Origin of the sequence: Prevotella sp. AM42-24, from assembly GCF_003461825.1 — a bacterium.
Lineage (GTDB): Bacteria > Bacteroidota > Bacteroidia > Bacteroidales > Bacteroidaceae > Prevotella > Prevotella hominis.
In genome coordinates, this window is record NZ_QTXV01000007.1 from 1 (window position 1) to 57,671 (window position 57,671).

Genomic DNA, 57,671 nt, shown 5'->3' on the forward strand with positions numbered 1-57,671 from the left:
CTCTGTGTCATCTTATGAGGGCGGTTGCGGATTTGAGGTAATATTGAAATTCGTGACAAATATACGATTATTTTTTGAAATATCAAACAAGAATGCACTTTTTTTAATAATTTTCAAAATTAAAGCCTATAAACCTGGTTTGGAGAAAAAGGAAGATAAAAAGCGGTATAATCCAAAATCCAATGAAGATACCAACACCTTAAACTACAAGAATAAACATTTCATATTCAGATATATACAACAGTTATCAACAATAAATTGAAAGATGTGGATAACTTTATAAAACCTTGTGAATAAAATAGGGAAAGTTTTGAGCATAAAAAAACACTAACTTTTCAGTTAGTGTTTCTTTTGTAGCGGGGGTGGGACCCGAACCCACGACCTCCGGATTATGAATCCGACGCTCTAACCAGCTGAGCTATCCCGCCATCACAGCAAATCGTTTTCTCGATTGCGGGTGCAAAGGTAATACATTATTTTGAATTGAACAAATTTTTCTGCATTTTTTTTCGAAAAAAGTGCATTTTTTTATTTTTCCCCTATTTGCAGCCTATTTTACACCTTAATAAATATATAAAATCTGCAAAAATGAAGGATATTCTATTTTTTTGTGTTACCTTTGCAGACTGAAAATGAATAAACGGAATATACCGACTTGTTCAATAGACATAAATAAAATGCTTCGAATTAAGAAATTAGACATATTTATCGCCAAACAGTTTGGCTTGCTCTTCATAGGAACATTCTTCATCTGCCAGTTTGTGCTGATGATGCAATTCTTGTGGAGATACATTGACGAACTCATCGGAAAAGGACTGACCATGGAAGTGATGGCTCAATTCTTCTGGTATATGGGATTAATGCTTGTTCCCCAAGCATTACCGCTCGCCATTCTTCTCTCCTCACTGATCACGTTTGGTAATCTCGGTGAAAGTTCAGAGCTCACAGCCATCAAGGCTGCGGGTATTTCCCTGATGCAATCCTTCCGATCTCTGATTGTCATCACCATCATCATCATGTTTGGTTCCTTCTACTTCCAAAATAATATTGGTCCAAGTTCCAATATGAAACTCACCCAGCTTCTTATCTCCATGAAGCAGAAGAGTCCAGAACTGGAAATCCCGGAAGGTATTTTCTATGATGGTATTCCAAACTGCAACCTGTATGTGCAGAAGAAAGATATCAAAACAGGTAAGCTCTATGGAGTAATGATCTACCGAATGACAGACAGCTATGAAGATGCTGCCATCATTCTTGCCGACTCAGCCATGCTCCAGAGTACTGCCGAGAAGAAACACCTCCTGCTTACTCTCTGGAGCGGCGAATGGTTTGAGAACATGCAAAGCAGCGAAATGGCAAACAGTGCTTCCGTTCCATACCGAAGAGAGTCGTTTATCAGCAAAAGAATTGTTCTGGATTTCGATGCAGACTTCAATATGACAGACGCAGCATCGCTATCCAATAACGCCAAAGGCAAGAGTTTGGAACAGATCTATCATACCATCGACTCGCTGAATGCCAGATATGACTCTGTAGGAAGAAGCTATCTGGCTGATGCATCTGTCAGATATTACCGAATCCCATCTGTCAGCAAAGCAGACTCAGCCAATGCCATCAAGAAGGCAGATGCAAAGGGATATGAGATAGATACCTTATTCAACAGACTCCCGCAAGACCAGAAGATCAGAGTTATCAACAGCGCACTGTCGGATATTCGACAAGCATCGAGCGATCTGGACTTCAAGAGCATGATGACTGGTGATGCAGACCAGATTATCAGATTACACAAAATCGAGGCCATCAACAAGTTCATGCTTGCCCTATCATGCCTGATATTCTTCTTCATCGGCGCACCACTCGGTGCCATCATCCGAAAAGGAGGACTCGGTTTCCCAGTTGTGATATCCGTGCTGATATTTATCATCTACTTCATCTTGGATAATTCCGGATACCGAATGGCAAGAAGCGGAATGTGGGCCATCTGGTTTGGTAAGGGATTGGCATCAGCAGTCATGATACCATTGGCCATCTTCGTCACCTGGAAAGCCACCAACGATTCTGCCGTGTTCAATATTGATGCTTATAAGGAATTCTTTGCAAAACTGTTAGGCATCCGACTGAAACGCCACATTTTCGGCAAAGAAGTCATCATCAACAACCCAGATTACACGACAAATGCAGAGAAACTGGCAAAGATTACAGAAGATGTATATATATATAATAAGGTGCAGCACCTCAAAAGACTGCCTAATTTCATCAATGTATTCTTCAGATATCAGCCAGACCACGAGATAGAACGCATCAACGAGGAATTGGAAAACGTGATAGAAGACCTGACAAATACAAAGAACAAGTTCATTCTGCACGATTTGAACAAATATCCGATTCTGGCCACCAAGGCACATACACGACCATTCGAAAGAAAATGGCTGAATATCGCTGCGGCAATCATCGTACCATTCGGCATCGTATTATACCTGCGAATGTGGAGATTCAGAATGCGTCTGTACAGAGACCTGCGTATCATCTCTCAGACAAACACTGATATCCTCGGCAGAATAAAAGATATACAAACACGTAATAATCAAAATGTAACTATAAAATAAAGTATCAAAATGGCAGATTTAAGATTAAACAACATTGAAGATGCTGTAAAAGACTTCAAAGAAGGAAAATTCGTAATTGTTGTAGATGATGAAGACCGCGAAAACGAAGGCGATCTCATTATTGCAGCAGAGAAGATAGATGCTGAGAAGGTAAACTTCATGCTCAAACACGCAAGAGGCGTACTTTGCGCTCCTATCACCATCAGCAGATGTGATGAATTGGACCTTCCTCACCAGGTATCTGATAATACCTCTATGTTGGGCACTCCTTTTACTGTAACTATTGACAAACTGGAAGGATGCACCACAGGTGTTTCTGCACACGACAGAGCTGAGACCATCAAGGCATTGGCAGATCCAAACTCCACCGCTCAGACATTCGGACGTCCGGGTCACATCAACCCCCTCTATGCACAAGACAATGGCGTACTCCGCCGCAGTGGTCATACCGAGGCAGCTATCGACCTTTGTAGAATGGCAGGTCTCTACCCTGCAGGTGCTCTCATGGAAATCATGAACGAGGACGGAACGATGGCTCGCCTTCCAGAACTCCTTGAGTTTGCCAAGGAATGGGGTTTGAAGGTCATCTCTATCAAAGATATGATTACCTACCGACTGAAGAAGGAATCACTCATCGAAGTGGGTGAAGAAGTTGACATGCCTACAGAATATGGTCATTTCCGACTGATTCCTTTCCGTCAGGCGAGCAACGGACTGGAGCACATGGCTCTCATCAAGGGCGAATGGAAAGAAGAGGAACCTATCCTGGTACGTGTTCATTCTTCATGTGCTACAGGCGACATCTTGGGAAGCATGCGCTGCGACTGCGGACAGCAGTTGCACAGAGCAATGGAGATGATAGAAAAAGAAGGAAAAGGTGTAGTCATATACATGCAACAGGAAGGCAGAGGCATCGGCCTGATGAATAAGATAGCCGCATACAAGTTGCAGGAAGAAGGCTATGACACCGTGGATGCCAACACACATCTCGGTTTCAAGCCAGATGAGCGCGACTACGGATGCGGTGCACAGATGCTACGCCAGTTGGGAGTTCACAAGATGCGTTTGCTCACCAACAACCCTGTCAAGCGAGTTGGCCTGGAAGCTTATGGTCTGGAAATTGTAGAAAATGTACCTATCGAAGTAGTACCAAACAAATACAACGAGCGCTATCTCAAGACCAAAAGAGACAGGATGGGTCATACCTTGCACCTTTAAAAAGAGAGAAAAAAGAAAAAAGATGTTATTATTTCATTGCAAGAATAGAATTAATGACACTTTTTCTTCTCTAAAAGAAATAAAATGATTAATTTTGCAGGCAAAACATTAATATAAATTGAATTATGGCACAATTATCTGATCGTCTAAACAGATTGGCACCTTCAGCAACGCTGGCGATGTCACAGAAGAGTAGTGAAATGAAAGCTCAAGGAATTGATGTAATCAACATGAGCGTAGGAGAACCAGACTTCAACACTCCGGAGAATATCAAAGAGGCAGCAAAGAAAGCTATTGATGATAACTTCTCCAGATATTCACCAGTTCCTGGCTATCCTGATTTGCGAAAAGCGATTGTTGCCAAACTCAAAAATGAGAACGGACTCGACTATACCGTCAATGAAGTAATCGTAGGCACAGGTGGCAAGCAGGGTATCTGCAACGTAATCCTCGCACTTGTCAACCCAGGCGATGAAGTGATTATCCCTGCACCATATTGGGTAAGTTACCCACAGATGGCAAAGTTGGCTGGTGGTGTACCAGTCATAGTCAACGCAGGTTTCGACCAGGACTTCAAGATGACTCCAGAGCAATTGGAGGCAGCAATCACTCCTAAGACCAAGATGCTCATCCTCTGCTCACCAAGCAACCCAACAGGTAGCGTCTATTCTAAGGAAGAGTTAGCAGCATTAGCTGATGTCCTCAGAAAGCATCCAGATGTATTCGTACTTGCAGATGAAATCTACGAGCACATCAACTACATCGGCAAGCATCACAGCATTGCCCAGGAACCAGGTCTCAAGGAGCAGGTCATCATCGCAAACGGTGTATCAAAAGCATACGCTATGACAGGATGGAGAATCGGTTTCCTGGCAGGTCCTGAGTGGATTATCAAGGGCTGCAACAAATTGCAGGGACAATATACAAGCGGCACATGCTCCGTTAGCCAGAAAGCAGCAGAAGCAGCCTACACACTCGACCAGAGTGCAGTAGAAGAAATGCGCCAGGCATTCGAGCGCCGCAGAGACCTGATTGTCAAACTCGCCAAGGAAGTTCCTGGCTTGGAAGTCAACATTCCTCAAGGAGCCTTCTATCTCTTCCCAAAATGTAACTCTTACTTTGGTAAGAGCAATGGAGACAAGACCATCAACAATTCTACAGACTTCGCCATGTACCTCTTGGAGGAAGCACATGTAGCAACTGTAGGTGGTGATGCCTTCGGTGATCCAGATTGCTTCAGAATGAGCTACGCAACAAGCGACGAGAACATCAAGGAAGCAATCCGCAGAATCAAAGAAGCCCTGAGCAAACTCAAGTAAAAAAGAGCCTCCCCAAAAGAGGCTTTTTATATCGGAATGCTTTAAGGGTAAAAATTTGACGAGAAAAGGATAAAAGACGGAAAAAGTAAAAATTAACGAGATATTTTGACCAAATATAAGAAATATCTCGTTAAAACTTCTTAATTAGGTTCGTAGTTCTTATTAAATTATTATCTTTGCCAAAAGATTGACCAAGAACGATAACCTGAAAGTGTCAACAACACCAAAAGGTAACAGAAAGCATATAAAAAAGAAACAATAAATAAATTTATTAACTAATAATTTAAAAAGTAAAATTATGGCAACTACAAAACAAGCAGCCCCAGCTAAAAAGTCTGAGGGCTTTCAGGGAGTAAGAGGCGCATTCTGGATCATCGTGGTATGTGCTATCATCGCATTCACATTGTTCTTCACATGGTTCGGAAACGACATGCACTTCCAGGATCCAGGTGTACAGGATCACCCAGCAGACATTTGGGGTACAATCTACAAAGGTGGTGTTATCGTACCTGTTATCCACACTTTGTTGCTCACTGTATTGGCAATGACAATCGAGCGTTGGTTGGCTCTTAAGACCGCTACTGGTACAGGTGCACTTCCTAAGTTCGTTGCAAACATCAAGACAGCTTTGAACGCAAATGACTTCGCTAAGGCTGAGCAGCTCTGCAACAAGCAGCGCGGTACTGTAGCTAACGTTGTTATGGCTTCTTTGAACGCTTACAAGTCAATGGAGTCTGGCGCTAATGCTTCTTTGAAGAAGGCACAGAAGGTAGCTAAGATTCAGCAGGCTCACGAGGAGGCAACACAGTTGGAGATGCCTACTTTGACAATGAACTTGCCTATTATCGCTACAATCGTAACACTTGGTACTTTGACCGGTCTTCTCGGTACTGTAACCGGTATGATCAAGTCATTCCAGGCCATGGGTGAAGGTGGTGGCGCTGACTCAGCAGCACTTTCTGTAGGTATTTCTGAGGCTTTGATCAACACCGCATTCGGTATCTTGACTTCATGGTGTGCCGTTGTATCTTACAACACATTCACCAACAAGGTAGATAAGTTGACATACGCACTCGACGAGGTAGGTTACTCAATTGCTCAGACATACGAAGCTAACCACGCAGACGAGGCTTAATTTTTGCTAACCCTTTAAAATTTTATCGCTATGGGTAAAGTAAAAATTAAGAAGAGTGACGTCTGGATCGACATGACGCCTATGTCAGACGTTATGACCCTGTTGCTTACCTTCTTCATGCTCACCTCTACTTTCGTAAAGAATGAGCCTGTCAAGGTAAATACTCCAGGATCTGTGTCTGAGATTAAGGTGCCTGAGAACGGCGTTCTGACCATCTTGGTAAGTCCTGAAAAGGACGCTGCTGGTAGACCTACCGGCGAAGGCCAAGTATTTATGAGTATTGACAATACTGATCAACTGGGAAGTACTTTAAGCTCAATGACAAGCAACTTCGGTGTTGAATTGACTCCAAAGATGCAAGAGACATTCAAGAGTGAGGGTACATTCGGTGTTCCAATGGGCGACTTGAAGACATACCTCTCATTGAACGCTTCTAAGCGTCCTGAGTATCTCCAGAAGAAAGGTATTCCTCTCGACAGTATCAATGGTGGTATGAGTGAGTTCCAGCAGTGGGTACAAGCAGCTCGTACAGTAAACGAAGAAATCAAGATTGCCCTCAAGGCAGATGCTTCTACACCATACAAGACAGTTAAGAGAGTGATGAACGAACTCCAGGATATGGACGAGAGTCATTACTATATGATTACACAGTTAAAACAACAGGGGGACGAATAAATGAGTAAGAAAGAAAGCAAACAAAAGAAAATGAATGTCCGCGTTGACTTTACGCCAATGGTGGATATGCTCATGCTTCTTATCACGTTCTTCATGCTGTGTACATCATTGAGCAAACCTCAGACAATGGAGCTGACTATGCCAAGTAATGATGACAACCAACCAGAGGACAAGAAGAACGAAGCAAAGGAATCTGGTACCGTAACTCTTTACGTAACTGCAGACAACAAGATTTATTATGGTGCTGGTATCCCTAAGTACAATGATCCTAACTGGATCAAGGAGACTACATGGGGTAGCAATGGTATCCGTAAGGTCTTGCGCGAGCACACTACCGGAGAGGGGTTACGTCCAGTTGAACAGATTATGATTGCTGTTAGATCTTTGAACGCTGAGCGTCAGAAGAACCCAGCCATGCCAGATAGCGTATATCAGAAGAAGTTGAGCAAGATTAAGAGTGGTGAGTTGGATGGTCGCAAGATTGAGACTCTTACTATCGTCATCAAGCCTACTGATAACGCATCATATAAGAATATGGTTGACGCACTCGATGAAATGCAGATTTTGAACATTGGTACGTATGTCATCGACAAAATTAGCCCAGACGATGAGAAACTTCTCAAGTCAAAAGGCGTGAAGATGTAAGATGAATACTAACAATTAAAACAAGAAAGAAATGGCAAAAATTGATCTTTACGATCCTAAATGGGTCGATATGGTTTTCGCCGGAAAGAACAAGGAGTATGGTGCATACCAGCTCCGTAAGGGTACTTCCGGTCGAAACATCAAGTCTCTTCTGATCTTGGTCATTGCTGCAGCTCTCGTAGGCGGATTCTTGGCTTGGAAAGTTATCGAACAGAAACAAGCAGAAGAACAGCAAGCTTATATGGAAGCTATGGAGTTGGCTAAACTCCAGAAGCAGGCTGAAAAGGAAAAGAAGAAGCCTGAGAAAGTACAGCCTAAGGTTGAAATGAAAAAAGAGATTCCTGTGGCTCGTGAAACTCAGAAGTTTACTGCACCTGTCATCAAGAAGGATGAACTCGTAAAAGAGGAAAACCAGGTTAAGCAGATGGATCAACTCGACGCTAAGGTAGCTGTCGGTACAAAGGACGAGGAAGGTGTGAAAGACCGTAACATCGAGGCTGTGAGAAGTGATATCGCAGTCGCTACTCCACCACCACCACCAGCACCAAAGCCTGAGGTTTCTAACAAGGTCTTCGACGTTGTAGAGGAGATGCCTTCATTCCCTGGTGGTCAGGGCGCCTTGATGTCCTTCCTCAGCAGCAACATCAAATACCCAGTTGTAGCTCAGGAAAACGGCGTACAGGGTCGTGTTATCGTTGGTTTCGTCGTTGAAAGAGACGGTTCTATCACAGATGTGAAGGTTATGCGTTCTGTTGACCCTTCACTCGACCGTGAGGCTCAGCGAGTTGTTAGGGCAATGCCTAGATGGAAACCAGGTAAGCAGAACGGTTCTGCTGTACGTGTAAAATATACCGTACCTGTTGTATTTAGATTGCAGTAATATATTTGCAGTAAATTTGAATATGAAAAAAACATCTTATATTTTTATAGGATTAACTATTATGTTGTCTTTGGCTTTCTTCGGCTCTTGTGGCCAGAAGAAAGCCAAAGATGGCAGAACAGATACACCAACTTCAGGTACAATCCAGTTTGTAGCTGACGAAAGTTTAAGTCCTATCATCGAAGAAGAAAGAAGCCAGTTTGAGTTTGAATATCCTAAGGCTCACCTTAAACCCCTCTATTCTGATGAGGTTACAGGACTCCAAATGATAAAGGATTTCAAAACCACTCTCTTGTTTACTACAAGAGCGCTGAAAGATAGTGAAATCGCTTATCTCAAATCTAAAAGTAATGTTATTCCTTCCGTCTTCCCTATCGGATATGATGGCTTGGCATTTATTGTAAACAAGAACAACAATGATACTTGTATTACCGTAAATGATATTAAGCGCATATTGACTGGTAAGGCTAATAAATGGAGTGACGTAGTCCCTGGTTCTAAGAGAGGAGACATAGAAGTAGTTTTCGATAATACTCGTTCTGCTACTACCAACTATGTAGTTGACTCTGTTCTCCATGGAGAAAAATTTGGTGCTAAAATCATGGCTGCTCAAACCAGTAAGCAGGTCATTGATTTTGTTGATAAAAACCCAAATGCTATAGGTGTTATTGGATCTAACTGGTTAAACGACAGAAGAGACTCTACAAACACCACATTCAAAAAGAATATTCATGTAATGCGAGTTTCTGTAAAGGATAAAGCCACACCAAGCAACAGTTGGCAACCTTATCAGGCATACTTGCTCGATGGAAGATATCCATTCGTTAGAACACTATATGCTATAGTTGTCGATCCTCATAAGGCTTTGCCATGGAGCTTCGCCAATTATATAACCAACCCTCGTGGACAACTCATAGTATTCAAAACAGGATTACTGCCTTATAGAGGAGATATCACCTATAAGAAAGTAAACATAAAAAACTAAAAATCGTGTAGAGGCGTTAAAATAAATAAGATTGAATAAACGAAAGCGACAGGTAAACGTCAACTACATAAAATAAGGACAGAATTAAAGTTTAGAATTATGAAAGCAATTAAATATTTAATAGCAGGAGCACTGATAATGGGATTATCAGCTCCAGCAATGGCTCAGGAGGTTAATTACAAGGACATGCTGAAGCCTATCGAGACAACATTGAAGTCTGGTAACTCTGCTACTAAAGAATTTGAAAAGGAGATTAAAGAGTATCAGAAAGAGTTCAAGAAAGATCCTAAGGCATTGATCGCATTGGGTAATATCCTTGCAATGCACAAGGACTATGATAAGGCAAACTTGGTTGCTGACGCAGTCATTGCAAAATTCAAGAACTATGGTGATGCATATATCTTGAAGGGTGATATCTACGCTATGCAGGATAACGGTGGTGAAGCTGCTACCTGGTACAACCAGTGTATGACAATGGATCCTAAAAATCCTCAGGGATACATTAGCTATTCTAACGTATATCGTAAGATTGACCCTGCTGCCAGTGCAGAAGCTTTGAACAAACTGAGAGAAATCAACCCAGACTACCCTATCGAGGCAGAAGCTGGTCACAATTTCTTCAGCGCAGGTAACTACGAGAAGGCATACGACTATTTCTCTAAGGCAAAGCCATCTACATTGGAAGAGTACCTCTACTATGAGTATGCATTCACAGCATATGTCCTCGATAAGAAAGAGGAAAGTTTGAACCTCTGCCAGGCTGGTATTCAGAAATTCCCTAAGGATGCTGCTATGCAGGTTTTGGCTATGCGCGCTGCTGTTGATTTGAGAAAGTATGATGTAGCTCTTGAGCACTCAAACATCGTTATGAATACAGACTCTATCAAGAAGAATTCAAGCATCATCAGCTACTATGGTTTGGCTTTAGCTGGTAACAAACAATACAACGAAGCTATCGCTCAGTACCAGAAGGCATTGGAGATGAAGGCTGAGGATCCAAAACCATTATTGTATATCTCTGAGGCATACAAGGAAATGGGCAATGAGGACAAGGCTTTGGAATACAACCAGCAATACATGGATAAGAATCCTGATGCTGCTCCAACAGACTTCATGAAGCTTGCTGAGATTTATATCAACAAGGCTAAGAAGGCTGCAGAAAACAAGGATGCTGCTAAGAAGGTTGAGAATATCGACAAGGCTATCGACGTGTATGCTAAGTTGGCAGAGAAGTATCCTACACTGAAGGCATTTGCTAAGTTACAGGAAGGTAATACTGCTTTCCAGAACGAGTTGGACGACAAAGCGATTCCAGCTTACCAGGAAGTAATTACAGAACTTGAGGCTAAGCAGTGTGATGCAGACGAAATCGGCTACTTGAAGCAGGCTTATCAATACATGGGCTTCATCTACAACTATGACAAGCAGGACTTTAATCTCGCTAAGCCATATTGGGAGAAACTCTTGAAACTGGATCCAGACAACAAGTATGCTAAGGACGCTATTGAGAAGGGTTTGAAAGCTGCTGAATAAAATTAAAACATACAATACAAAAAAGGATGAACTGAGATGCAGTTCATCCTTTTTTTTTGTATCTTTAAAAGAAATCACAAACATCAAGAAAGAAACCATCCAAAACACAGTACGTATTCATCGGTAGCCTCTTACTAAAAACATCAACAGGTTGGCGTCTAATATAGGAAAATCAGCAAGAAAAAACTGATGCGAATCATCGTACCCTAACGAAGCGCATCATTAGCACCTAAGAAAGCGCATCATTAGACCCCTATAAAACGCAACATTAAAAATGGGTTATTTTCAGTCACTAAAAAGAATGATTTTTATCATTAGATTTGATCGAAAATAGAATAAACTATCCTCTAACTATTGCAAGTGTGACAACAATGAGAGGAATAAAAAAAGAGTGACTCTTAGAGCCGCTCTCAAGTTTTATGTAACTAAAGTATCATCCTTAAAAATTAAGGAAGACTGATTGCCTCGTTAGGACAAACATCAGCACAAGTACCGCACTCTGTGCAGAGATCTGGGTTGATAGAATACTTGTCGCCCTCAGAAATAGCACCTGATGGACACTCGTCAATACATGTACCGCATGCGATACAATCGTCACCAATTACGTAAGCCATAATAATAATGTTTTATAATGTTAATAATGTTTTTAAGCATCATATGCAACAGACGATTTTCGCCTGCCATGTTGGGGATACCAACATTTAATGATGCAAAGATAGGAAATATTTTTCATACTACCTACAATTAGGTACTACTTTTTTTATAATTTATACGTAGTCGAAATAAACTTATACACAATAAGATGAAAAGAATAACGTTATAAAAGTATATGAGAAGAATAATACTTAGCATCATGATGGGGCTTATTGCCACAATAGCATTAGCCCAGGAAAGGACGGTAGAGAATCGTCCTTATACAGACCTGCGCCCATTTCATTTTGGAGTGATGGTGGGTACTCACCTGCAAGACCTGGAATTCATCAACGCCGGACCTGTCACCTATACAGATGAGAATGGAGCGGAAGTCAACTCCAACGTTACCATCGATCAAGACAGATGGGATCCTGGATTTACGGTCGGAGTATTAGGAGAATTTAGATTGAGCACCCATTTCCAATTTAGAATAGCTCCTGCCATGTATTTTGGAACAAGACACCTTACCTTCCACAATATCATGCAAGACGCCAATGAAGACGGAAACGTAAAACAGGAAGATAAAAAGCAAGAACTGAAGACGGCATACATCTCCTCTGCCTTCGACATCATCTTCTCTGCTCCAAGATTCAACAATCATCGCCCATATATCATGGCTGGTATCAATCCGATGATGAACCTCAGCGGTAATAAAAGCGACTACATCCAATTAAAGAAAACAGATATTTTTCTTGAACTTGGACTTGGTTGCGACTTTTATCTTCCATTCTTCAAACTGCGACCTGAATTGAAATTCATGTATGGACTCATGAATATATACGATAAAGATCATGTGAAGAACGTGAAAGATAAAAGTATGCTACCATATACTTTGGCAGCCAAGGAAGCCCATAGTAAAATGATTGCACTGACATTCTATTTTGAGTAAATCCACATCATAGAATTTGAGCAAATCCACAACATAGATAAAAAAAAATGCCATAAAAGTACGACTTAGGAAACCTCTGATTCAGGAGGTGGACAAAGTAATACGTTTATGGCATTTTTCAGTTCCTATTTTTTAGAGGTATTCTTAACTAACTTCAATATCATCTTGCCTACCCAAATGGCACTTTTACCATTCTGGTCAACAGGCACTTCCCTACCATCAAGGTTCTTACGGTACTGCAACTGCTTAAAATAGGTATGGCTATGACCACCTAAGACAAGATCTATATCTCGGGTACCAGACACCATTTCAGTATCATCAATACCATCAATATCCCAACCCAAATGAGAGATGCAGATGATAACATCGCACTTCTCCTGCTTTTTCAGAATATTCACCATCTCATTAGCCTTAGCTATCGGGTCTTCATATTTTATAGAACCATAGTTGGCCTCAGTTACTAAGCCCTTCAGTTCAGGACCGAGACCGAAGACGCCAATCTTCACGCCTTTACGATAGATGATGGTATAGGGTTTCACAATGTCAGCAAGAGGAGTGCCCGTAAAATCGTAGTTACTGCAAACAATCGGAAACTTCGCCATTTTAAAGATACGCACCATGTTGTCGATACCGAAATCAAATTCATGATTACCTATCGTAGCCGCATCATATTTCATCTCGTTCATCAGACCAACTTCCACATCACCCTTGAAGAGCGAATAATAAGGAGAACCTTGCGAAAAGTCACCGCTATCAAAAAGCAGCAAGTCTGGATTTGCCTTACGTTCCTCCTGAATCATAGCGACACGACGGAGAAAACCGCCACGATTTGCCATCGCAGTATCAGCGAGATTAGGATTGATAGGCATCACGCAGGAATGCGTATCGTTGGTATGGAGCACCACCAGTTGTTTCTCCACTTTAGCCGGCTTTTTCGTTTTGGCCTGAGCTGCATCTGGCTGCATTGCAAAAAATGCAAGAGCCATCCCTATATATAATAATGTATGCTTCATCATTTCTACTTTTATTTTTCTCATTACTCAACTATGCATCGTCCTTCTATCTTAGACTCCACGCACTTTCCTTGCTTCTGCATCTCACGGAAATAATCCATGATAATATAGCGCACGTTATTTTCTTTCTGCTTAGGTGAAAGAACATCCGTACCGCTCTTGAAAGCCACTAACTGGTCGTTACCTTCAGCCAGGTAATCGAGCGTAGCAATTCGATAAGACTTAGAAGGGTCAACAGGCTGACCGTTGATAGTAGCCTCCTTCAATTTGGCATCCTTTGTAATAATAAGGCGGACAGCATGACTCAAACCTTCTCCCCCACGATGAGCTATCTGCTGGAAGAGTTCTATGACCTTATCACCCGTAAGCGTCAAAAAGCAGATTTTGTTTTCAAACGGAGCCATGTCGTTGACATCGCCCACAGTAATCTTGCCCTTAGCGAGATTGCTTCGGATACCTCCCATATTATAAACAGAAAAAACAGGATGCTCCCCAAACTGCTTACCGCCCCAAACCAAGATATCACAGAGCAGATTACTGAGTTCGCTTTCAGGGCGATGACGAGTCATATCGTGGGCAATACTACCCACAACAGGCCCCATAATACTATCCACCTTATTTTTATAAGGAGCAATAAACTGGGCAGCCTCAGCATCAGGTTTAGCATCCCATCGCTGATCGATGAGAATGCGAGTACGTTCCACCTTTGCCACCTTGTATTTTTGAGCAGCAGAAGGACTGACCATCAGCAACATAGCAGCTGCTGCCAGCAAACATTTACCACTATTTTTTTTCTTCATACTTACTAAATTTAAAACATGATGACACAAAGATACGAATATTTGTGGAAAAAACTAAGAAAAATGGTTGAAAATTTGCGAGATAGAAGAAAAAAGCGTAACTTTGCACCCGCTTTTCGGCGTAACCGCTGTTGTCTGGGCAGAAGAGTTGCCCGACCATGTTGCGCAGGAACGATAAACAATTTTTAATTCTATACAAAAAATGGATTTGATTAAAGTTGCTGAAGAAGCATTTGCAACCGGCAAGAAGTTCCCTGAGTTCAAGGCAGGTGATACTATCACAGTCGCTTACAAAATCATCGAGGGTACAAAAGAGCGTATCCAGCTCTACCGTGGTGTTGTTATCAAGATCTCTGGTCATGGTGACAAGAAGCGTTTCACTGTTCGCAAGATGTCTGGTACAGTAGGTGTTGAGCGTATCTTCCCTATCGAGTCACCAGCTATCGATTCTATCGAGGTGAACAAGCATGGTAAAGTACGTCGCGCTAAGTTGTATTACTTGCGTAAGCTCACTGGTAAGAAGGCTCGTATCGCTGAGAAGAAGACTATTGCCAAGAACGCAGAGTAATTCACTTGATTACTATCCAAGTAAAATAAAAAGGAGATTCCTTGCAAATCATTTGCGGAATCTCCTTTTTTTGTTTTTTCACAAGACAATTTTCTATCAATCAATATCATCCGAAGAATCAGGCTTCAGTTCATGATCTTCATCCGTATCATAGCTCAGATTTCCATCATCTTCACCATGAAGAGCCTCATGAAAATCATCCCAACTTTGATACCCTACGAAAAGTGCCAGTTTATTGAGCGTTTCATGGGTAGGTTTTTCCTTACCACTCACATATCCCCACACCTTGTGCAGTCCCTGTGCACTCACCTTGAGATGATGTTTCACAGAGAAGATAGAAGCTAATTTTTCAAAATCAGAACCTACATGAATCTTCTTACCAATTTTCTTCTCTACCTCATGGGTGAGAAGTACTAAGTCATTTTTCATAACATCATGAAATTTGCAATTCTCTTTATCTTTTTACTAACGTATTCTCTACTTTTTCTCTATCGTTACCTAATTGCCTGCAAAAGTACAAAAAAGTTTGATTCGATGCTACAAAAATGCGATATTTTTTGTAACTTTGCAGCAAATTCTTAATAAATACATGTTTGCAATGAAAGAATTAGCACTCAAGTACGGATGTAATCCGAATCAGAAACCTTCCAGAATCTATATGGAGGATGGAAGCGAACTGCCTATCGAAGTAGTGAATGGCCGCCCTGGCTATATCAACTTCCTCGATGCCTTCAATTCTTGGCAATTGGTCAAGGAGCTCAAGGCTGCCACTGGTCTTCCAGCTGCAGCAAGTTTCAAGCACGTATCTCCTGCCGGAGCAGCAGTGGGACTTCCTCTCAGCGACACTTTGAAGAAGATCTACTTCTGCGATGATGTCAACTTCGAGTTGTCTCCATTGGCTTGCGCATACGTTCGTGCACGTGGTGCCGACCGTATGTGTTCTTATGGTGACTTCGTAGCATTGAGCGATGTTTGTGACGAGGCTACAGCTCTCCTCATCAAGAGAGAAGTCAGCGATGGCGTGATTGCTCCTGGTTATACTCCTGAGGCCATCAAGGTGTTGAAGGAGAAGCGCAAGGGTACCTACTGCGTCATCCAGATTGATCCTGACTACGTGCCAGCTCCTATCGAGCACAAGCAGGTATTCGGTGTTACCTTCGAGCAGGGACGCAACGAGGTGAAGCTCGATGATCCAGCTCTCTTCGAGGATATTCCTACACAAAACAAGAATTTCCCTGCAGATGCTAAGCGTGACCTCATCATAGCACTCATCACATTGAAATATACACAGAGTAACTCTGTATGCTATGTGAAGGACGGACAGGCTATCGGTATCGGTGCCGGTCAGCAGAGCCGTATCCACTGTACTCGCCTGGCTGGTAACAAGGCTGATGAATGGTGGTTGCGCCAGTGCCCTAAAGTCATGAACCTGCCTTTCAAGGAGAAGATCCGCCGTGCAGACCGTGACAATACCATCAACGTATATATCTCAGACGAATGGGAAGACGTTCTTCAGGATGGTGTTTGGGAGCAGTTCTTCACTGAGAAGCCTGAGCCTTTGACACGTGAGGAGAAGAAAGCATGGATTGCACAGAACACAGGTGTTTGCCTGGGTAGTGATGCCTTCTTCCCATTCGGCGACAACATCGAGCGTGCTCACAAGAGTGGCGTAGAATATATCGCACAGGCTGGTGGTTCTATCCGTGACGACAATGTTATTGAGACATGTGACAAATATGGTATCGCCATGGCGTTCACACATGTTCGCTTGTTCCACCATTAATTGAATGAAGAACGAAGAGTGAAGAGTGAAGAATTCATCCCCCCTTCAATATAAAAACGACATGAATGATATAGACGATATAATCATGGGCGGCATGGTCTTCAGAAGCGGTGGTGGTCCTAAAAAGGACGACGACGGTAAGGTGAAGACTAAAGCCAAAAAGAAAAAGTACATTACCGGCGCCCACGGCAGTGGCTCTGCTCGTCAGAAAGCTAAATATCGCCAACAACGCGCCAACCGCAAGTCGCAGAAAAAGTAATCAATAGAATATAAAAAAACATCCACGAACGTACCGAAATGCGCTTCGTGGATGTTTTTTTATCATTATTTCAGCATAATAGCTGTATAAATTCGTCCGCTATCAGTTCCAAGTTTGCGGGCTGAAAAATATTCATCAGAATGAGCAAATGTACAAATGCCGCAATCATGAATATTTTCCTCCAGAACACCGCAATGGATAAGAATCTCCTTATTGCAAAGTGGCAGATTGATGTGCCATTTCAAAGGTTGATCAATATTTCCCTCGGCTGCCATACGCTCACGTTCCTCAGGATTAGCCTTGAAAGCAGCATTAGGATATTGCGCTGCTATTTCTTCCATTGGGAAAGCGGCTTGTTCAAAAGCCTCGTAAACCTCATCTCCCACTTCAAAATTCTCCATAGAGATGCCAGGACCTATCACTGCCTTGAGATGTTTAGGCTCTGTCTTGTAGGCAAAAGCCATCTCTTGCATGGTCTTATGTACGATGCGAGCCAAGGTTCCTCTCCAACCGGCATGAATGGCAGCCACGGCATGATGCTCCTCATCATAGAGAAGTACAGGAATACAATCAGCCGTAGAAACACCGACACAGACATTTTTCAGATTGGTCATAATAGCATCAACTCCCTCCAACACCATTTTACGGATATTTTCAGGCATTGAAAGGAACTCACCTGCAATCTGTCTTACCTCCACACCATGAACCTGATGTGGGATGAGAATAAGATTTTCCTCAACACCCAGTTCATGAGCCAAAGCCTTGCGGTTAGCCTCCACGCATTCCGGATTATCGCCGCAAAACTCGTTGATATTAAATTCACCATAGTTGCCCTGGCTCACCCCACCCTGACGAGTGGTAGAAAAAGCCATGACATCAGAGACTATATGATATTCCTTTATCATTTTTTACTCGTATTCAAAATCATCCAGGTCTTCTACGTCCTCGATATCATCCTCATCGATATATTCAACGATATCCTCACCTTCATCAGCCAATTCCTGCTGGAAGCGAGACATATCCTTATCACGATGAACTAACGTATCTTCTGCAGTAATCTCCTGGAGTTTATTACTCTCTGAGTTCAACTCTTTCCACAGAATATCCTTGAGTTCCTGAATACCCTGTCCTGTCACTGAAGATATGAAAACCACGGGCAGGTCGGTAGGAAGCGTTTCCTTGAGCATCTCTATGAGTTCCTCGTCAAGAAGGTCGCACTTGGTGATGGCAAGTACACGATGCTTGTCGAGCATCTCCGGATTGAAATTCTTCAACTCACCCAGCAGCACCTCATATTCTTTCTTGATGTCGTCCGTATCTCCTGGTACCATAAACAGCAAGAGAGAGTTGCGCTCAATATGGCGGAGGAATCGCAAACCGAGTCCCTTTCCTTCGCTCGCACCCTCGATGATGCCAGGAATATCAGCCATGACAAAACTCTGGTGATCGCGATAATCCACGATACCTAATGATGGTTCGAGCGTAGTAAATGGATAGTTGGCTATTTTAGGACGAGCACTTGACACAGCAGAGAGAAGAGTTGACTTTCCTGCATTAGGAAAACCAACAAGACCCACATCAGCCAGAAGTTTCAACTCCATGATAATGGTCATTTCCTGCATAGGTTCTCCTGGTTGAGCATAACGTGGCGCCTGATTGGTAGAAGTACGGAACTGGAAATTACCAAGTCCGCCACGACCACCCTTGAGCAGGAGCACTTCTTGCCCATCATAAGTTACATCACAAACGTACTTGCCAGTCTCAGCATTGTAAACCACCGTACCACAAGGTACGTCAATATAGATGTCCTTACCGTCAGTGCCATGACATTTATCACGTCCACCATTACCACCATGCTCAGCAAAGAAGTGACGTTGATATTTGAGGTGCAGCAACGTCCAGTAGTTGTGGTTGCCGCGAAGATAAATGCTTCCTCCACGTCCGCCATCACCACCATCAGGACCACCATTCGGTTGGTACTTCACGTGGCGCAGGTGCATGGAGCCTTTACCACCCTTACCAGAGCGGCAATTGATTTTTACATAATCTACGAAATTGGATTCAGCCATTTTTTTCTATTGTTTAATGTTTAGTGTTTAATGTTTATGTTTGATTCTCTTCCTGATTGATCCTCTTCCTGGTTGAAAGAAAGTAATGTGCAATGCCTAATTTTCATTAAGCTGCACCCAAGGCGCAAACCCAACTAAACATTAAACATTACACATTAAATATGATCATTAGAGGTTGTCAATCACATTGCAAACACGAGCGAAGATCTCATCTACAGTACCGAGACCCTCGATGTGGTGATGAATACCTTCCTTCTCATACCAATCGATGAGAGGAGCAGTCTGTGTATGATATACATTGAGACGCTTCTTGATAGTCTCCTCGTTATCATCAGAGCGACCGCTTTCCTTACCACGGTTGATCAAACGAGCCATCAGCTCATCCTCAGGAACAGCCAACTCAATCATGGCAGCAATCTTATGACCACGCTCAGCCAACATCTTCTTCAAAGCCTCAGCCTGTGGAGTGGTACGTGGGAAACCATCAAAAATCACACCCTTATGCTCTTTACCAAAACTATCATATACGCTTGCGAGGATATCGATCATCAACTCGTCAGGAATCAACTGACCATTGTCGATATAACCCTTAGCAGTCTTACCAAGTTCTGTACCGTTCTTGATTTCATTACGGAGAACATCACCTGTAGAAATGTGACCGAGACCATATTTCTCGATCATCTTGTCGCTCTGAGTACCTTTACCAGCACCTGGAGCACCGAAAATTACGATATTTTTCATCTTCTTTATTATGTATATAAAATTATATGTTGTTATTCTTCCACAATCTTACTCCACTATCGTATAGATATCACGGAGGTTTCTGCCTTCCTGATCATAATCCAGCCCATATCCCACGATAAAATCATTAGGGATTTCCATCACTGCATAATTGATATCGAGATGAACCTTCAGGTTACCCGGTTTCACGAGAAGAGAGCAGATTTCTACTGATGCAGGATTCATTTTCTTGAGTTCCTCTATCATGTGGGCCATGGTAAAACCTGAATCAACGATATCCTCCACAATAATGACATGGCGACCAGCCAAATCCTGATTGATACCCATGAGTGTCTTCATGCTGCCGGTAGAGGAAGTGCCCTCATAGGAAGCATATTTCACAAATGAAATCTCACTCGGTATCGTTATCATGCGCATCAAATCGGCAGCAAAAATAAACGAGCCATTCAACACTGCCAAGAACACAGGTTTCTTACCCTCAAAGTCCTTGTTTATGCGGTCTGCCACGACCTGTACTTTCTTCAAAATCTCTGCTTCCGGAATGGAAGTCTTAAAGGTTTTGTCCTTGATTTTAACTATACCCATAGTCTTGAAAATAATATTTTGTGCAAAATTACGAAAAAAATACGAAACTTCGTGCTTTCATCGGGCTTTTTTTAGTACTTTTGCATTTGTAGAAAAAGAACACCCCCACAATAATAGGAGAAATAGGAGAAATATGAAGATATTTACAAGTACTCAGATTCATGAATTGGACAGATATACCATCGAGCATGAACCTATCGCATCGCTCAATCTGATGGAGCGTGCGGCTAAAGCCATTACCCGAAGCATTGAGGAAGAATGGTCCAGCCGTACTCCCATTGTTGTCTTTGCCGGTCCTGGCAACAATGGCGGTGATGCGCTTGCGGTGGCCCGACTACTGGCAGAAGATGGTTATCCGGTTTCGGTATATCTGTTTAACGTACATAATAAACTCTCTGCAGACTGTGCAGCCAATAAAAAGAGGCTTACAGAATGCAAACAGATCAGACAATTTACAGAAATTACGGTCAACCTTGATCCGCCGCAGCTCACAGACAAGACCGTTGTCATCGACGGCATGTTTGGCAGCGGCCTTAACAAGCCTTTAGCCGGAGGTTTTGCTGCAATGGTGAAATACATCAACCAGAGTGCAGCCAAGGTGGTAAGTATCGACATCCCGTCCGGACTGATGTGCGAAGACAACACCTATAACATCCACGCCAACATCATCCATGCAGACCTTACCCTGACACTCCAGCAGAAAAAGCTTTCCATGATGCTTGCCGACATGCAGCAGTACATCGGGCGCCTCAAGGTACTGGATATCCGCCTTTCGCATGAGTTCATACAAAATGCCGACTGCAAATGTTCCATCCTGGAAGAAAGCGATATCCGCCACATGATGAAACCTCGCAACGACTTTGCCCACAAAGGCAGTATGGGCAATGCGCTTCTCATCGCAGGAAGCTATGGAATGACAGGAGCAGCCATATTGGCAACCAAAGCCTGCCTGAGAGCCGGTGTAGGAAAAGTTACTACCCATACGCCCAAGCGAAATTACGACATCATGCAAATCAGCGTACCGGAAGCTGTCCTCCAACTGGATCACGAAGAGACTTATTTCAGTGAACCTACAGATGCAGACGCCTTTGATGCCGTCGGAATCGGTCCGGGATTAGGTATTAACGAAGGAACAGCCATCGCCCTGATTGCACAAATACGACGTACAGCCTGTCCACTCGTCGTAGATGCAGATGCCATCAATATTCTGGCAAGTCATAGAGCGTGGATGCAGCAACTGCCGAAGGGAATCATCATGACTCCCCACCCTAAGGAATTAGACCGTCTGGTAGGTAACACCTGTGCAAACAGTTACGAACGGCTGATGAAAGCCAGTGAATTGGCAGAGCGGCTCCAGGCTTACATCATTCTCAAAGGACACTATTCTGCACTTTGTTTGCCAAACGGGCATATCGAATTCAATTCAACAGGCAACAGCGGAATGGCTACTGCCGGCAGCGGAGATGTCTTGACAGGCATTATCACAGCCTTATTGGCCCGAGGTTACAGACAGGCAGAAGCTTGCAAAATAGGCATGTATCTTCATGGACTCGCAGGCGACTTAGCTATAAAAGATCTGGGCAAGGAGAGCCTCATCGCAGGAGATCTCATAGACTATCTGCCTAAAGCCTTCCTGAGAATGGAAGATTAAAAGACAGTTCATCAACATCAATGAACGGTTGACATAAAAGTAATAGAGGTAAGAGATGGCCTAAAGCGCATCTCTTACCTCTATTATTTTTAATTCCAAAGTACGTCGCAAATCATCCTTACGTCCCATTTTCAGTTTTCTGCGAATATGACAGCGCTGGCTGGTGATATTAGACTCAGACTTGTTGAGTATAGAACAGATTTCCTTCAGCGTCTTTCCTTCCAATATCAATTTGCAGATAACCTTTTCGCTTTTGGTCAATTCCACACATACCAGATCCCAAGCTAAGAGTTCCCTTTCTTCCTTTCTCAACCGCTCAGTGGCAAGCCCCACAATACGCTGACGCATTTCAGGAGTAAGTCTTTCCAGCAAACTTTCTGCTTTATCATGATCCAAATCACGAATATTGGCAAGCATTTCCAATGCCTTCTTCTCTTCCTGATTGATTTCACGCGGTTGGCGCAATCCTTTAGTCACCTTACTCATATTATAGGTATAGACATAGCCGAACATCAATATACCCACGAGTAAAGGCTTCAATGAGAGCCATAAGGTAACAGAAGGTTCCATATAAACATATAAAGCCAATGCAGGAATCATCGCCAGAGCTACGACCAAAGCCGTTTTACGCAACATCAGACTGAGAGCGGTAATTCCGATAACCATCATGACGAAGACATTACCCAAAACAGAGATATGATCTTCGACAACTCCAAAAGAAATACAGAATATACTGTCAATCATCAGTTTACCAGCAGCCAGCATCAGCAGGGCAGCCAAACCATTATCAAAACTTAAACTTTGCTTCCAGATGGTCCATTGGATGACAGCGAAAGCTATCAGATGGGCACAGGTAAGACCAAAGCCCATAGGCTCCCAGAACATCAGAAACAAAAAGAAATGCAGAGGAATCACAACAGCTTCTATCAGTGTAAAGAACAGATAAGCTATCACTCTTCTTCTATCAATCACACCACAATATTGTGGACAAAGATACAATTCTATAAATCGTATCATTTTCACCGTACTATTACTAAGACCTTTCATACAATAATTCTATCAAAAAGTTAACGATCATCTTTTTCGCAAAAATACGCTTTTATTTTGAGATTCGTATCCTTTTTGGGGATTTTTTTAGTTTTTAGGGGTAAATTTCAGTGTTTTTTAGTTGTAAATGTAGAAAAAATCGCATTTTTCAGTGCTAAAAAACTTGCAACCAAAGAGAATTCATTATAAATTTGCCACCAGAAAGAACAAAAAATCTACCATTTAACGATTCTAAGAACTTACAAAGTTTAGAGGAAAGATAAAAGTAATGATTTCTAAAATCAATAAAAAAGTAAAAGACAAAAATCATAAAAGTAATTTTTCTAAGAACTTCAAAGTTTAAAAGAATAATAAATAAGAACAAAATCATAAAACATAAGATTATGAAGCAAAAGATGATTATAACAATGATTGCCTGCATAGGATTTTCCTATTCGGCAATAGCCCAAAAGGCAGCCATCAAGACCAACCTCTTGTATGATGCAACAACCACCTTCAATCTTGGAGTTGAGTTCAGCCTTGCACCGAAATGGACATTCGATCTGTCGGGAAATTATAATCCTTGGTCTTTCTCTGACAATAAGAAGTGGAAGCATTGGATCGTACAACCTGAAGCACGATATTGGTTCTGCAACAAGATGATGGGTCACTTCCTTGGTTTCCATGCCTTGGGTGGACAGTATAATATAGGTAATATTGATGCAGACTTCATGTTACTGGGAACAGATTTCTCCAAGTTGAAAGAACATCGCTTCGAGGGATGGATGATAGGAGCCGGAATCGCATACGGCTACACCTGGACACTCTCCAAGCACTGGAACTTGGAAGCAGAGTTGGGATTAGGGTACGTTTTCTCCAAGTATGACCAATACGAATGTGAGAAATGCGGCGAGAAAGTAGAAAGTGACAAGAGCCACCACTACGTAGGCCCTACCAAGGCAGCCATCAACCTGGTGTATGTCTTCTAAACGACATCAGCAAGGTAGTATTCTTATCATTTAGGCATTACATTGTTTCTATCATTTAGTAAAAGACTTCAATTATGAGAACATTTCATATCATCAAATTAAGCCTCGCAGCAGCAGTCATTCTGCTCTGTATGCCTGCCAAAGCACAGCAATTGGTAGGTGGAAAAGTGAGCCTTCTCAACAAGGAAGTGAAAAAAACAGGCAATAACGTTGCTGTCAATATGGATTTCAAGCTTGACAACCTTCAGGTGAAAAGCAATAAGGGAACCGTCATCATACCGATGATCGTCAACCAGCAAGATACGCTCAAAATGCCTGCGGTGGAAATCATGGGACGCAAACGCTACATCTATTACCAGCGCAACAACAAGACTGCCACCCAAAAACCACTTATCGTTACCAGACGTAACAATAAGGAAGCCCAGACCATACATTATGCTTATACAACTCCATATCGCGAGTGGATGAACAACTCACAACTCGTTGTCGGACAAGATGTCTGCGGATGTAACCAAGCTATTGTTGAAAACGGTTTGTTCAGCCGCATCGGTGAAGCCCTGCCAGGACCAATGAAATTGCAATATGCATACGTGAGACCTAAGGCAGAACCTATCAAGAACCGACAGGAAAAGGGTACGGCACAACTCAATTTTCATATCAATAAAGCAATTATCAACACAAAACTAGGCAACAATCAAGCAGAATTAGACAAGATGCGCAAGACCATCGACCTGGTGAAGAACGACGCAGACGTACACATCACTTCGATTTCACTACATGGTTACGCCTCCCCAGACGGCAGCTATGCCAACAATGAGAAATTGGCTAAGAACCGTACTAAAGCCGTTTATGACTATCTGCGCAACCTCTATCCAGTGGAAATGAAACTGTTCAAGTTCTCCTCTACTGCAGAAGACTGGCAGGGAGTGCGTGACTACGTAGCCAAGAACAACATCCCGCAGAAGGCAACCGTGCTGAACATCCTCAACAGCAACATGGGACCGGACGAAATGGAAAGAGCGATTGCAGCCAAGGCAGGAGATGCACACAGATATCTTATCAACCAAGTATATCCACCTTTGCGCCGCACCGAATATGAAATCAATTACGACGTAAGACATTTCAATCTCGAAGAAGCTCGCAAGATTATCAAGACCCGTCCACAAAAGCTATCCCTCGAAGAGATGTATGCAGTAGCCAACAGTTACGAAAAGGGAAGCAAGGAATACAATGAGGTATTTGATATCGCCGTAAAGATGTTCCCAGAGGAAGAACTTGCTAATCTCAATGCAGCCTATACTGCCATCGACAGAGGCGATAAGGTAAGCGCAGAGAATTACTTGAAGAAGGCTGGAAATGGTCCGGAAGTGGACAACGCTAAAGGCGCACTTGCTGTTCTGAAGAATGATTATCAGACTGCCAAGACCTACTTCGAAAAAGCAGATAAGGCTGGTTTGAAGGAAGCCAAGATCAATCTTCAGGAACTTCTTAGAAGGATGTAATCAAAAGATGAATATCTATATATATAATGTATAGTAAAAGATGATTATTCAACAAAAGAGGATTTCATAAGTAAAAGATGACTCATAAATTGTAAAGAGAATTAAGTTTAAGAAGGTTTATAAAAAAAGCAAATAACTTTTGCTACAAAATATGCGAAACTTCTTTTTTAGAATTAATGTATAAGTAAAATAATTGTTTAACGTTTTAAGAACTTAAGATTATGAAGAAATTAAATCTATTCGCAATGAGTATGTTAGCGATAGCAGCATTCACATTCAACAGTTGCAGCACTGATGACACAATGTCTCCTACCACTGGTCAGGAAACAGTAGATGGTTTCTATAACATGACTATCCAAGTAAAAGGTTCTGCTGGTGATGCTACCAGAACTACCCAATCTGACCCTGAGAACGGAACAGTAGAGGAAAGCACCATCACATCTGGTACCATCTATATCTATCAAGGTACAGAAAGAATCTTCAAGAAGAACGTAACGGCAAGCGACTGGAAGACAGCTCCTACCCAGACAACAGTTGGTGAGACCAAGCCTATCAAAGTGAGTGTAACCAAAGTGAAAGAGAACACACCATACACCGTTTACTTCTTGGCAAACGCAGAATTGGACTATCCTCTCGCAGCCAATGCAGCATTTGAAGGATCAACAGTTGGAGGTGCAAACTATGCAGGCAACAACCATTTCGTGATGTTCAACCAGAACGACGAGAACAAGCAGGCAGCTCATAGTACTGTCAAATTTACAGCAGACAACAAGAACGAGGCTACCCCTGCCATTGCTACCCAGATCTCTCTCGACCGAGTTGTAGCAAGAGTAGATGCTCCTACCGTAGATGTAAACAAGATTGAAAGAAAGCCAGAAACTACCACCAAGAACTTTGAGGATTATCTGGAAGGTGTAGTTTATGACACATACGCACTGTCAAACTTGAACAACAACTCTTACGTAGTGCAGAATTGGAACACAACAGGTAAGTGGACACTCAATGCGCTGATTGCAGGAACTACTCCTTACTACAAGCCAACAACAGAGTACGGTACCAAGTATCAGGCTGCAGGTCTTGAGAATTTCACCACCAACGCCCGTACTCCTAAGAACTATATGTTTGAGAATACAACAACTGAAAAGGATGATGCAACATCAATCTACTTCTGCATCAAGGCCACATTGACAGAAAGTGCTAAGGCAAATGCAGACTTCGCAGATGGCACATTCTATCGCTATGACGGCAAGCTTTACACCCGTATCGCAGATTTGATGGCAGACGAGGAAGTAAGTAACCCATTCGGAGAGCTCACAGCAGCAGAAGTGGTAAATAATATTAAGGATGCAAACGGCAACTTGATCGAGGAAGGCGAAAAGTTAACAAACTTCCGCAAGGCCAACAACATCGAAGTTTACCGTGCAGGTAAGATGTACTACTGCTACACCATTACGGACAACTACTACGTACGTGAAGGTTATTACTCAATTCTCCGCAACAGCATCTATCGCTTGAATGTGGATGGTATCTACGACTTAGGTAAGGATGTTCCTAATGGACCAACTCCAGACGATATCCAGCCTAACTACTACATGAATGTAACAGTAGCTATCAACCCTTGGGTACTTAACTCTACTAATATTCAGTTGAAGTAACTATCATCAATCTTTCGGGGGCATTGCCTCCGAAAGATTTCCTCCAAAGAATCAAGAACGAAGCCTCCATAAGACAGTGATATAAAACTCACCCCCTACTACCTCCTCCATCCGAAAGATGGGACAACCCACAGAAAGATGGGATTACCCAGTGCTTCCAGTAAAGCACCCCAAAGACGAAATCAACGATGCCCTACTAAAAGCAGGGCACTCCAGATAACTCAAGAGAACTTTTCTAAGAATATTAACAATATAAAGATTTAACGATATGGCAAAATTCATCAACAACAACTGGTTTAAATTGGTATGTTTCTCAGCCATAGCACTAACCACAATGTCTTCTTGCATCAAGGAAGACATGGACGGCTGCCCGCCTGCAATAAGTAAAGTGGCTCTCCAGTTCGACTATACATATAACGTGAAACAAGCTGACGCTTTCGCCGCTGAAGTTAAGAATATCAACGTTTATGCCTTTGATGAAAACGGCAAATTCTTTGACTCTTATATCGAAAGCCGAGAAAAGTTTGAAACTGGACACACGATGGAAATTACGGGTCTGAAGGATGGGAAATATACCTTCGTATGTCTGGCTCGCGACCGTCAGGTGATGTCAAGAGCAGAAGATGACGAGATGGAGTTCAGTTTTGCTTCTCTTACACCGGGCGTTTCTACCATTGACGACCTGACCGAAAGGATGGGTAAGGACAATGGCGAAGAAATCAAGAACGACAAGGAGTTTGCAGCCTTATACACCGCAAAGACCCAGGTGGACTTCCAGCGGCTGAACCAAAATGGAAACGAAGGTACAGTAGTGACTTCTACACTCAGCTTAATGAAGTGTACCAAGACTTACCGCATCGTATTGCTCCCTTACGAGAACGACCAGGCGGATTTCAAACCTGAGAATTTCGACGTTCGCATCGAAGGTTCTGCAGCATGGCTCGATCACAAAGGAGAGAAAGTGAAGAACGAAAAAATCACCTACTTGCCATACAACATGGAGCGCAGAGCAAACTATGACGGTGCACATACCGAGGTGAATGAAGAACCTGTAGATCAGGCCTTGATTTACGATCTCTCATCTTCTCGTATGTTCGAAAGACAGAATGACAGACGTGCCGTAAGGGATGGTGACAAAAACAATTATGATGACAAGCGCATCATTATCACCGACCTGCGTGATAAGGATAATCCTATAGAATTATTCAATCATTCTCTCCCTTGGTTCCTTGCCCTTTGCGGAGAAAAGGTAAACCAGAATTGGGATGATCAGGAATATCTGGACCGTGAAGACCATTACGTTCTGATGTTCTACGTATCGGACAAGAGAGATTACAACATGATCACCAAGGTGAATGTCAATGGTTGGAATGTCAATATCAAAGATACAGAATTAGGTAATAATCAATAAAGAAAGGAGGACGCTATGAATGACTTCATTAAATTATACGAAAGAAGGAATCGAATCAAGACCTTCTTGATGGCACTCACGGCATTGCTACTCTCGCTTTTAGCCATCAGCGTCTTCACATCATGCGTCTATGACGATTATGGTCCAGGCACTGCCAATGACGACAGCGAGACCTATTTGAATCTCAGTTTTCTTACTTCCTCTCCTACCGAGTCAAGGGCGGCGATGAGTAGAGCTGATGACTTCGACAGCAACCCAGCCAATCCTGCTACGGAAAGCAGCATCCACAGCATCAGAGTTTGGGCTTTCAATTCCAACTCTACAGGTGATGATGCCATCGCAGTAAGCTATAGAGAAGAAATTCTCACCACTCCTGTCAACGGCGAAACTGCCGTAAAGACAGTAAGCATGAAAATTCCTCGCAAATCTGGAGGAAACGAACTTGAGAATCTCGACCTTTTCATTCTGGCAAATGCGGAAAGCATCGAGGGTATTTTCCCAGATAATACTGCCAACAAGATGTTGACTCGCAAGCAGTTGAAGGAAATGGTCATCAAGAGTCAGTTCGGCATCAACGGTGAAGGTAAAGCTCAGGCAACAGAAGTTCCTGCTACAGGACTTCCACTGTCAAGAGTCATCACCCATATCTCTGTAGCAGACCATGTGGCAGATACAGAAACTGCTGCTGCAGCCAAGAGCGTAATCATTCCGTTGGTAAGAGCCGTTTCTAAGTTGCACTTCTTCTTCGCAAGAAAGGCTGATGGAGGAACAGAAGAGGCATTGATCACCAAGATAGAATTGGACGAGGATATCATACCACAAGCCAGTTATGTCTTCCCTGATGCAACCACCTATGCATACCGCGAGACTGAAGGACTCATCTCCACCCAGTATAATGGAACTACCGCTTACGTACACTCAAAGGTGACGCTCGGAGGAGTTTCCAACAGATACATTACCAGTGTTGCAGACCCAACAACTTTCCACAGAGGAAGCAGTGAAAAAGCAGCTGAATACATGACGCGTCTGGATGGAGCCAACTTCGTATCCCAGCACCGTACTTATCTCAGAGAGAGCAACCGACCTATCACAGGTAGAATTTATTTCAAACTGAGTGAGGACTCTCCAGAGCAAAGTACCACCTTCACGATACCTTCCAACATGAAGCCTGCAGCACGCAACCACGAGTTGGTAGTCTATGCATACTTCCTCGAAGGCGGCAAGTTGCAAATCAACCCTACCGTACTCGACTGGGAAGATGGCGGAAAGTACAACTATGTAGATAAGGTAGAAATCCATACCATCGTAGAAGGCGATTATCAAACCCATGACGGAGGCATACAAGTAGCTTTCAACGAGCCTACCTGGGGACCGAAGATTACCTTCGAAAACATCTATACAGGTGGCAGGAAATGGATTCTCCAGAGCAACAATCCAGTCTTCGGATTTGTGATAGCGGGAGACGAAAGTGGAGAAATCAAGAACACCTTGGAAGGCAACGGCAACAAGGAAACCATCAGCTTCTATGTAGTGCCTAAGAAGATTCTTGATATGGCAAATCCACACAACTATCATGCAAATGTCTTCTTGACGATTGTTCCAAGCAACAAAGCACTCATCAACGTGGGTGAAGGCGAAGAAAAATTGCCAGGAACCTCTACGGAAATCAGTTTTGTTCAAGTGAAGTAACATTTAAAATGACACCATCATGAAGATCAATTATCAATATAACAGAACCTGGAAAGCAATGCTGACCTTCATCATGGGCGTACTCTTATCCGGGTGCGCTGGGGAAGATGCCTTCAACGATACCATCGGAATGGAAGAGAGCCTCAGCATTTATCCACAGGTGACTGATGCCAAGACAAGAGTTGCATCCGACATGAGCCTCAACGAGGCTAAGTTGGATAAACTCGATGTGAAAATCTTTGGTAAAGCCGACGCAACGCTCAAGTTGGGCAAGACGTTGCCAGGCATGACTCAAGGTACTACTGCTACTTTGGACCAGGGCAACTGGAAAGACAAGAACCAGCTGGTAGAAAATGAAACTTACCAGGTTGTTACCATTGCCAATGCCAAGGAATCACTGCAAGGCATCAATGTTCTGAGCGAATTAGCAGGAAAGACCCAGACGGATGCAGACATCTGGAAACCATACCAGACGAATACCAATCCCGGCAAGAACTTCCTGATGAGCAGCACGACCGATTATCTCGTAACAACAGCTGCCCGCCAAACCATTCAAACCAGTCTCTGCCGTGCAGCAGCTAAAATCCTGGTAAAGCTCAACATCAATGTGCCTGGATACACAGTTGGCAATCCAAGCTGGAATTTCCAGAACTACAATACTGCTACCACATTCTTCGGCGAGAACTCTGCCAAGACTTTGGGCAATATGAGTGGAGCTTACGAAAGTGCTATGGGTGAAAACGGAAACTTTACCATTACCACCTACAGCTATGCTACCCAATGGGACAATACGGAGCAGATGCCTAAGTTGATCGTGAAAGTACCGCTGACCAAGATTTCAGAAGATGCTGAAGGAGAAGGAGCCGTTGGCGAAACCACAGACAACTTCTATAGCATACCAGTACGTGACATCAACGAAACAGAGTTGAAACGCAACCATATCTATACCGTCAATGCCAACATTACCAATCGTGGCAGCAGTACTGAAATCGTCTATGGAACCCAGGCGGATATCCAATACGACGTGATGAAATGGACAGAAGGCGAAGAAACCGTTATCAATGCCGATAAGCATAGTTATCTCCTGGTTACCCCTACCTTCCATATCATGAGAAATGAGAAAGTGGATAACAAGACGATCCAATTCTATGCTTCCGATGCTTGTACTGTCCAAATAGACGAAGTTTATTATTACGACAAGAACGGCGCAAAGAAGATGGTTGAGTCAGGAACTACTACTTATCCACAAATCAGTCTGAATTTCGCCAATGGTCATACTGAGAAGAAAGACCAGGGTATCGTCAATATCCAAGCTAAAGAATTTGTTCCGTTGACCGTAAAATACATCAAGTTTACCATATCCTGCGGTGAAGGAGAAAACAAGAAGACAGAACAGGTAACCATCAAGCAATATCCATTGGAATACATACAGGCCATTGCAGGATGGTACTCTACCAAGAGTCTGGACGGATGGATTGATTGGCAAGAACATCAAAAAGCCCACAAAACCAGCAAGACATCATCTGATGAAAACTTCACGGCAAAGGTTTATACCTATGGTAAGGTACAAGAAGGATGGGGTTGGTGGTCAGATATCATAGAAGGCACATATATTTGGGAATACCAAGATGAATATAAAGAAAATGCATACCAAGCCACTCTGAATAAAGCAAGAAAAGACCAATCTAACAACAACATGTATGTGGTTCAAATTACGCACACCAACGGAGACTATACGATTGGGCATGTAAACAACATCAATCCGACCACAAAGTTGTCTTCAGAAAACGTAGTATCACCAGCTTTTGCTCTGGCATCTCAGCTCGGGACCGTACTCAGTTTCAGCAAAGGAGTCAAAGCATCCAAGCACTGTGATGACTATGTAGAAGTAGGAACAGACGGAACCCGTTATGACAATTGGCGACTTCCTACGGAATCGGAAATCAAAGTGATTGTAAACTACCAATACAAATCTGGTCAGGATGTCGTAACAGAGGTCCTTAGAGGCTATTCATATTGGTCTTTGAGTGGAAACCTGGTAACAGCAAATCCGAAAGGTTCTGATGAAGGATTCGTACGCTGCGTCCGCGACCTTACACCTGAAGAGGTAACTGCATTAGAAAACAAGAAAGAATAAACCATCACAAAGGAGGCACTATTATGAAACATTTAAAATATTATATGAGTATGATTGCAGGACTGTTGGCTATGCTGACAGCCTGCACAAACGACATGGTTGAGAATGGTCCTTCTGAGCTTTGGGAAAAACAAGGAAACGAATATACCATTACCACTTATGTTGGTATTCCGAGCTATGAGGAGAACCAGACCATAACCAGAAGTCAGACATACGGTAATGAAGGTATTGACCGGGCAGAAGACATCCAGCTTTTCTGCTTCGACAAGGACGGTTTCTTCTTAGGACTTGCAAAAGATCTTTCGCTTGAAACAACGCCTAAAGGAGATATCCTGGAAAACGGCAGCAGCAATCCAAAAGGCATCAAGGCTACAATACCAAATTCTACCGCAAGAATCCACTTTGTTGCCAATGCTATGTTGGACATCACCCAATCTCCTAAATGGATCGGAATGCATGAGAATATGCTCATGACTTCATTCGAATCAAGCGCTGGAGAAGATCAGTCTCAAAAAATCGTCTATTGGGGATATGTCAAGAAAAATACGCCGGAGGAGATGAAAGCTTTCCTCAATGGTGGAGCCGACAAGCCTGTGATACATCTCATCAGAGACAGAGCCAAGGTGAAGGTTGAACTGGAAGACGAGGTGGCTAACGAAATTAAAAAGGTGATAGTATCTATCTACGACGGTCCGGAACACGGTACGATTGCTCCATTCAAGACAGACCTCACCTTCCCTGACACCCATGAGATGGCAGTATGGAACCCTGATTATATCACTCCTACCAAAGACCAGAAGACATACCAGGGTTCTGAGGGACAGATGGAGAATATCGCCTATACCTTTGAGAATCGCAATGATGCCAGCAAACCGCTGAAGGTTATTCTCTGGGCAACTTACAAGAACGGTACCCACAAACGTTTCCTCGTACTTTTGCAGGACAAGGACAACCAGCTCTACCGCATCAAGCGAAACCACATCTATAAGATTAAGGTGAAGAAACTGGATGCTTCATTGGGCTATGACAGCTTTGATGCAGCCGTAAATGGAACACCAGCCAACAACCCTTGGATTGTAGTAGAAGACATTGTACCAGAAGTTTCTGACGGAAAATATACCCTCAGTATCACAAATGGCACCTATATTCTCTTGAACGAGGGAGCTACTGCAGCACAAAGTATTTCCTTCAAGTATGCTGGCGATACCGACATTACCGCAAATGACTTTGAAGCAATTTGGATGAAGAATACCAATTGTGCTATCAATGAGACTCCTGTCATTACATTCAATAATGGCGAAGGAAGCATTCATTATACATTGAGCACCATTGATAATTCCATGAAGGAAGGAATCATCCGACTGTTGGACAAGAAGCATGGTCTGAGCAGAAATATCCACATCTATACCATCAAGAATATGGAATATGAGTTTGAGTTCCCTGCTACGATGGGTAAGGATATCAGCGCCACAGCACAACTGAAATTCAAGATTCCGGCTAACTATCCGAAGGAATTGCTTCCAATAGAAATCAAAATCGCTTCTAATGATATCAATCCGCAGAATTGCGGTATAGAAGTAGGTTCTACTGCGGAAGTAGATGGAGGAAAAGGATGGAACAACTGGTTTGTTGTGAAATATGAATCTGCCAGCGTAGTGGGTACGACACAGACCATTACCATCAAGAACATGAGAGTCAACACATCCGGTACTCGGGGTAAGTTCTATGTGAAAGCCAGCTACTACAACGGAGGCTATATAAACGCAGCAAACGTGAAGACAAAGGCTAAAGAAATTACTTTTACATATAGATAAAAACAACGGATTTTACAGAATCATTAAATATCATTTACTTTTACTAAGAACACCAAATAGCGAAAACTATTTAAACTGGTCGTCGGAGATATAGTTGCCGAGTTGAACTCACCTTCTATAGCTCCACGACATTCATTTTTTGAAAAACTGCACATTTTTGTTGCCTTTTTCAGATTTATTATTTAACTTTGCAAAAAAGAATTGGCTTATGAGATATCGAATTATTATTATCACCGCATTGGTGTTCTCATTGAACATTCTGCAAGCTATCGGACAAAACCGCTCGTTTGTCTATCCTGTGATGCCCGACTCTCTCAAATCCGTAGAACAACGGCTCAATTATCTGGGTCTCCATTATTGGGACAATTTTGACTTCAAGGATACCTTGCAACTTAGCAATGCTAATATCTCAGAACAAGGATTTGTCAATTTCATCGATCTCATTCCTCATTTTACTCCAACTACCGCAGAGCAGAGTGTACATATCTTTGCTTCAAAAGCTTTTGGGAGCCAGAAGAGTAAAGACAAATTCGAGAGCCTCATCGAACACTATCTGGGTAATCCGAAGTCGCCTATGAGGAACGACAAGGTGTATCTTCTTTTCATAAAAGATATAATAGCCTCACCATGCATAGATGATGTGGAAAAAGAAAGATGGACTTTTAAATACAAGCAGACCAATAAAAACCTGCCCGGCAATACGGCTATTGACTTCAAATGGAAGGATGAAAAAGGAATGGGACATCAGTTGAACGAATATAAGAATCAGAAAGTAATTCTCTATTTCTATGATCCTGACTGCGAGAATTGTCATAAGATTACTGCATGGCTCAACAAACAGACCATACCGGAGGATATCCAACTCCTAAGAATTCATGCAGATGATAAAATCAGTGATTTATATAGCTTACGCGCTATGCCAACCATTTATCTGTTGGACAAGAATAATAAGGTTATACTAAAGGACTGTTCACCTGAGCTATTAATCAGTGAAATTAACAAAAAATAAAATTTAAACTGGTCGTCGGAAATACAATTATTGGTTCTTGGCCTTAGATGAATCGTAAGACATCTGGAACTCTGCTCTCACATTCTGGTTGCGCATGACAACAATCGTATAGTTACCATCTTTCAGCGTACCTACTGTAGTATTCAGAGTATAGTAGCCATAGTTGCCAGACACTCCATAGTCAGCATTCTCTGTGACAATCAACTTGTTGCCCACCAAAGTTGTTTCCATCTTAATGCTTACAGCATCATCAAAAACAACATTCTTGTGAGTCAGCATCAACTTTCCACCTGGCAGAATCTTGCAGACAAGCTTCTCTTCCATTTCAGCGCTGTTGCTACCATCCTGTAGGATAGGTGTACTTGCAGACTGTGTGTAACTCAACATTGAGAACGAAGGCATGAATGTAGTGGTCTGTTGACCAAGCATTCCATCGTTTACTCCATCATCACTTGCACTGCAGCTTACAAAGCCCAATGCCATTGCCAATACCAAAATCGGCATCATTGAAATTTTTCTCATAATCTAATATCATTTACTTGTATTCTATTTATTGCTTGTTTATTTTTGTTTAGTCATTATATATTGTCTTTAGTTACTTTACACTTATGTCTTTAGTTAAATTGCGTTACTCTAAACGCAGCCTCATCTTCTACTAGTACATGATATTATATAAGAATAAAAGCATACTTGCCCAAGCAAAGTATTTCTTTCGGTTGCAAAAATATGAAATCTTTCTTGAAGAACAAGAGCGAATACCGTTAAACTATACTAACGAGTATTAATATAGTTTATAGCAAACTGATTTAAAACAAAAAGTACACCTTTTTAAAACAAAAGACCACCCTCCTCACATCTGTTTTTCTGCGCATTTATAATAACTGCCGGTATATGATGAGAAATACTATCAGCATATGATAATGAATGCGGCCTTCTTTGACAAGAATAATATCAGGCTATAGAAACCAAAAAGAGTGGAACCCTTTCGGATTCCACTCTCATATCTTAGATTGAAAAATCTCGAATTAGTCGAGGTTAGCCAACTTGTTGTCAGAATGAAGAACATCCTTGATCTTGTGGCTATAGAGATCAACCATGTACTCACGAGCCTTACCGCAGTACTGACGTGGGTCGAAGTACTCTGGGTGCAAAGCAAATGTCTCACGAACACCTGCTGTGAAAGCAAGACGAGAGTCAGAGTCGATGTTGATCTTGCAAACTGCGCTCTCAGAAGCCTTAGTCAACTGCTCCTCTGGGATACCAACTGCGTCTGGCAACTTGCCACCGTACTTGTTGATGATATCAACATACTCCTGAGGAACTGAAGAAGAACCGTGGAGAACGATAGGGAAACCAGGAAGCTGCTCCTCAACTGCTGCCAATACGTCGAATGCCAATGGAGGAGGAACGAGGTGACCAGTCTTAGGGTCACGTGTGCACTGCTCTGGCTTGAACTTGTAAGCACCGTGAGATGTACCGATAGAGATAGCCAATGAATCAACACCTGTACGTGTAGCGAAATCAACAACCTCCTCAGGCTTTGTATAGTGAGACTCCTCAGCAACTACGTCATCCTCAACACCAGCGAGGACACCGAGCTCACCCTCTACAGTTACATCGAACTGATGAGCGTAATCAACAACCTTCTTTGTCAATGCAATGTTCTCCTCGTATGGAAGTGCAGAACCGTCGATCATTACAGAAGAGAAACCGAAGTCAACACAACTCTTACATGTCTCGAAGCTATCACCGTGATCGAGGTGAAGAACGATCTCAGGATGGTTGCAACCCAACTCCTTAGCATACTCTACAGCACCCTCTGCCATGTAGCGGAGCAAAGTAGGGTTAGCATACTTGCGAGCACCCTTAGAAACCTGAAGGATAACTGGTGACTTCAAGTTAGAAGAAGCCTGGATGATAGCCTGCAACTGCTCCAAGTTGTTGAAGTTGAAAGCAGGAACGGCCCAACCGCCCTTGATAGCTCTTGCAAACATTTCCTTAGTGTTCACAAGACCGATTTTCTTGTAATCTACTGCCATAATATTTAATTTATTATTTTAATGAAACATTCTTCTATACTATAATTAATAAGGTAAAGCACTCTTACCAAACACTTCCCTTAAACGAGTGCAAATTTACTTTTTTCTTTTGACACGGCAAAATGTTAACTTGCTTTTTCGTATTTCAAACGAGTTAAAAAAGTTAATTCTTACTTTTTGATGCGATTTTTCTAATGTTTTGCTAAATACAGATAGCAATTTTAGCTCTTTTGAGCAATTTTGTATTCACGAACTGCAAAAGCTAATACTATTACAAAACTGATAAATGGTACGATAAATGGCAAAGTAACATGAGTAGTGTCGGCTATCAGCCCCATCAGCAGGAAGCCACAGCCACCTATTGGGGTCATCATCAGCAAGGAAGATGCTGATTTGGTAAGATTGCCCAAACCCGTCAAAGCAATGGCAAATATCGTAGGAAACATAATCGCTTCAAAAAGATAGTTGCCTACCAATGCGACTAAGGAAACAATCCCTAAATCACAAAGCACCAAACCGATACAGACAACACTACCAGCTGCACAGATGAGCAACATCGTAGTGGCAGCCACCCGGCGCATAATCCAACTGCCCAAGAAACGTCCCACCATAAAGAATCCCAAAGCTACAGTCAGCACCAGAGATGCAGTACGGTCATCCATCCAGCGCATTCCTGTTACGAAATTGATGAAATAGGAATTGATGGAAATTTCTGCAATCTCATAGCATAAAAGTGCCAACAGACCGAAGACAAACATACCATGATGCGCAAAGAGTTTGCCGATATTACTACCCTTAGCCTCATCCTCGGCAGTTACTTCATGCTTTATTTCTGGCAAATGAACACGCGAAAAGACGAGCGCTATCAATAGCACGAGAATACCCAATATGGTATAAGGCACCACCACATTACCGCCTTCTTCTGTATTATTGAACAGAAACTGACCGACGCAAAAGGTAGCGAAAAGACTTCCTAAACCATTAAATGACTGCGAGAGATTCAGACGACTCGTTGCCGTCTCCTTGGCACCCAATTCTGTAACATACGGATTGGCAGCCGTCTCAAGAAAGACAAGACCACAACCGATGATAAACAAACATAGCAGAAAAGCAGAAAAACTGCCCATCGCTGCGCCAGGAATGAACAGCAAGGAACCTGCTCCGAAAAGAATCAATCCGAATACGACTCCACGGCGATACCCATACCGATTAATAAAGATACCTGCCGGAATCGCCATCAGGAAATAACCCAAATAAGTGGTTACCTGAATCAGCGAAGAATGCGTAATACTAATATGCAAAGCATTCTGGAAATGCTTGTTGAGCACATCCAGAATGGCACGAGCGAAGCCCCACAAGAAGAAGAGCGACGTGATTAATACAAAAGGTACAAAATACTTTCTGTCTGTAATTTTCTTTTGTTCTGTTGACATTATTTTTAATTTTAATCTTTTTCATCATATTACCTATCAGCTGCCAATGCACGAGATCCTTGCTTTGGAAGATAGATTTTGTCTATTCATAAGTCATTCATTTTAATTGGAAGTTAAAATCGGGAACAAAGGTAAGGTCTTTTGGTGAGAATTCCAAACTTTCTCACCACTTTTTGTTGCTTATACTAAATAGAAATGTTTTTGAGCCTAACAGAAATCTCCGTTCAAAGACGTTGAATGTCGGTTCAAAGACGTTGAACGGCGGTTCAAAGACGCTGAATGTCGGTTCAAAGACGTTGAACGAAGAATTTATAGAGGAACAAGAACATTTAATTTGTGGTTTAACAGTTTTTCATCAGTCTAACACTATATAAAAAACTGATAGTGGCAAAAATATTACCTCGCCACCATCAGTTTGTTTTCGCATTTAATAAGAATTGGATTTTGTGCAATGTTATTTCTTTTCTTTCTTCGCCCTTGCATCCTTGACAATCTTTCCTGCCAAGAAACAAAGTTCTATCACCATTACCACCCAATGCCAAGGATATTCGCTCGGATGTGCAATGAGCTTCCCGATGATGCCCGTGCGATTAAATGCCTCTACCGCTATCCAGAACACGATGACCGTTGCCGTACCCATTCTGATGTTTGCTCCCCACGATGGCAAGTGGAGTTGCTTGCGAAATACGTATGGGGCGGAAAGCAAGGCACCGAAGGCTACACCGAAGGTGACTGGACTCTCACGACCAAACAATTGAGGATCGTAGAGGTTCATCAGCAGGAGATAGCAAGTCCAGAGCATTGTGTTGATTTCCATGAAGGTAACAATGCTGGTGTGGCGTGTCATCGGGCGAGCGGCGATGAGTCGCTTGTTCTTCCCCAAGAAGAGCGTCTGCCACCAGTTGAGGAAGTTGCAGGCATTTCGGGAACAGAAGATGTAGAGCAACATCACCATTGCCCACAAGCCAAAGGTGGCAGGGAGCAGAAGATATTCAGGGCGGCTCAACACCTCTCCCGTTGTGGGGTCAATCTCAGCATGTGTGCCCCAACGATGGGCATAATACATGAAGAGGAAATCCACCCAACCCGTCCAGTAGAACATGCCACCGATAAGTCCGAGCAAGGTTTGGCGAGTCTGTCCCTTGACGAAAACACCGACCACCACCATCACCAAGCCCACGAATCCCACAGCCATGCCAGCACCCAACAGTTGCGTGCCGTCGTAGTTGTCCTTCAATACTCGTGCCACCAAGTGAACCATGGGCATGCTTCCCAATATCACGCCCATCGACACGATGGATTTCCACCAATATAGTTTCTTGTTACTCATGGCTTTTCTTCTTGTGAGCTGCAAACATGATATAGACGAGCAATGCAACGAATGCCACGAGGATGCAAATCATCTGGGTAGTATACTTCTCCGGCTCAATCCAAATCTCCTTGAAAAAGTCAAGGCGACCAAGCACTTCCACAGGTACCCAGAACACGACAACCGTTGCGATAGCCATACGGATATTGGCTCCCCATGTGCTCAAACGCAACTGCTTTCGGAAGATGAAGAAACTACCTATCAGACAAGCTACGGCAACAACCGAAGTTACAGGATGATGGTCGCCGAGGAAGTTCTTGTCGTAGCAGAACATCAACAGGAGATAGCTTGTCCACAAAATCATGTTCAGTTCCATGAAAGTAACGATACTTGTATGATGTGTCATCGGACGGGCGGCAATCTCGTTCTTGCGTGAACGGAAAAGAACACGCTGCCACCAGTTGATGAAGTTACATCCGTTTTTGGTTGAGAAGATGTAGAGCACCATCACCATCATCCACATGCCGAAGGTGGCAGGGAGGATGAGGTATTCAGGGCGAGTCACAACTTCACCATTCTCCATCTCCGGCTGTGTACCCCAGCGGGTAGCATAGTACTGGAACAGAAATTCTATCCAACCGGTCCAGAAGAGCAGACCTCCGAAAAGTCCCCAAAGAGTCTGTTTGGTGTCTCCCTTTACGAAGACACCGATTACTACCATGATAAGACCTGCCAACCCCATGAAGAAGGCTGAGTAATGCACAGCTTCAGGAGTCATCGTCTTATCCATTATCATCATCAGCGCATGTCCCAACGGCATGGTAAAGAGTACCACGAGGAACGAAGCGATGGATTTCCACCAATTCAATTGTTTCATAATGTTTAATATTTACTTTAATTCATCTAAGTAATAACTGATTCTTCCTCCCTCATCACCTATCTGCACATTGGCATCATACCAGGAGATAATCTGGAGCTTGTAATATCTTTCACCATCCCACGAACGGATTACGTAGGTATGGAAAGAAGGAGTATATACTGGAGGTGGACCAGAGAAACTCATTGCCTTTTCGAGTACCGGATTGCCGCTTACCAACTGCTTGGCAGGTCCGTTGTTCGGGTCGAACCAAGGGTTCTCGTTCATATCCAGTTTGTTGGCGATGCAATACTTGTTCCAGTCGTTCTGCGACATGGTGACATATACGCTTGCTGAATCATCCACGGCGAAGGTCATATTGTGTTCAGCCAGATAAGCATCTACCTGCGCCTTGCTCGTCCACTTGTCATATTCGCCATAGCCCAGGTCGACGGCTCCACCCTTGCCCGGTCCGCTTGTTCCACTGTTGGTGCGCAGTTGGTAGCCATTGAAAGCAAGGTCCCATTCCGTGGCAGGATAAGCCATGGTCTTTGGGTCATCCTCCATGTTCTCCATCACCATAATGCTGCTTGCCTGGCGCTTCACCGTCTTATAGGTTAACTTGCCAGTGGCTTGATTTTTGGTAAAGATGGTATCGCCGTTCTCATCACGCTCTGCATCCTCGAAGATGTTCTTCTGCACACCTTCACTCCAATACTTTACGAGTTTAGCTGTACCTTTATAATGGAAATACTCCTCTATTGGCTTGCCATCAATAAAGGCGATGACACTCTGGTTAGGGTTCAGCACATTATAGCGATGTCCCGTCTTCAGGTCAAAATAGAGCCAGTCGTTGGTAACACCCGTGCTATAACCTGTTTTTCGGGGCAAGGTATGACCTGTGAAGTCCTCAGCCTCATAAGACACGCAGCTCGTCATTGCGGCTGCCATACCTATTATATATAGTAATGCTTTCTTCATCATTTCTTCTTTCTAAATGCTTTTACCAATTCATCTACCAACACTTCCACCTGCACATGCGCCTTGGCTCCTGCCGTGGCTGGCACGTTAAACATGGTGATGCCCGAACCTAAGGTCTTTGGCACATAGTTAAAGATGTTATCCACACCCACCGTCACCTTCACCTTATTATAGAAGGTCTGAATCACCGACAGATTGCACAATACATACTGTGGCAATTTGCAGCGGAAGTAGGCATCGTGGCTCTCACCGTTTACAGAGAGGCGGTCCTGCACATCAAACTTCTTCTCACCCATGTAGCTTGCCGAGAAGGTAGCGCCCAGGCGGTAGTTCTTCTTGTTGTACTTATAGTCGAGGCTCGCCGTAGCAGCATGAGGCGAAGTGGTGTTCACCTGGATGCCATCCGTCTTGCTCACGTTCACGTAGCTGTAGGTGGCATTCATCGTGAAGTGGTTGAGGAAGTGCCAGCGCATGATGGTCTCCAGTCCGATGAGGTTCTGCTTGGCGAGGTTGGTATATTCAAAGTTATACTGCATGTCGTAGATGCGCCATACGCCCTCTATCTTCTTGCGGAAGAAGTTGCCATACACATTGCCCGAGATGAAGAAGTTATCGGTCGAGTACTCTGTGCCCAGACTCACGTAGTTGTTCTTCTCAGGCTTCAGGTCCTCGTTACCCTTGATCATGAACATGCCGAGGTGGTCCCAGTTGAAGAACAGCTCCTTGATGCTTGGCGAACGATAGCCCATCGAATAGTTGGCTCTCCATGCCCAGTGATCCGAAGGACTCCACTTGAAGGCAATCTTAGGCATCGCCATCAGTCCGAAGGCACGGCTGAAGTTGGTTCTCACACCTGCCGAAACCATCCAGTGGTCGTTCATCGTCCACTCGTCCTGCAGGAAAGCCTCCGTCTCTTTTAATGAACGGGTGCGCATGATGTGGGAGGCATCGCCGTTGAATCGGTCACTCGTCAGGTCATCGCTCAGGTGCTCGATACCGAGGATGAGGTCGTGACCCTCGAACTTCTGCGAGGTGATGGAGAGGCGAGGCTGGAAGATACGGCTTTTATACACTTTGGTACGCTCGTCGATGCGCTCGTGGCGCTTGAAGCGGTCGTAGAAGTCGCCATGAAGGGAGGCGGTAATCTTGAACCAATCCTTAAATGTATATTTAATCTTAGTACCAGCTGTCCAGTCACGCGCCTGACTGAAGGTCATGTCCTGAATGAGGTCGTAGGTATTCATATAGAACGCACTACCGTAGGCAAGAATCTCCAGGTTCTTGAAAGGGTCGTAGAATACCTTCTGCGATACCGAGATATGCTCTGTACCCTCGATGCCCATTGGCGGACGGGAAGCCACGCTGGTAATGGTCACGTCGTGGTCGAGCCAAGGGTTCGCCTCTTGGGTATAGACCTTCTTGTCGTTCTCAGCCTGATACATGTAGAAGGCATCGCTCGAAGAATACCACACATCCGTCTGCGAAGTTACCTTGCCTGCATTGAATCCTGCCGACACCCAGCTCTGCAGGTTGGGACGGTCGGCGTTCTTCTCAAACATATACAGGAAGTCCTTCTTGGATGGGTTCTTGTAGTTGGTTTCGTTCATCTGTCCCCAGCGTACACCAGCCTGAATGTCGATAGGCTTGGTAGTTTTCTTGGTGATGAGGTTGATGACGGCACCCGATGCACGGCTTCCATAGAGGGTACTGCTAGCACCCTTCACGATTTCGATGCGGTCGATGGCATGGAGGTTGAAACGCTCATAGTCGAGGTTACCCGCCATGTCGCCCGTCAATCGCTCACCATCCTGTAGGAAGAGCACATGGCGGGCATCCAAGCCCTGCATGGAGATTTCGTTGCCGAATCCCACTTTCTGGATATTCATACCCGGTGTCTCCTGTTGCAGTGCCTTGGTCAAGTCGGCATAGCCTGCATCTACCAGTTCCTTACCGCCGAGCACCTGCGTGCTCACTGGCGAGAGCTTGATAGGTCGGGCGGTACGGGAACCAGTAACCACCACTTCGTTCACCTTCATCACGTCCTCGGTCATGAAGAGCTTGAGGGAGCTGTCGTTTCCGATGGTTCCCTTCAGAGGGTTGTAACCCACGGATACCACCTGGTAATAACACTTATCACTCTGAGGCACCGAGATGGTAGCCTCACCATCCATGTTGGTAACAACACGCTGTGGCGATTTCAATTTCTCGTTGTTGGCGCAGGTGATGACTGCACCGATGATTGGCTGCTCGGTGGCTTTGTCGAAGATACCGAACTTCATCTTTCGCTGTGCAGCGACAGGGAGGGCGAGTATCAGCAGCAAGCCGATAAGCATTACATTTCTAATTGTCTTCATTTATATTGTCATTCTATTTTTTCCAAATCCTTACACGATTTCAGCCTCGCTATGGCTTGTTTCTCTTCCCTTCATTTTTTACTTGCAAAGGAAAGAGAGATATGTCTGGGCATATCCCTCTTTCCTTTCTATAGATGTAAGACACGGTTTCTTATTTGATTCCGTGCTCTTTCTTATACGCTTTCAAGTCTTCCTCGTACTTTGCCTTGTCGGCATCAAATGTTGCGAGACGTGACTTGTCAATAGTCTGCTTGAAGCACTCAGAACGAACGTTCATCATGTTATAGTTTACGATGAACTGAATTTCGTGTGTTTTGGCATTGTAATAGCCTTGCACGCTACTGCCTTTTGCACTTGATGCAGAACCGTCTGTATCTGTTCCCCACACAGAACCGTCTTCACCCTTAAACTTTATCCAACCATCACCTGTATATTCTTTCTGCTCCCAAGAGTTGAGAACCATGGTCTTGACATCACACTTAAAATTGATAATCATTCCCATGTTTCCGACCGTGAAGTCAAGCAAAGAAATGTTGAAAGTTTGTGCGTCAGTCTTACTCCATTCAAACTTAAACTTTGTAGGACATCCCTCCGGTAAAAGGGTTTTGTTCACTCCATTCATCGTTGCATTTGTACTAAGTACAATCTCGCCATTGAGATAGTTTGTTGCCTCTTTCACAAGTTCAGAATTTGCATCAGAGTTAGTGATTTCTTCATCAGAAGAACAAGAACAAAATGCAAAAACAGCGAAAAAAAGCAAAGATAGGAAGGCGATGTTTTTCTTGAAGTTTGCTTTCATCATGTAACAAACAATTATTTTATTGTACATTCTGTTGTGAAATGAACCTCAGTATCGAAAGCAATACCTAAGAATTTTGCATCAACACTCTTAACAGTATACTCCAACTTTCCTGTTGTAGCATCATAGCTACCTTGGATAGTAGCGTCAAACTTCAAACCGCTACCGAAACTCAAGATAATGGCATCAGGGCAATCGTTCACTGTTGTACCATCAAGAACTACATCATCAGCTACTACTTTCAACTTGGCTGGCATCTTGCCAACCTTAAACTCAGACAACACCAATTTGTACGAACCATCTCCATTTGGAGTCAAGGTTGTGTTAAGAGCAGGAGAAACATCATTCTGATGTACAGGATTCTTGTCCTTGTTCATGTAAACTTTGTCCAAGCAACCATAGATAGTTGTCTGAGCTGATGCAGTACTTGCGAAAACCATCATGCTGATGAAGGCAATCGCCATTAAAAACGTTTTTTAAACATAATTATTAAAATTTTAAATTATGACTAAAATTATTTCCATTTTACTGGATTGTATTCTGAATATGTACTATTGTCATTCTCCAAGTGAGCAGAGTAGGTCTGGACAAAGTTCTTTGTACTTTCTTTGTCTAAAACATCTTGAGACACAGTGAAATAAACCTTTCTGCGTGGATTGGATTCAAAATCGTACAACTTGTTGTTAGAACTACGATAATATGCAATTAAATTAATTGGATAAATAATTTCACAGTTTGGTAATTGACAAAGAGCCAAATCGCCTATTGCTTCAATACTTTGTAAATTAATAGCCTTTAATTTAGGCAAGTTTGCCAAAATAATTTGAGATGTAACCTTTTTATTATTGAGGTTGATTTTTATTTCCTCAAGATTCTTACAATCTCTGCAATCTAACAAGTTTGACATGGTTGCATCAAAATCCTTTATTTCCTGATTAAGAAAAGCTGTATTTGTCAAATCCAATGATGTTACTGAAGGGTTGTTACTGATTCCTAAAGAAGAAAGAGCAGTTGCGTCGCTCAAATCTAGTCCTCCAATAAAATTTGTCTTTTTTACGACCAAGCCTTTGACATTTTGTCTTGGTGACAATCTATGACATACAAATTGTTTTGTTTGTCCAGTGCTTGACTGAACATCTATGAAAACATAAAAAGACGGATAAAAAGGATTGTTCACAAAATATTCAATACCTTCAATAGAAGCTATCTTTTCAATATCTTCATATTGGGTGTCATACTGCAAGAAAATATTGCGTCCTCTGTCTTCAAGACCGAGAGGTTTGCTGATGTCCAACTTTCCGTCAGAAGTGAAAACCGAACTAAAGTTCATCTTCAAATAAGCTGCAAAGTAAGTATCAGGAATCTCTCTCAAAGTATTATACTTCTCCAAAGAGCCCTTATCATTTACCATTTGCATGTCAATAGTCTTATTCTCTGCCTCATTCTGGGTATAGAAAGGCATCAAGTCCTCTACATTATACTTGCAAGAAGCAGGGAGATAAAGTTTGGTAAACTCATGGAGGATAGTAGCTTTCACCTCATCATTCTCAACCTTGGCTGTTACCAAGCCGTCGAAGTCATAGATGTCATTGCCTTGCAAGTCAAGACCTGTAATCTGTGAAGGAAGTGAAGCGATATGGAAAACTGGACCATAGCCATTGTTGCTAAGCTTCAACTCTTTCAAATTAGGAAAAACAGAAAGTTCCTTCAAGGCAGCGGTATCAACCTTTGTGCCTGAAAGGTCGAGTGAAGTAGTGCTGGTTGCTTTGTCGTCAAGGAGCATTTTGCCATTTTCATCAAACTGGTATCCCTTAGCTTTGAGGATAGTCATCAACTCAGAGTTGCTTACAGCCGCATTGCTGTAAGAAGGTGCATCGTCGTCACTGCCGCAAGAAGCGAAGCCGAGGCAGAGAGCCAGGGCAGCGAGACCGATGAAATTCTTAAAAATCTTCATTGGTTTTAAAACTTTTAAAGTGTTTATAATTAAAATAAAATATTATCTTGAATCAGGCTGCAAAGGTACATATTTCTAAGAAGGTATGCAATACCTAAAAATTATGAAATACCTAAAAATTACGAAATACGCCATCCTCATTTATGGGGATTTAAAAGGCAAAATTCATGTTTTTCATGCTGTTCTTCACATACTATAGGTATTTTAAACGCCCTTGGAGCCGAGCAGGAGAGAGGAAAGACGATGCCCATACATTTGCTATACTTAATACGTAAAAAAGTGACACTATACCTGCTTTTTCTTAAATCATTTTCATATCACAACAATTCACGAGTCTTGATTTCGAGATATTTATTAAGTACATCAACCGAAAGAGCCTCGGGCGTGGTAAGCAAAGCCAAGATGCCACGCTGCTTGAGCGAAGAAACGATGAGACGCTGCTCGTAAGCAAACTGCTCGGCAACTACATGACGATAATATTCCTCATCACTATCGGGACGAGTGGCAAGATAGTCTTTCACTTCATGATCCTCAAAGAACACCACCAAAAGTCGATGACGGCGGTTGAGCTGAAGGAGATAAGGCAACTGCCTCTCCATGCTGATGCGGTTGGCAAAGTTCGTATAAAGTATCAGGAGTGAACGCTTGGTAATGTGCTGGTTGACCTCTGCCACCAAAGCTGAATAATCGGATTCGGCAAAGCGGGTCTGCTGGCGATAAAGCATTTCAAGAATATTCTGCATGTGCCCTGTACGACGGGAGGCTGGAACAAAATCCTCAAAATGGTCGCTGAACGTTACAACACCTGCCTTGTCTTCCTTCCGCATCGCAATATACGAAAGCACCAGCGAGGCATTGATGGCATAATCAAGGTAGGTCATACCCCGGAAAGCATGTTGCATCACCCTACCCTTATCAATAATATTGAAAACCTGCTGAGAACGCTCGTCCTGATATACATTCACCATCAATCTGGAAGTGCGGGCTGTGGCTCGCCAGTTGATCAACCGGAAATCATCGCCCGAAACGTAATCCTTGATTTGTTCGAATTCCGTATGATTGCCCACCTTCCGTATTTTCTTGATACCCATTTCCGCAAGATTGTTGCTCATAGCCAACAATTCATAACGGGTAAGCATCAGATAGGAAGGATACACCTTGACATCACAAGGCTGGCACAGCGTAAAGCGACGCTGCACCAAACCTATCGGTGTGGAAGCGAAAACACGGACATGCCCAAAGGAATAAACTCCACGCTTCGTAGGACGTAGCTTATACCTGATATTCTTTCCCTCTCCCATCGCCAACTTCAAACGAAAGAGAACATCTCGGCGCTGGAAAACTGGCGGAATCTCATCTATGATTTCCAACCGAACAGGAAAGGAATAGATACTCTCCACCCGGATGTTCACTTCATTGTCGTCGCCATTGGAAAATCGCTCCGATAAAGTGCGACTGGCCATCATTCCCCGCTCATGATACAACAGGAATAATTCAACAAAAACCAGAATGACAAGGGCAAGGAACATCCATCTCCCTACATCAAACAGCAGGGGGAAAACATACCCAGACCCCGTCATCAAGACCAAGAAGGCAAGTACTATATAAAATCTCTTCGTTAAATACACCTTAAATCAATTGAATTCTTCACTCTTCGTTCTTCACTCTCCACTTACTTCGGCACCTCCACCTTATCTATCAGCCGTTGTGCCACCTTATAAGCCGTATAGCCTTCCATCTCAGCTTCTGCCGTAAGCATGAGTCGATGCTGCAAGATAGATGGTGTTACGAACTTAATGTCTTCTGGAGTGACAAAATCACGACCTTGCAAAAGAGCGTATGCCTTGCTCGCATGCAACATGGCAACTGAGGCACGAGGGGAAGCACCCAGATAAACGGCACGTGTGGTGCGGGTCTGCTGAACGATCTGTGTGATATAACGCAGAAGGCTCTCATCAACAACGACATGGTGCATATAAGAGCGCAACTGGAGCAATTCTTTCTTTGTCAACACAGGTTGGATATCAGTCAGTTTCACCAAATCAGTTTGATGTTCATGGCGCTTCAATATTTCCAGTTCTTCATCTGCCGTAGGATAACCCATCGTTACTTTCATGAGAAATCTGTCGAGCTGCGCTTCGGGTAAGCGATAAGTTCCTTCTTGTTCCACAGGATTCTGGGTAGCAAGGATGGTATAAAGGTCACCCATCTTGTGGGTACAGCCATCTATGCTGACCTGACGTTCTTCCATCACCTCGAAAAGAGCAGCCTGAGTCTTTGCTGGTGCACGGTTGATTTCATCCACCAATACAATATCAGCAAACACAGGACCTTCATGGAACTCAAACTCCTGATTCTTGACATTGAAAATATTTGTACCCAACACATCACTCGGCATCAAGTCGGGAGTAAACTGTACACGACTAAACTTGGCATCTACCAACCGGGCCATCAATCGCGCCAAAAGGGTTTTGGCAACTCCAGGCACACCCTCCAAGAGCACATGACCATTAGCCAAGAGGCAAGTCAAGACCAGATCCACCGCCTTGTCCTGTCCTACTATCACCTTGGATATTTCTTCACGAAGACACTCTATCTTTTCTGAAAAAAGAGTCAAATCCAATCTTTGTTCTTCCATTGTTTCCTATGATTTTAAATAAAAGACTTACTTTTCTTATCCTACGCTAACCATTCTTAGCGTGCCTAACTATAGTATCCATTGCATCTATCAAGCTCCGCATTTCTTCAACTGAGATATTGCCCTCCGAATGTAGGACCAAGCGAATTTGTCGAATCACCTTCTTCAATCTATCGCAGTTCATACCTGTTTTCTCTGCAAGGAGCAGATATTCACGGTCATCTGTATTCACATCAGATATGTCCACACCAGCCGTTTTTCTCAATTCCTCTGCGAAGAGTTTAAACTTTTTCCTGACCAAATCCACATGATCCTTACGTTGATAGTAGAGTGTTCCAATGAGTTGGATAAACTCCAAAGACCGATTGGCAGGCTTCGACATGATAGGGATGACCCGTTGCCTGCGACGAGCGGTAAATATCATAAAGAGAACGACACCCAACAGCGCAAGATAAAGAGCCCATCGCAATGGTGGGCGCTTGATGAACTCCCGGAATGGAGATTGCTCCGCCACAAGCATGGCATCGGTCTTGACATACGCCTCCGTTCTATACACTGGCAAATCCGCCAGATAAGACATCAATCGGAATATATAGACAAATGTGTTGCCTTCCAACATTCCATAGTTGGTGAAAAGCAATGGAGAAGAGACGAAAATGACCTCACCCTTGCCATACGGAACAGACACCGCCACAGGTATTTTCTTGATGGCGAAAGTATCGATTCGTTCTATCCTTTCTTTTTCATCCACAATAGTGTCAAAGCCAGTAAAATCTCCGACATACAAAGAGTCATGTTTGTAATCATACCCTGCCGTTGACAAAGTATAAGCCAGTCTTTTCACCTTTGGAACAGAATCCACGAAAAGGGTTCCACCTACCATATTGTAGAACATTCTATAAGACTGAGCTGCATACATCGTCTCCCGGTTATTCCAATAAATGGTATCGTACATATCATTGTCATGCGCTTTGAGACCGCTTAAGATGCCACGCAACGAAAAGTACATTCCGTCTTCTATTCTCACCTTGAAGGTACGTTCCAATTCATCCACCACTACCGTATCGGCATTCCGACCATCATCAAAACTACTTGAAGCAACCACCATGACCTTGCCTCCACGGCGAGCGATATTGCAGAGGTACTTGACATCCAACTGTTTCAAATTTTGCTGATCCACGACCATCAACACGGAGATTTTCTCCTTGGCATGCTCCTGATCAAGTTGGAAAAACGTCTTTTTCGTCACGTGATAACCATTGGGCAAAGATTGGGTCAAGACACTGTCAAAGACAAAACAGCCAAAAGGTTGCTTATCTACATGGCTAAAGGTAGGAGACCATACGAACTTCTTGGGCAGATTGACTTGCAAAAGACAGAACAGCACAAAGAGGACTAACATGACAAAAAGGAAAATACGACTACTTTTCATCACGACCTCCTTCCTTCTTGAAAGTTCCTCCATTTTGTTCGGCAGAACCATCTCTACCTGAGTTCTTTACAAAGTTATCCACACTTGCCTGCAGATTGTGCATATCTCGAATCATGTCCTTGTCAGCACCAAAGCCACCATAGCGAACTCGCACAAACAGACTGGTCATTCTCTTGAAGTCGGCCTGTCGGAACTCAAACGTATATTGAGTAGGAGTCTTGAAAGGTTGCCACTCTATTTGGTGATAGTCACTCAAAGACTTCAATGTCTGAAGATACATCAATCGCAATGCCTCACGGAAATTCTCATTCTCCAATGCTTTTTTAATTTCACTTGGGAAATCAACGCCATATATCGTATCTTCCGTAACCTCGTATTCCATCGGTTTCCTTCGTCCTGAACGAGCGAACAGCTCAGGATGCTTCCACAAGAGGAACGCCAAGACAGCTCCCAATGCCGCCAATCCGATACATATCCACAAAGTGTCATGATGGTCCTGATAGAAATTGCTGCCAAAGATATTCTCGAAAAATTCGTTCAGCCTTTTCGCTACCCAGTCCATCAAGCTATCTTGGGAAGGCACTAACTCTCGACCATAAGCGTAATCGTCATCCCGCCGCCAAACTTGCAGTCGGGCGGTATCAATAACCAAGGTGTCGGAAGGATTGGAAAACATATCTCTCTACAACAAATATAAATAATGTATAAAATGATTAGACTTTGAACAGATCGTCATCATCCTGACTCTTGTCTGCCATTTCCTCAAAATCGTCAATACCTTGACCAACGGACATATCATCGAGTTTCTCGGCGGCATGACTATAGAGATAACCCGTACTGATAAAAAACAAGTTGTAAATCAAATAAGTGCCTATCCACATGACAACGCCAAAGATATATTGGAGAATAACAAAGGCAACACTACCAACAAATGTTTCCTCACCTGCATAAGCCTGCACAAATAGCGTCTTGACAAAGACACATACCTCCCAAGGCATGACAAAGACAAAAGAAACGACATTCGACAACAGACTCAAGACAAATCCCAAGCCAAAGATTCCTCCCCATGTGCTCCATCCCAAGCGAAAGCCACGAACATAAGCCCGCCATACAGAGATATCCTCAAATATATAGGTAGGTGTAACCAATATCAAAGGTACACCAAAAGCAACGACTGCCACTACTGCCAAGAAGCAAAAGATGGCTGTCATCGCTCCAGAATTTATCGCTACCCCTAAAGCTATCACGGTAAAAAAGACTGCCAAGAACACGATGCCAATCAGAGAACCAACCAGTCCGCATTTGAACAAACGCCAAGCATTTCGGCGGAAAGAAGGTTTCAACTCCTGGAAAGTAACACCTTGCAAGCCCTCGTCGTGAGCATTATAAAACTGCATCATAGAAAACACAACCGTTCCTATCCAAATATAAGCTGCCAAAGAAGTTGGCAACAAGAGGGCGTAAGAAAAGAGCATACTGTAACTGAGTTCATCACTAAACATGGAATTACCAGAACTAACATCCACCATATTTTGCATCAAACTGTTCAGCGACAAGGCTCCTACGAATGCCAATGGCAAGATACCATACAAAGCATAACGAAGCAGTATTTTCCAATTCTGCTTGACAAACTCGAAAGTGACATTAAACTTCTCTCCGAAATCCCTCTCTTTGTAAAATACGATTTTATCCATAAGCTATCTTTATTAAATAATTCAAAACTGACTGGTTCTTAATGAATGAAGTTGTAATCTAAAGGACATTCTTTTCTGCCTATCAACTTACTTTTTCTTTGCCGATGCCTGATCTGGGGTAAAACCACAAAATAACCTATGACAAAGACGAAAGAGACGATGATAATCGACAAGCGAAAATAATTAGAAATTTCCGTATGTCGTGTTACAAATCCTTCGATAAAACCTGCGAATATAAATATAGGTACAGTACCGACAATAATCTTCATTCCCCTTTTCGCACCATGCCGAAAAGATACGATACGCGAATACGTGCCAGGGAACAGCCAGCTGTTACCCATCGCCAACCCTGCCGCTCCTGCAATAATCAATGCAGAAATCTCAAGTGTTCCATGAAGGAAAACGGCAAGAAAAGATTCATACAAGAGACCATGCTGGGCGAAGAATGTCTCAAAGCATCCCAACATCACACTGTTTTGGAATATCAGAAAACCCGTGGCGATACTGGTAAATATACCAGAAACAAATTCCAGGAATGACACCCTAATGTTATTGAGGGTAATGCCCAAGAACATATTCAGTTCATCTCCACCATCATAAACCGCCATCGGTTTTCCATCCTTGATATTCTGCAATGTCATATCCACATAATAATCTCCTAATATAATACGACAAAAGTCGGTATCAAAACATTGGGATACCACACCGATGAATACACTGATGAAGAATATGCAGAAAGAAGCCAAAAGTAACTTTCGAGCCTCAAACATCGTCAAAGGAATTTCCTGCGTCCAAAACGTAATCAGGCGAGACCACTTCTCCCGTTTGTTACGATAAATGGAATTATGAAGGCTTGAAGCCAGATTGTTGAGATAAAGGGTAATACGAGAATTAGGGTAATGTGTTTGCGCAAAAGCCAAGTCAGATGTAAGGTCGGTATAAGTATCGGCCAAAACATCCGGCGTTTGGGAAGCGGCATCGTCAATAATGATCTCTGCACGTTGCCATTTATCTATGTTATTTCTTATAAAGGCAAATTCTTTCACAATTCTTTTATTATAAGGGAAAATTCGGTTACGATTATTTTATTTTTCCTAAAAATTGATGCAAATTTAAGTAATTATTCTTATATTTGCAAACAATTTAAGCATTATCTTCTTAAAACAATAGAAAAATGACAAATTCAAACATCATAACCAATCAATTTGTAAGAATCAACCAAACGCCAGCGAGTATCGGTGAACGAGTGTTGGCTCGCATCCTTGACACCATATTCATATCTTTTGGATTCACTGGTGTCTATTTTTTGTTTGATGGGCTTATGGGGAGCATGGACGAAACACGTTGGCTCATGTTCTTATTCTTTATGCTTGTCATATTTATCTGGATGTATGATTTCTGGTGGGAAACATTCAACAACGGACAGACTCCAGGGAAATATATCATGAAGTTAAGAGTCATCAACAAGAATGGGTCACGACCAACCATGGGTTCTTTTTTCATGAGATGGCTTCTCAGCACAATAGACGTAGGATGTGGGGGCATTGGCATGCTCTTCATCATACTCACCAAAAATTCACAACGATTAGGAGACTTGGCAGCAGGAACAATGGTCATCAAACTTACCGACATCCGAAAGATACACATCTCCCTGGACGAATTCTATTATGCCAAGAAAGATTACCATCCTGTATATGAGGAAGCCAAGAATCTCTCACAAGCACAAGTCGCCGTCATAGAGAAAGCCCTGTATTCCTCCAATGACAACCATGAAAACCAAATAGAGACCTTGGCAGATAAAGTCGCGAAGTACCTCAAGGTGCAGCCCAAAGAAAATAGCAAGGAAAAATTCCTTGCTACCATTCTTTATGACTATAATTATTATCTCATGGAATTAATCTAAACTACCCATGCAGGAGCACAGCGCCCTCCTGCTTCTTGCCATCCATCAGAATTCTCATCGGATGCTCGAAGCGAACATGGCGCACATACTGCGTTTCCTCTACCGCCGGCATCGCATCCAATATCTCCTTATTGACGAATCCTCCTTCTTCTGTGTTTGTATCTACCGTAAAGTAACCTACCCCGAAAGAGGTAAGATTCTGGAAGAAATGGGTGCCCTGACTTGGGTCGATATTATAGTTCTTCAACGCTACTTCTACGATGACACGGGCGGCACTGATATGCGGCCACTTGACCGGAACGCCTAAATAATGATCGCTTGAACCCCAGCGGCCAGGTCCTATCAAGACGTAATTCTTTCCTTCGGCAAGGAACTTGCGGTTGATTCGTTCAATATCATCAGCCACATAGAAATTGTTCATCGCAGAGAACTGATCATCATATTTAACATAGACTACATCTGTGACGTCCTCACTGATTCCATGTCCCAATGAATTGTGGGAACGGAGCAGACAATCTGCATCTGGTATCGCCTTCACATCCTCATCAAGCATCTCCTTAGCATCCACTATCGGACGAATCTGGAGGAGATAAAACTCGCAGGTTTTATCATCATTGATATTGCATGCAAACTCGATTTCCACAGGACGGCGCATCGCCTCGGATCCAGATTTCATCGACATCTGCATCAGCTCCGGCAGTGGTACCACGCCATGCTGGAGTACACTGGCAAAGGTAATCAGCTTTCTTCCTGTTTCATACACGCCATCATTGATGACTTGATCGTATGGGTCGAAAGTAGAGGCGATATAGGTAAGACTCTGGTCTTCTACCGCATCCTTCACACGGAGCTTGAGGATATTGAAGCCATCATCCACCTTGAAATCCTCACCCACATGTTGCATGTCGAGAGCATAGAACTGGGTTTGGGTATCACGCAAAGCCATCTCCATCTCTGAAGTCTGTAGCACTTGGGTTGGATGATAAGGGCAAACTCTCAAGGTTTGTCCGCCATCAACGATATATTTCCCCAATCCAAGAGCCAGACTGGCAATACCTTCCTCCGCCGTTTCGTCGCCAATCGGATAATAATTGAGGGAGCGTAGCACACCACTCATCGTCGGATAAAACCGGTCGCCATAATTCTTACCCACTACCTGTTGCAGAATAACAGCCATCTTCTCCTGATCAATCACATTGCTGGTAGCTGTCATATACGCCTTCGAATCACGATAGAAAACAGAAGCATATACTCCCTTTATCGCACAAGCCAACATCTGGAGCATCTGATACTTATCCTCCAGATATGGAATCATATAGGTGGAATAAATTCCTGCGAAAGGCTGATAGTGAGCATCCTCAAGAAGCGAACTGGAGCGGATGGCTATAGGACTCTTCGTTGCCTCAAAGAAAGTGAAAAAATCAGCAATCAGGGAATCCGGTAACTGAGCATGAAGGAAATGCTTCAATATCTCCTCATCACTTGCATCACTTAAAGCTATCGGATAGAGATTATTGCTCATCATAAACTCATCAAAAATATCAGTACAAAGCACGACTGTTTTTGGAATCTGAACAGTGGCATTCTCATACTGATTGAACTCCGGATGGCGCTTGATGATATTGTCGAGGAAAGCCAGTCCTCTACCCTTTCCACCCAAGGAGCCTTCACCAATACGGGCAAAATGGGCATACTTATCGAACTTCATTCTATCAAAGACTGCCACGACTCCAAGATTTTTCATATGACGATATTGCACAATGGCATCAAAGATAATCTGACGGTGGGCATCCACGTCTTGAAGTTTTTGCCAGGTGACATGCTTCAAGAAAGCAGATACAGGGAAGATGGCTCGGGCGCACAACCAACGGCTCATGTGATTACGACTGATGTGATAAAGCATCGAGTCGTTAGGAATATTGAAAATATTATCCTGCAGTTCCTTTAAACTGCGGATACGCATGATCTCCTCATGAGTTTTCGGATCTCTGAAAATGAAATCTCCAAAGCCCATGTGTTCCTCCATCAAACGACGCAAATCTACACTCATCTTCTTGGAGTTCTTATCTACAAAACGAAAACCTTCAGCCTCTGCCTTTACTCGATTTTCACTCTCAGAACTCTCAAGGATAAGGGGCACAAAGGAATCATTCTTTCGGATATAACGGAAAAGTTGCAAACCCGCATCTGGACATTTTTCACGACCAAAAGTATCCGTTGCATGCTTTGGCTGCACATCCTCATCCACAACATTACCAAAAGCTTTGGCTGCACTCTTTAAAGGAAAACGAGCATCACTAATGACACCAAGGGTATTATCAGAATACTTGTCATACAGTTTTTTTGCCTCTTCATATGTACGTGCCAATACCACTTTCGGACGACCACGCATACGCATGGTAGCTGCATGACGGTTCAGCGCTTCTTTGGAGAAGTTCTTACTCTGTTCAAGAATATAATTATAAAGATTTGGCAGAATAGAACTATAGAAACGTATAGAATCTTCTACCAAAAGTATCATCTGGACACCTGCCTCCTGAATATCATGCTCCAAATTCATCTTATCCTCTATCAACTTAATAATAGAAAGGATCAAGTTGGTATTACCCAACCAGCAGAATACATAATCGAAGATGCTCAAATCCTCATTCTGCATACGCTTGGTAATACCATGAGAGAATGGAGTCAACACAACACAGTGAATATTAGGAAACTTACCTTTGATATCGCGGGCAACATCGAAAGCATCATTATCTGCATTACCTGGCATACAAATCACCAGATCTACAATTGTAGAACGCAAGACTCCAGCTGCCTCTTCTGTGGTAGAAACTTGGGTAAAAGTTGGCGGATAACGTAATCCTAACTCCATATACTCATTGTATATCTTTTCTTCAATACGCCCATCGTCCTCTAACATGAAGGCATCATAAGGGTTAGCTACAATAAGTACATTGTATATGCGACGCATCATCAGATTAACAAATGATACATCCTTTA

Annotated in this window: 50 protein-coding genes and 1 tRNA gene (1 of these 51 running past the window's edge); 24 read left to right on the plus strand and 27 right to left on the minus strand. The window is 43.0% G+C overall.

The window, feature by feature from the left end:
- Positions 1 to 262: hypothetical protein (locus DW917_RS17685; protein WP_233524624.1), on the plus strand; the 262-nt coding region annotated here is incomplete at its 5' end.
- 92 nt (positions 263 to 354) lie between these two features.
- On the opposite strand, the gene DW917_RS03725 is transcribed toward DW917_RS17685, so the two are convergent.
- Positions 355 to 428 (minus strand) — tRNA-Met (locus DW917_RS03725).
- Between the two features lie 249 nt (positions 429 to 677).
- On the opposite strand from DW917_RS03725, the gene DW917_RS03730 reads away from it, so the two are divergent.
- From DW917_RS03730 to DW917_RS03770, 9 genes are all read left to right on the plus strand, one after another.
- Entirely contained in the window at positions 678 to 2,606 is a 1,929-nt protein-coding gene (locus DW917_RS03730; protein WP_118116612.1) for an LptF/LptG family permease, read from the plus strand.
- A gap of 9 nt (positions 2,607 to 2,615) precedes the next feature.
- Positions 2,616 to 3,824, plus strand: coding sequence for a bifunctional 3,4-dihydroxy-2-butanone-4-phosphate synthase/GTP cyclohydrolase II (locus DW917_RS03735; RefSeq protein WP_118116614.1), 1,209 nt, complete (start codon positions 2,616 to 2,618; stop codon positions 3,822 to 3,824).
- A gap of 125 nt (positions 3,825 to 3,949) precedes the next feature.
- Positions 3,950 to 5,143: a pyridoxal phosphate-dependent aminotransferase gene (locus DW917_RS03740; protein WP_022110636.1), complete on the plus strand. Its 1,194-nt coding sequence runs from the start codon at positions 3,950 to 3,952 to the stop codon at positions 5,141 to 5,143.
- Between the two features lie 298 nt (positions 5,144 to 5,441).
- Positions 5,442 to 6,278: a MotA/TolQ/ExbB proton channel family protein gene (locus DW917_RS03745; protein WP_118116616.1), complete on the plus strand. Its 837-nt coding sequence runs from the start codon at positions 5,442 to 5,444 to the stop codon at positions 6,276 to 6,278.
- Between the two features lie 30 nt (positions 6,279 to 6,308).
- On the plus strand, positions 6,309 to 6,953 hold the full coding sequence (locus DW917_RS03750; protein WP_118116618.1) for a biopolymer transporter ExbD: 645 nt from the start codon (positions 6,309 to 6,311) through the stop codon (positions 6,951 to 6,953).
- Positions 6,954 to 7,598, plus strand: coding sequence for a biopolymer transporter ExbD (locus DW917_RS03755; protein ID WP_118116620.1), 645 nt, complete (start codon positions 6,954 to 6,956; stop codon positions 7,596 to 7,598).
- A gap of 31 nt (positions 7,599 to 7,629) precedes the next feature.
- Positions 7,630 to 8,478 (plus strand): energy transducer TonB, encoded by an 849-nt coding sequence (locus DW917_RS03760; RefSeq protein WP_118116622.1) that lies wholly within the window; start codon positions 7,630 to 7,632, stop codon positions 8,476 to 8,478.
- A 22-nt stretch (positions 8,479 to 8,500) separates the two neighbouring features.
- A complete protein-coding gene (locus DW917_RS03765) occupies positions 8,501 to 9,463 on the plus strand; it encodes a PstS family phosphate ABC transporter substrate-binding protein (protein ID WP_022110625.1) in 963 nt (320 codons plus the stop codon).
- A gap of 99 nt (positions 9,464 to 9,562) precedes the next feature.
- Positions 9,563 to 10,996 (plus strand): tetratricopeptide repeat protein, encoded by a 1,434-nt coding sequence (locus tag DW917_RS03770; RefSeq protein WP_118116626.1) that lies wholly within the window; start codon positions 9,563 to 9,565, stop codon positions 10,994 to 10,996.
- Positions 10,997 to 11,442: 446 nt separating this feature from the next.
- On the opposite strand, the gene DW917_RS03775 is transcribed toward DW917_RS03770, so the two are convergent.
- Positions 11,443 to 11,610, minus strand: a complete 168-nt coding sequence (locus DW917_RS03775) for a 4Fe-4S binding protein (RefSeq protein ID WP_022120089.1) — start codon at positions 11,608 to 11,610, stop codon at positions 11,443 to 11,445.
- Between the two features lie 215 nt (positions 11,611 to 11,825).
- Between DW917_RS03775 and DW917_RS03780 the strand changes: the two genes are divergently transcribed.
- On the plus strand, positions 11,826 to 12,578 hold the full coding sequence (locus DW917_RS03780) for a porin family protein (RefSeq protein ID WP_118116628.1): 753 nt from the start codon (positions 11,826 to 11,828) through the stop codon (positions 12,576 to 12,578).
- A 125-nt stretch (positions 12,579 to 12,703) separates the two neighbouring features.
- Here DW917_RS03780 and DW917_RS03785 read toward each other — a convergent pair whose 3' ends face one another.
- Positions 12,704 to 13,543, minus strand: coding sequence for a bifunctional UDP-sugar hydrolase/5'-nucleotidase (locus DW917_RS03785; RefSeq protein ID WP_233524626.1), 840 nt, complete (start codon positions 13,541 to 13,543; stop codon positions 12,704 to 12,706).
- Positions 13,544 to 13,614: 71 nt separating this feature from the next.
- Positions 13,615 to 14,391, minus strand: a complete 777-nt coding sequence (locus tag DW917_RS03790; protein ID WP_370453510.1) for a 5'-nucleotidase C-terminal domain-containing protein — start codon at positions 14,389 to 14,391, stop codon at positions 13,615 to 13,617.
- Positions 14,392 to 14,593: 202 nt separating this feature from the next.
- Here DW917_RS03790 and rplS point away from each other — a divergent pair, with 202 nt between their 5' ends.
- On the plus strand, positions 14,594 to 14,959 hold the full coding sequence (gene rplS, locus DW917_RS03795) for a 50S ribosomal protein L19 (protein ID WP_118116630.1): 366 nt from the start codon (positions 14,594 to 14,596) through the stop codon (positions 14,957 to 14,959).
- Positions 14,960 to 15,055: 96 nt separating this feature from the next.
- Here rplS and DW917_RS03800 read toward each other — a convergent pair whose 3' ends face one another.
- Positions 15,056 to 15,388, minus strand: coding sequence for a hypothetical protein (locus DW917_RS03800; RefSeq protein ID WP_022109756.1), 333 nt, complete (start codon positions 15,386 to 15,388; stop codon positions 15,056 to 15,058).
- Positions 15,389 to 15,557: 169 nt separating this feature from the next.
- Between DW917_RS03800 and DW917_RS03805 the strand changes: the two genes are divergently transcribed.
- Complete coding sequence (locus DW917_RS03805) at positions 15,558 to 16,742, plus strand: phosphoribosylaminoimidazolecarboxamide formyltransferase (protein WP_233524625.1); 1,185 nt, start codon at positions 15,558 to 15,560, stop codon at positions 16,740 to 16,742.
- 61 nt (positions 16,743 to 16,803) lie between these two features.
- A complete protein-coding gene (locus DW917_RS03810; RefSeq protein ID WP_022109758.1) occupies positions 16,804 to 17,001 on the plus strand; it encodes a hypothetical protein in 198 nt (65 codons plus the stop codon).
- Between the two features lie 65 nt (positions 17,002 to 17,066).
- On the opposite strand, the gene pgeF is transcribed toward DW917_RS03810, so the two are convergent.
- The 4 genes from pgeF to hpt form a co-directional block, all read right to left on the minus strand.
- Complete coding sequence (gene pgeF, locus DW917_RS03815) at positions 17,067 to 17,906, minus strand: peptidoglycan editing factor PgeF (RefSeq protein ID WP_118116632.1); 840 nt, start codon at positions 17,904 to 17,906, stop codon at positions 17,067 to 17,069.
- 3 nt (positions 17,907 to 17,909) lie between these two features.
- Positions 17,910 to 19,070 (minus strand): GTPase ObgE, encoded by a 1,161-nt coding sequence (gene obgE, locus DW917_RS03820; protein WP_022109760.1) that lies wholly within the window; start codon positions 19,068 to 19,070, stop codon positions 17,910 to 17,912.
- Between the two features lie 168 nt (positions 19,071 to 19,238).
- Positions 19,239 to 19,811, minus strand: a complete 573-nt coding sequence (locus DW917_RS03825; RefSeq protein WP_022109761.1) for an adenylate kinase — start codon at positions 19,809 to 19,811, stop codon at positions 19,239 to 19,241.
- A gap of 48 nt (positions 19,812 to 19,859) precedes the next feature.
- A complete protein-coding gene (hpt, locus tag DW917_RS03830) occupies positions 19,860 to 20,396 on the minus strand; it encodes a hypoxanthine phosphoribosyltransferase (RefSeq protein ID WP_118116634.1) in 537 nt (178 codons plus the stop codon).
- 133 nt (positions 20,397 to 20,529) lie between these two features.
- Here hpt and DW917_RS03835 point away from each other — a divergent pair, with 133 nt between their 5' ends.
- Positions 20,530 to 22,047: an NAD(P)H-hydrate dehydratase gene (locus DW917_RS03835; protein WP_118116636.1), complete on the plus strand. Its 1,518-nt coding sequence runs from the start codon at positions 20,530 to 20,532 to the stop codon at positions 22,045 to 22,047.
- 60 nt (positions 22,048 to 22,107) lie between these two features.
- Here DW917_RS03835 and DW917_RS03840 read toward each other — a convergent pair whose 3' ends face one another.
- The gene (locus DW917_RS03840) at positions 22,108 to 23,064 is read right to left on the minus strand and encodes a LuxR C-terminal-related transcriptional regulator (RefSeq protein WP_158570067.1); all 957 of its coding nucleotides are present in this window, start codon (positions 23,062 to 23,064) and stop codon (positions 22,108 to 22,110) included.
- A 413-nt stretch (positions 23,065 to 23,477) separates the two neighbouring features.
- On the opposite strand from DW917_RS03840, the gene DW917_RS03850 reads away from it, so the two are divergent.
- The 8 genes from DW917_RS03850 (at position 23,478) to DW917_RS03885 (ending at position 35,279) form a co-directional block, all read left to right on the plus strand.
- On the plus strand, positions 23,478 to 24,062 hold the full coding sequence (locus tag DW917_RS03850; protein WP_022109766.1) for a DUF3575 domain-containing protein: 585 nt from the start codon (positions 23,478 to 23,480) through the stop codon (positions 24,060 to 24,062).
- A 74-nt stretch (positions 24,063 to 24,136) separates the two neighbouring features.
- The gene (locus DW917_RS03855; protein ID WP_118116642.1) at positions 24,137 to 25,564 is read left to right on the plus strand and encodes a DUF3868 domain-containing protein; all 1,428 of its coding nucleotides are present in this window, start codon (positions 24,137 to 24,139) and stop codon (positions 25,562 to 25,564) included.
- 221 nt (positions 25,565 to 25,785) lie between these two features.
- Positions 25,786 to 27,219: an Mfa1 family fimbria major subunit gene (locus tag DW917_RS03860; protein ID WP_118116644.1), complete on the plus strand. Its 1,434-nt coding sequence runs from the start codon at positions 25,786 to 25,788 to the stop codon at positions 27,217 to 27,219.
- A gap of 268 nt (positions 27,220 to 27,487) precedes the next feature.
- Positions 27,488 to 28,630, plus strand: a complete 1,143-nt coding sequence (locus DW917_RS03865; RefSeq protein ID WP_118116646.1) for a FimB/Mfa2 family fimbrial subunit — start codon at positions 27,488 to 27,490, stop codon at positions 28,628 to 28,630.
- Positions 28,631 to 28,645: 15 nt separating this feature from the next.
- On the plus strand, positions 28,646 to 30,319 hold the full coding sequence (locus DW917_RS03870) for a hypothetical protein (protein WP_118116649.1): 1,674 nt from the start codon (positions 28,646 to 28,648) through the stop codon (positions 30,317 to 30,319).
- 19 nt (positions 30,320 to 30,338) lie between these two features.
- Complete coding sequence (locus tag DW917_RS03875; RefSeq protein WP_118116651.1) at positions 30,339 to 32,456, plus strand: hypothetical protein; 2,118 nt, start codon at positions 30,339 to 30,341, stop codon at positions 32,454 to 32,456.
- Positions 32,457 to 32,479: 23 nt separating this feature from the next.
- On the plus strand, positions 32,480 to 34,270 hold the full coding sequence (locus tag DW917_RS03880; protein ID WP_147344113.1) for a hypothetical protein: 1,791 nt from the start codon (positions 32,480 to 32,482) through the stop codon (positions 34,268 to 34,270).
- A gap of 208 nt (positions 34,271 to 34,478) precedes the next feature.
- Positions 34,479 to 35,279: a DUF5106 domain-containing protein gene (locus DW917_RS03885; RefSeq protein ID WP_118116655.1), complete on the plus strand. Its 801-nt coding sequence runs from the start codon at positions 34,479 to 34,481 to the stop codon at positions 35,277 to 35,279.
- A gap of 27 nt (positions 35,280 to 35,306) precedes the next feature.
- Here DW917_RS03885 and DW917_RS03890 read toward each other — a convergent pair whose 3' ends face one another.
- From DW917_RS03890 to DW917_RS03965, 16 genes are all read right to left on the minus strand, one after another.
- The gene (locus tag DW917_RS03890) at positions 35,307 to 35,801 is read right to left on the minus strand and encodes a hypothetical protein (RefSeq protein WP_147344114.1); all 495 of its coding nucleotides are present in this window, start codon (positions 35,799 to 35,801) and stop codon (positions 35,307 to 35,309) included.
- 503 nt (positions 35,802 to 36,304) lie between these two features.
- Positions 36,305 to 37,318, minus strand: a complete 1,014-nt coding sequence (locus tag DW917_RS03895; protein WP_118116659.1) for a class II fructose-bisphosphate aldolase — start codon at positions 37,316 to 37,318, stop codon at positions 36,305 to 36,307.
- A gap of 221 nt (positions 37,319 to 37,539) precedes the next feature.
- A complete protein-coding gene (locus tag DW917_RS03900) occupies positions 37,540 to 38,751 on the minus strand; it encodes a sugar MFS transporter (protein WP_118116661.1) in 1,212 nt (403 codons plus the stop codon).
- A 454-nt stretch (positions 38,752 to 39,205) separates the two neighbouring features.
- Positions 39,206 to 40,081, minus strand: a complete 876-nt coding sequence (locus DW917_RS03905) for a hypothetical protein (RefSeq protein ID WP_118116663.1) — start codon at positions 40,079 to 40,081, stop codon at positions 39,206 to 39,208.
- Entirely contained in the window at positions 40,074 to 40,937 is an 864-nt protein-coding gene (locus DW917_RS03910) for a hypothetical protein (protein ID WP_118116665.1), read from the minus strand. Before DW917_RS03910 ends, DW917_RS03905 begins: the two co-directional genes overlap by 8 nt.
- A 12-nt stretch (positions 40,938 to 40,949) precedes the next feature.
- The gene (locus DW917_RS03915; protein WP_370453511.1) at positions 40,950 to 41,900 is read right to left on the minus strand and encodes an HmuY family protein; all 951 of its coding nucleotides are present in this window, start codon (positions 41,898 to 41,900) and stop codon (positions 40,950 to 40,952) included.
- Complete coding sequence (locus DW917_RS03920) at positions 41,897 to 44,251, minus strand: TonB-dependent receptor (protein ID WP_118116667.1); 2,355 nt, start codon at positions 44,249 to 44,251, stop codon at positions 41,897 to 41,899. Before DW917_RS03920 ends, DW917_RS03915 begins: the two co-directional genes overlap by 4 nt.
- 151 nt (positions 44,252 to 44,402) lie before the next feature.
- On the minus strand, positions 44,403 to 45,080 hold the full coding sequence (locus DW917_RS03925) for a DUF4903 domain-containing protein (RefSeq protein WP_370453512.1): 678 nt from the start codon (positions 45,078 to 45,080) through the stop codon (positions 44,403 to 44,405).
- On the minus strand, positions 45,065 to 45,514 hold the full coding sequence (locus DW917_RS03930; RefSeq protein ID WP_118116671.1) for a hypothetical protein: 450 nt from the start codon (positions 45,512 to 45,514) through the stop codon (positions 45,065 to 45,067). The genes DW917_RS03925 and DW917_RS03930 overlap by 16 nt, the downstream gene beginning before the upstream one ends.
- 50 nt (positions 45,515 to 45,564) lie before the next feature.
- Complete coding sequence (locus tag DW917_RS03935) at positions 45,565 to 47,004, minus strand: hypothetical protein (RefSeq protein ID WP_118116674.1); 1,440 nt, start codon at positions 47,002 to 47,004, stop codon at positions 45,565 to 45,567.
- Between the two features lie 317 nt (positions 47,005 to 47,321).
- Complete coding sequence (locus tag DW917_RS03940; protein WP_118116676.1) at positions 47,322 to 48,632, minus strand: DUF58 domain-containing protein; 1,311 nt, start codon at positions 48,630 to 48,632, stop codon at positions 47,322 to 47,324.
- 44 nt (positions 48,633 to 48,676) lie between these two features.
- Positions 48,677 to 49,642 (minus strand): MoxR family ATPase, encoded by a 966-nt coding sequence (locus tag DW917_RS03945; protein ID WP_118116678.1) that lies wholly within the window; start codon positions 49,640 to 49,642, stop codon positions 48,677 to 48,679.
- Positions 49,643 to 49,688: 46 nt separating this feature from the next.
- A complete protein-coding gene (locus DW917_RS03950; protein WP_158570068.1) occupies positions 49,689 to 51,074 on the minus strand; it encodes a DUF4350 domain-containing protein in 1,386 nt (461 codons plus the stop codon).
- The gene (locus DW917_RS03955) at positions 51,064 to 51,750 is read right to left on the minus strand and encodes a DUF4129 domain-containing protein (RefSeq protein WP_118116683.1); all 687 of its coding nucleotides are present in this window, start codon (positions 51,748 to 51,750) and stop codon (positions 51,064 to 51,066) included. Before DW917_RS03955 ends, DW917_RS03950 begins: the two co-directional genes overlap by 11 nt.
- A 37-nt stretch (positions 51,751 to 51,787) precedes the next feature.
- Entirely contained in the window at positions 51,788 to 52,768 is a 981-nt protein-coding gene (locus tag DW917_RS03960) for a hypothetical protein (protein ID WP_118116687.1), read from the minus strand.
- A 38-nt stretch (positions 52,769 to 52,806) separates the two neighbouring features.
- Positions 52,807 to 53,814 (minus strand): stage II sporulation protein M, encoded by a 1,008-nt coding sequence (locus tag DW917_RS03965; protein WP_022111374.1) that lies wholly within the window; start codon positions 53,812 to 53,814, stop codon positions 52,807 to 52,809.
- A gap of 128 nt (positions 53,815 to 53,942) precedes the next feature.
- Here DW917_RS03965 and DW917_RS03970 point away from each other — a divergent pair, with 128 nt between their 5' ends.
- Entirely contained in the window at positions 53,943 to 54,671 is a 729-nt protein-coding gene (locus DW917_RS03970; RefSeq protein WP_118116689.1) for an RDD family protein, read from the plus strand.
- A 1-nt stretch (position 54,672) separates the two neighbouring features.
- Here DW917_RS03970 and DW917_RS03975 read toward each other — a convergent pair whose 3' ends face one another.
- Positions 54,673 to 57,671: the 3' portion of a PEP/pyruvate-binding domain-containing protein gene (locus DW917_RS03975; protein WP_118116691.1), read on the minus strand. 40 nt of this gene lie beyond the right edge of the window; only the last 2,999 of its 3,039 coding nucleotides appear in the window; its start codon lies off the right edge, out of view; the stop codon is at positions 54,673 to 54,675.

Excerpts from the sequence above, each read along its gene's own strand:
- DW917_RS03970 (WP_118116689.1), top strand. The coding sequence starts at position 53,943 with ATGACAAATTCAAACATCATAACCAATCAATTTGTAAGAATCAACCAA.
- hpt (WP_118116634.1), bottom strand. The coding sequence starts at position 20,396 with ATGGGTATAGTTAAAATCAAGGACAAAACCTTTAAGACTTCCATTCCG.
- DW917_RS03900 (WP_118116661.1), bottom strand. The coding sequence starts at position 38,751 with ATGTCAACAGAACAAAAGAAAATTACAGACAGAAAGTATTTTGTACCT.
- DW917_RS03950 (WP_158570068.1), bottom strand. The coding sequence starts at position 51,074 with ATGAAAAGTAGTCGTATTTTCCTTTTTGTCATGTTAGTCCTCTTTGTG.
- DW917_RS03905 (WP_118116663.1), bottom strand. The coding sequence starts at position 40,081 with ATGAGTAACAAGAAACTATATTGGTGGAAATCCATCGTGTCGATGGGC.
- DW917_RS03800 (WP_022109756.1), bottom strand. The coding sequence starts at position 15,388 with ATGAAAAATGACTTAGTACTTCTCACCCATGAGGTAGAGAAGAAAATT.
- DW917_RS03765 (WP_022110625.1), top strand. The coding sequence starts at position 8,501 with ATGAAAAAAACATCTTATATTTTTATAGGATTAACTATTATGTTGTCT.
- DW917_RS03810 (WP_022109758.1), top strand. The coding sequence starts at position 16,804 with ATGAATGATATAGACGATATAATCATGGGCGGCATGGTCTTCAGAAGC.
- DW917_RS03775 (WP_022120089.1), bottom strand. The coding sequence starts at position 11,610 with ATGGCTTACGTAATTGGTGACGATTGTATCGCATGCGGTACATGTATT.
- DW917_RS03750 (WP_118116618.1), top strand. The coding sequence starts at position 6,309 with ATGGGTAAAGTAAAAATTAAGAAGAGTGACGTCTGGATCGACATGACG.
- DW917_RS03840 (WP_158570067.1), bottom strand. The coding sequence starts at position 23,064 with ATGATACGATTTATAGAATTGTATCTTTGTCCACAATATTGTGGTGTG.
- pgeF (WP_118116632.1), bottom strand. The coding sequence starts at position 17,906 with ATGATAAAGGAATATCATATAGTCTCTGATGTCATGGCTTTTTCTACC.
- DW917_RS03870 (WP_118116649.1), top strand. The coding sequence starts at position 28,646 with ATGAATGACTTCATTAAATTATACGAAAGAAGGAATCGAATCAAGACC.
- DW917_RS03920 (WP_118116667.1), bottom strand. The coding sequence starts at position 44,251 with ATGAAGACAATTAGAAATGTAATGCTTATCGGCTTGCTGCTGATACTC.
- DW917_RS03910 (WP_118116665.1), bottom strand. The coding sequence starts at position 40,937 with ATGAAACAATTGAATTGGTGGAAATCCATCGCTTCGTTCCTCGTGGTA.
- DW917_RS03770 (WP_118116626.1), top strand. The coding sequence starts at position 9,563 with ATGAAAGCAATTAAATATTTAATAGCAGGAGCACTGATAATGGGATTA.
- DW917_RS03825 (WP_022109761.1), bottom strand. The coding sequence starts at position 19,811 with ATGAAAAATATCGTAATTTTCGGTGCTCCAGGTGCTGGTAAAGGTACT.
- DW917_RS03745 (WP_118116616.1), top strand. The coding sequence starts at position 5,442 with ATGGCAACTACAAAACAAGCAGCCCCAGCTAAAAAGTCTGAGGGCTTT.
- DW917_RS03855 (WP_118116642.1), top strand. The coding sequence starts at position 24,137 with ATGAGAACATTTCATATCATCAAATTAAGCCTCGCAGCAGCAGTCATT.
- DW917_RS03735 (WP_118116614.1), top strand. The coding sequence starts at position 2,616 with ATGGCAGATTTAAGATTAAACAACATTGAAGATGCTGTAAAAGACTTC.
- DW917_RS03895 (WP_118116659.1), bottom strand. The coding sequence starts at position 37,318 with ATGGCAGTAGATTACAAGAAAATCGGTCTTGTGAACACTAAGGAAATG.
- DW917_RS03790 (WP_370453510.1), bottom strand. The coding sequence starts at position 14,391 with ATGAAGAAAAAAAATAGTGGTAAATGTTTGCTGGCAGCAGCTGCTATG.
- DW917_RS03850 (WP_022109766.1), top strand. The coding sequence starts at position 23,478 with ATGAAGCAAAAGATGATTATAACAATGATTGCCTGCATAGGATTTTCC.
- DW917_RS03755 (WP_118116620.1), top strand. The coding sequence starts at position 6,954 with ATGAGTAAGAAAGAAAGCAAACAAAAGAAAATGAATGTCCGCGTTGAC.
- DW917_RS03880 (WP_147344113.1), top strand. The coding sequence starts at position 32,480 with ATGAAACATTTAAAATATTATATGAGTATGATTGCAGGACTGTTGGCT.
- obgE (WP_022109760.1), bottom strand. The coding sequence starts at position 19,070 with ATGGCTGAATCCAATTTCGTAGATTATGTAAAAATCAATTGCCGCTCT.
- DW917_RS03860 (WP_118116644.1), top strand. The coding sequence starts at position 25,786 with ATGAAGAAATTAAATCTATTCGCAATGAGTATGTTAGCGATAGCAGCA.
- DW917_RS03885 (WP_118116655.1), top strand. The coding sequence starts at position 34,479 with ATGAGATATCGAATTATTATTATCACCGCATTGGTGTTCTCATTGAAC.
- DW917_RS03955 (WP_118116683.1), bottom strand. The coding sequence starts at position 51,750 with ATGTTTTCCAATCCTTCCGACACCTTGGTTATTGATACCGCCCGACTG.
- DW917_RS03740 (WP_022110636.1), top strand. The coding sequence starts at position 3,950 with ATGGCACAATTATCTGATCGTCTAAACAGATTGGCACCTTCAGCAACG.
- DW917_RS03925 (WP_370453512.1), bottom strand. The coding sequence starts at position 45,080 with ATGTACAATAAAATAATTGTTTGTTACATGATGAAAGCAAACTTCAAG.
- DW917_RS03960 (WP_118116687.1), bottom strand. The coding sequence starts at position 52,768 with ATGGATAAAATCGTATTTTACAAAGAGAGGGATTTCGGAGAGAAGTTT.
- DW917_RS03945 (WP_118116678.1), bottom strand. The coding sequence starts at position 49,642 with ATGGAAGAACAAAGATTGGATTTGACTCTTTTTTCAGAAAAGATAGAG.
- DW917_RS03835 (WP_118116636.1), top strand. The coding sequence starts at position 20,530 with ATGAAGATATTTACAAGTACTCAGATTCATGAATTGGACAGATATACC.
- DW917_RS03760 (WP_118116622.1), top strand. The coding sequence starts at position 7,630 with ATGGCAAAAATTGATCTTTACGATCCTAAATGGGTCGATATGGTTTTC.
- DW917_RS03730 (WP_118116612.1), top strand. The coding sequence starts at position 678 with ATGCTTCGAATTAAGAAATTAGACATATTTATCGCCAAACAGTTTGGC.
- DW917_RS03785 (WP_233524626.1), bottom strand. The coding sequence starts at position 13,543 with ATGCAGCCAGATGCAGCTCAGGCCAAAACGAAAAAGCCGGCTAAAGTG.
- DW917_RS03930 (WP_118116671.1), bottom strand. The coding sequence starts at position 45,514 with ATGGCGATTGCCTTCATCAGCATGATGGTTTTCGCAAGTACTGCATCA.
- rplS (WP_118116630.1), top strand. The coding sequence starts at position 14,594 with ATGGATTTGATTAAAGTTGCTGAAGAAGCATTTGCAACCGGCAAGAAG.
- DW917_RS03915 (WP_370453511.1), bottom strand. The coding sequence starts at position 41,900 with ATGATGAAGAAAGCATTACTATATATAATAGGTATGGCAGCCGCAATG.
- DW917_RS03865 (WP_118116646.1), top strand. The coding sequence starts at position 27,488 with ATGGCAAAATTCATCAACAACAACTGGTTTAAATTGGTATGTTTCTCA.
- DW917_RS03890 (WP_147344114.1), bottom strand. The coding sequence starts at position 35,801 with ATGAGAAAAATTTCAATGATGCCGATTTTGGTATTGGCAATGGCATTG.
- DW917_RS03780 (WP_118116628.1), top strand. The coding sequence starts at position 11,826 with ATGAGAAGAATAATACTTAGCATCATGATGGGGCTTATTGCCACAATA.
- DW917_RS03805 (WP_233524625.1), top strand. The coding sequence starts at position 15,558 with ATGAAAGAATTAGCACTCAAGTACGGATGTAATCCGAATCAGAAACCT.
- DW917_RS03875 (WP_118116651.1), top strand. The coding sequence starts at position 30,339 with ATGAAGATCAATTATCAATATAACAGAACCTGGAAAGCAATGCTGACC.
- DW917_RS03935 (WP_118116674.1), bottom strand. The coding sequence starts at position 47,004 with ATGAAGATTTTTAAGAATTTCATCGGTCTCGCTGCCCTGGCTCTCTGC.